The organism is Pseudoalteromonas sp. 2CM41L (assembly GCF_023161905.1).
In the GTDB taxonomy this organism is placed as follows: domain Bacteria; phylum Pseudomonadota; class Gammaproteobacteria; order Enterobacterales; family Alteromonadaceae; genus Pseudoalteromonas; species Pseudoalteromonas atlantica.
On sequence record NZ_JALNTN010000014.1, the window covers coordinates 57,672 to 109,079 of the forward strand.

Annotated in this window: 41 protein-coding genes, 1 tRNA gene and 3 pseudogenes (1 of these 45 cut by a window edge); 32 read left to right on the top strand and 13 right to left on the bottom strand. The window is 40.8% G+C overall.

Annotated elements, in window-relative coordinates:
- Positions 1–727: pseudogene (locus tag MTF64_RS19945) on the top strand (pitrilysin family protein) (it extends 2,151 nt beyond the left edge of the window).
- An 87-nt stretch (positions 728–814) separates the two neighbouring features.
- Here the strand turns inward: MTF64_RS19945 and MTF64_RS15245 are convergent.
- Both MTF64_RS15245 and MTF64_RS15250 read right to left on the bottom strand, forming a co-directional pair.
- Entirely contained in the window at positions 815–1,129 is a 315-nt protein-coding gene (locus tag MTF64_RS15245; protein ID WP_248451878.1) for a helix-turn-helix transcriptional regulator, read from the bottom strand.
- A 1-nt stretch (position 1,130) separates the two neighbouring features.
- Positions 1,131–1,538 (bottom strand): hypothetical protein, encoded by a 408-nt coding sequence (locus MTF64_RS15250; RefSeq protein WP_248451879.1) that lies wholly within the window; start codon positions 1,536–1,538, stop codon positions 1,131–1,133.
- Positions 1,539–1,834: 296 nt separating this feature from the next.
- Here MTF64_RS15250 and MTF64_RS15255 point away from each other — a divergent pair, with 296 nt between their 5' ends.
- From MTF64_RS15255 to MTF64_RS15265, 3 genes are all read left to right on the top strand, one after another.
- Positions 1,835–2,764, top strand: a complete 930-nt coding sequence (locus tag MTF64_RS15255; RefSeq protein ID WP_248451880.1) for a diguanylate cyclase — start codon at positions 1,835–1,837, stop codon at positions 2,762–2,764.
- 124 nt (positions 2,765–2,888) lie between these two features.
- The gene (cysE, locus tag MTF64_RS15260) at positions 2,889–3,707 is read left to right on the top strand and encodes a serine O-acetyltransferase (protein ID WP_004586131.1); all 819 of its coding nucleotides are present in this window, start codon (positions 2,889–2,891) and stop codon (positions 3,705–3,707) included.
- 42 nt (positions 3,708–3,749) lie between these two features.
- Positions 3,750–4,430 carry a hypothetical protein gene (locus MTF64_RS15265; RefSeq protein WP_248451881.1) on the top strand — a complete coding sequence of 227 codons (681 nt, stop codon included), beginning with the start codon at positions 3,750–3,752 and terminating at the stop codon, positions 4,428–4,430.
- Between the two features lie 11 nt (positions 4,431–4,441).
- Here the strand turns inward: MTF64_RS15265 and xseA are convergent, their stop codons facing one another.
- Positions 4,442–5,773 (bottom strand): exodeoxyribonuclease VII large subunit, encoded by a 1,332-nt coding sequence (gene xseA / locus MTF64_RS15270; RefSeq protein WP_248451882.1) that lies wholly within the window; start codon positions 5,771–5,773, stop codon positions 4,442–4,444.
- A 146-nt stretch (positions 5,774–5,919) separates the two neighbouring features.
- Between xseA and guaB the strand changes: the two genes are divergently transcribed.
- Positions 5,920–7,389 carry an IMP dehydrogenase gene (gene guaB, locus MTF64_RS15275; protein ID WP_004586134.1) on the top strand — a complete coding sequence of 490 codons (1,470 nt, stop codon included), beginning with the start codon at positions 5,920–5,922 and terminating at the stop codon, positions 7,387–7,389.
- A gap of 96 nt (positions 7,390–7,485) precedes the next feature.
- Complete coding sequence (guaA, locus tag MTF64_RS15280; RefSeq protein WP_024033152.1) at positions 7,486–9,063, top strand: glutamine-hydrolyzing GMP synthase; 1,578 nt, start codon at positions 7,486–7,488, stop codon at positions 9,061–9,063.
- A gap of 153 nt (positions 9,064–9,216) precedes the next feature.
- Here the strand turns inward: guaA and MTF64_RS15285 are convergent, their stop codons facing one another.
- Entirely contained in the window at positions 9,217–10,815 is a 1,599-nt protein-coding gene (locus MTF64_RS15285) for a BCCT family transporter (protein ID WP_248451883.1), read from the bottom strand.
- A gap of 704 nt (positions 10,816–11,519) precedes the next feature.
- On the opposite strand from MTF64_RS15285, the gene MTF64_RS15290 reads away from it, so the two are divergent.
- From MTF64_RS15290 to rimI, 3 genes are all read left to right on the top strand, one after another.
- Positions 11,520–11,596 (top strand) — tRNA-Trp (locus MTF64_RS15290).
- A 64-nt stretch (positions 11,597–11,660) separates the two neighbouring features.
- Complete coding sequence (locus MTF64_RS15295; protein WP_248451885.1) at positions 11,661–11,966, top strand: hypothetical protein; 306 nt, start codon at positions 11,661–11,663, stop codon at positions 11,964–11,966.
- Positions 11,953–12,420 (top strand): ribosomal protein S18-alanine N-acetyltransferase, encoded by a 468-nt coding sequence (rimI, locus tag MTF64_RS15300; RefSeq protein ID WP_029772791.1) that lies wholly within the window; start codon positions 11,953–11,955, stop codon positions 12,418–12,420. Before MTF64_RS15295 ends, rimI begins: the two co-directional genes overlap by 14 nt.
- A 48-nt stretch (positions 12,421–12,468) precedes the next feature.
- On the opposite strand, the gene MTF64_RS15305 is transcribed toward rimI, so the two are convergent.
- Together MTF64_RS15305 and MTF64_RS15310 are read right to left on the bottom strand one after the other, a co-directional pair.
- Positions 12,469–15,141, bottom strand: a complete 2,673-nt coding sequence (locus MTF64_RS15305; RefSeq protein ID WP_054982743.1) for an ATP-binding protein — start codon at positions 15,139–15,141, stop codon at positions 12,469–12,471.
- Between the two features lie 432 nt (positions 15,142–15,573).
- A complete protein-coding gene (locus tag MTF64_RS15310; protein ID WP_024033146.1) occupies positions 15,574–16,242 on the bottom strand; it encodes a TetR/AcrR family transcriptional regulator in 669 nt (222 codons plus the stop codon).
- 239 nt (positions 16,243–16,481) lie between these two features.
- Between MTF64_RS15310 and MTF64_RS15315 the strand changes: the two genes are divergently transcribed.
- The 7 genes from MTF64_RS15315 to MTF64_RS15345 all read left to right on the top strand — a co-directional run bounded on the left by MTF64_RS15315 (position 16,482) and on the right by MTF64_RS15345 (position 26,316).
- The gene (locus tag MTF64_RS15315; RefSeq protein WP_248451887.1) at positions 16,482–17,990 is read left to right on the top strand and encodes an efflux transporter outer membrane subunit; all 1,509 of its coding nucleotides are present in this window, start codon (positions 16,482–16,484) and stop codon (positions 17,988–17,990) included.
- A complete protein-coding gene (locus MTF64_RS15320) occupies positions 17,990–19,534 on the top strand; it encodes an MFS transporter (RefSeq protein ID WP_096041252.1) in 1,545 nt (514 codons plus the stop codon). Before MTF64_RS15315 ends, MTF64_RS15320 begins: the two co-directional genes overlap by 1 nt.
- 24 nt (positions 19,535–19,558) lie before the next feature.
- Positions 19,559–20,593 carry an HlyD family secretion protein gene (locus MTF64_RS15325; RefSeq protein ID WP_096041253.1) on the top strand — a complete coding sequence of 345 codons (1,035 nt, stop codon included), beginning with the start codon at positions 19,559–19,561 and terminating at the stop codon, positions 20,591–20,593.
- A gap of 289 nt (positions 20,594–20,882) precedes the next feature.
- Complete coding sequence (gene prfC, locus MTF64_RS15330) at positions 20,883–22,472, top strand: peptide chain release factor 3 (protein ID WP_004586154.1); 1,590 nt, start codon at positions 20,883–20,885, stop codon at positions 22,470–22,472.
- 62 nt (positions 22,473–22,534) lie between these two features.
- Complete coding sequence (gene argS, locus MTF64_RS15335; protein WP_054982738.1) at positions 22,535–24,277, top strand: arginine--tRNA ligase; 1,743 nt, start codon at positions 22,535–22,537, stop codon at positions 24,275–24,277.
- A gap of 620 nt (positions 24,278–24,897) precedes the next feature.
- Positions 24,898–25,536, top strand: coding sequence for a pyridoxamine 5'-phosphate oxidase (pdxH, locus tag MTF64_RS15340; protein ID WP_004586156.1), 639 nt, complete (start codon positions 24,898–24,900; stop codon positions 25,534–25,536).
- A gap of 12 nt (positions 25,537–25,548) precedes the next feature.
- Complete coding sequence (locus MTF64_RS15345; RefSeq protein ID WP_248451889.1) at positions 25,549–26,316, top strand: TatD family hydrolase; 768 nt, start codon at positions 25,549–25,551, stop codon at positions 26,314–26,316.
- Here MTF64_RS15345 and MTF64_RS15350 read toward each other — a convergent pair.
- Positions 26,283–26,903 carry an AhpA/YtjB family protein gene (locus MTF64_RS15350; protein ID WP_004586158.1) on the bottom strand — a complete coding sequence of 207 codons (621 nt, stop codon included), beginning with the start codon at positions 26,901–26,903 and terminating at the stop codon, positions 26,283–26,285. The two genes, MTF64_RS15345 and MTF64_RS15350, sit on opposite strands and share 34 nt — an antisense overlap.
- A 151-nt stretch (positions 26,904–27,054) precedes the next feature.
- Here MTF64_RS15350 and serB point away from each other — a divergent pair, with 151 nt between their 5' ends.
- On the top strand, positions 27,055–28,071 hold the full coding sequence (gene serB, locus MTF64_RS15355) for a phosphoserine phosphatase SerB (protein ID WP_004586159.1): 1,017 nt from the start codon (positions 27,055–27,057) through the stop codon (positions 28,069–28,071).
- A 190-nt stretch (positions 28,072–28,261) separates the two neighbouring features.
- Here serB and MTF64_RS15360 read toward each other — a convergent pair whose 3' ends face one another.
- Entirely contained in the window at positions 28,262–30,739 is a 2,478-nt protein-coding gene (locus MTF64_RS15360; RefSeq protein WP_248451891.1) for a PilZ domain-containing protein, read from the bottom strand.
- 359 nt (positions 30,740–31,098) lie between these two features.
- On the opposite strand from MTF64_RS15360, the gene radA reads away from it, so the two are divergent.
- Both radA and MTF64_RS15370 read left to right on the top strand, forming a co-directional pair.
- Complete coding sequence (gene radA / locus MTF64_RS15365) at positions 31,099–32,484, top strand: DNA repair protein RadA (protein WP_004586161.1); 1,386 nt, start codon at positions 31,099–31,101, stop codon at positions 32,482–32,484.
- 75 nt (positions 32,485–32,559) lie between these two features.
- Positions 32,560–33,492, top strand: a complete 933-nt coding sequence (locus MTF64_RS15370) for a hypothetical protein (protein WP_054982733.1) — start codon at positions 32,560–32,562, stop codon at positions 33,490–33,492.
- Positions 33,493–33,578: 86 nt separating this feature from the next.
- On the opposite strand, the gene serA is transcribed toward MTF64_RS15370, so the two are convergent.
- The 5 genes from serA to metK form a co-directional block, all read right to left on the bottom strand.
- Positions 33,579–34,808, bottom strand: coding sequence for a phosphoglycerate dehydrogenase (gene serA, locus MTF64_RS15375; protein WP_004586164.1), 1,230 nt, complete (start codon positions 34,806–34,808; stop codon positions 33,579–33,581).
- A 9-nt stretch (positions 34,809–34,817) separates the two neighbouring features.
- On the bottom strand, positions 34,818–35,471 hold the full coding sequence (rpiA, locus tag MTF64_RS15380; RefSeq protein WP_004586165.1) for a ribose-5-phosphate isomerase RpiA: 654 nt from the start codon (positions 35,469–35,471) through the stop codon (positions 34,818–34,820).
- A 37-nt stretch (positions 35,472–35,508) separates the two neighbouring features.
- Positions 35,509–36,105, bottom strand: a complete 597-nt coding sequence (locus tag MTF64_RS15385; RefSeq protein WP_248451892.1) for a 5-formyltetrahydrofolate cyclo-ligase — start codon at positions 36,103–36,105, stop codon at positions 35,509–35,511.
- Positions 36,106–36,124: 19 nt separating this feature from the next.
- Positions 36,125–36,667 carry a hypothetical protein gene (locus MTF64_RS15390; protein ID WP_029774274.1) on the bottom strand — a complete coding sequence of 181 codons (543 nt, stop codon included), beginning with the start codon at positions 36,665–36,667 and terminating at the stop codon, positions 36,125–36,127.
- A gap of 308 nt (positions 36,668–36,975) precedes the next feature.
- A complete protein-coding gene (gene metK / locus MTF64_RS15395) occupies positions 36,976–38,127 on the bottom strand; it encodes a methionine adenosyltransferase (RefSeq protein ID WP_004586168.1) in 1,152 nt (383 codons plus the stop codon).
- 304 nt (positions 38,128–38,431) lie between these two features.
- On the opposite strand from metK, the gene tkt reads away from it, so the two are divergent.
- The 13 genes and pseudogenes from tkt to MTF64_RS15470 all read left to right on the top strand — a co-directional run bounded on the left by tkt (position 38,432) and on the right by MTF64_RS15470 (position 51,194).
- Positions 38,432–40,423 carry a transketolase gene (gene tkt, locus MTF64_RS15400; protein ID WP_121637868.1) on the top strand — a complete coding sequence of 664 codons (1,992 nt, stop codon included), beginning with the start codon at positions 38,432–38,434 and terminating at the stop codon, positions 40,421–40,423.
- 256 nt (positions 40,424–40,679) lie between these two features.
- On the top strand, positions 40,680–40,994 hold the full coding sequence (locus MTF64_RS15405) for a pyrimidine/purine nucleoside phosphorylase (RefSeq protein ID WP_024033130.1): 315 nt from the start codon (positions 40,680–40,682) through the stop codon (positions 40,992–40,994).
- Between the two features lie 178 nt (positions 40,995–41,172).
- Positions 41,173–41,529, top strand: a complete 357-nt coding sequence (gene raiA / locus MTF64_RS15410; RefSeq protein ID WP_024033129.1) for a ribosome-associated translation inhibitor RaiA — start codon at positions 41,173–41,175, stop codon at positions 41,527–41,529.
- 142 nt (positions 41,530–41,671) lie between these two features.
- Positions 41,672–42,904, top strand: a complete 1,233-nt coding sequence (locus MTF64_RS15415; protein WP_248451893.1) for a divalent metal cation transporter — start codon at positions 41,672–41,674, stop codon at positions 42,902–42,904.
- A gap of 185 nt (positions 42,905–43,089) precedes the next feature.
- A complete protein-coding gene (locus MTF64_RS15420; RefSeq protein ID WP_248451895.1) occupies positions 43,090–47,649 on the top strand; it encodes an RHS repeat-associated core domain-containing protein in 4,560 nt (1,519 codons plus the stop codon).
- A gap of 10 nt (positions 47,650–47,659) precedes the next feature.
- Positions 47,660–47,812 carry a hypothetical protein gene (locus MTF64_RS15425; protein ID WP_248451897.1) on the top strand — a complete coding sequence of 51 codons (153 nt, stop codon included), beginning with the start codon at positions 47,660–47,662 and terminating at the stop codon, positions 47,810–47,812.
- Positions 47,813–48,196: 384 nt separating this feature from the next.
- Positions 48,197–48,511, top strand: a complete 315-nt coding sequence (locus tag MTF64_RS15435; RefSeq protein WP_248451898.1) for a hypothetical protein — start codon at positions 48,197–48,199, stop codon at positions 48,509–48,511.
- A 378-nt stretch (positions 48,512–48,889) separates the two neighbouring features.
- Positions 48,890–49,186 (top strand): hypothetical protein, encoded by a 297-nt coding sequence (locus MTF64_RS15440; RefSeq protein WP_248451899.1) that lies wholly within the window; start codon positions 48,890–48,892, stop codon positions 49,184–49,186.
- Between the two features lie 104 nt (positions 49,187–49,290).
- Positions 49,291–49,830, top strand: a pseudogene (locus MTF64_RS19950) (RHS repeat-associated core domain-containing protein); the annotation flags it as partial.
- A gap of 15 nt (positions 49,831–49,845) precedes the next feature.
- The gene (locus MTF64_RS15455) at positions 49,846–50,187 is read left to right on the top strand and encodes a hypothetical protein (protein ID WP_248451901.1); all 342 of its coding nucleotides are present in this window, start codon (positions 49,846–49,848) and stop codon (positions 50,185–50,187) included.
- Positions 50,188–50,272: 85 nt separating this feature from the next.
- Positions 50,273–50,368, top strand: a pseudogene (locus MTF64_RS15460) (RHS repeat-associated core domain-containing protein); the annotation flags it as partial.
- 36 nt (positions 50,369–50,404) lie between these two features.
- Positions 50,405–50,767 (top strand): hypothetical protein, encoded by a 363-nt coding sequence (locus MTF64_RS15465; RefSeq protein WP_248451902.1) that lies wholly within the window; start codon positions 50,405–50,407, stop codon positions 50,765–50,767.
- Position 50,768: 1 nt separating this feature from the next.
- A complete protein-coding gene (locus MTF64_RS15470) occupies positions 50,769–51,194 on the top strand; it encodes a hypothetical protein (protein ID WP_248451903.1) in 426 nt (141 codons plus the stop codon).
- The last annotated feature ends 214 nt before the right edge of the window (positions 51,195–51,408 follow it).

A 51,408-nucleotide genomic window follows, 5' to 3' on the forward strand; every position in this document is an offset into this window, starting at 1 on the left:
ATCGTTTGGTTTCCCAATTGATACTATTCGCAGTAGTGAAGATTGGACAGCCCTTTGGCTGGTGCGTTCGTACTTTGGTGAGCACCGTAGTTCTAACTCATACCTGTATGAGCGAATTCGTCAAACACGTGGTATGAACTACGGCGATTACGCCTACATTGAGTACTTCCCACGTGGCATGTTTCAAACTAAGCCTGATGCCAACTTAGGACGCTCTGAGCAAATATTCCAAATTTGGTTACGCCCGCTGCGCTCTAATAACGATGCACACTTTGCAACACGTACCGCTTTGTTTGAGCTGGATAAGCTTATTAAAAATGGCTTAACCGAAAAAGACTTTGAAGCAACACGTAACTTTTTAATTAACTACGTACCGCAGCTTGTCGCAAGTCAAAACCGCCAATTAGGTTATGCACTTGATAGTGAGTTTTATAACACAGAGTCGTTTGTAAAATACGTGACAAGTAAACTTGAAAAGCTAACGCTTGCTGATGTTAATCGCGTGATTAAAGATAATCTGCAAACAGATAACGTACAGTACGTGTTTATTACCGGTGACGGCGAAGACATGAAAAAACGTTTAGTGTCAGAGCAAACATCGCCAATGGTTTACAACACAGAAAAACCAGCAGCGCTTGTTGCTGAGGATAAAGTCATTGCCGATTATAAATTAGCTATTCCAGCTAACAATATTGAAGTAATGGCAGTTGAAAAAGTGTTTCAGTAATTAATCTCTTTTTCTAACATATAAAAAATGCCCCAGTGCTTATAGCCTGGGGCATTTTTATTTAATTAATGCTATTAAAGCTTAATATTAGTTAGTCGCTAAAAGCACTGAGCCTGCGCCTAGAGCAAAGCTTATTAAGGAGCTAATAACAACCCCCGCTAAAAAGCTTTTAGTTGGCGTACTTTTAACGTCATTATTTATAGGCTCATCAAGTTTAATTAGCTCGCCTTGGCGTACTTCAAGTACCGCGCAAAGCGCCATAGTGGTTTCTTTAGAAGCGGCGCCTTCTTTTTCTACCCGTTGAATAGTCCGCAAACTTACATCGCAGGCATCTGCGAGCTGTTGCTGCGTCCAATCTAACTCACTTCTAAGCGATTTAACTGTTGTAGGATTTAATTGCACGTTAAAGCTTCCCTACAAATAGTTCAACAATTGTTGCCGTTGTATAGCCAAACACCGCCCCACCTAATGTACAGCCAGCAAGAAAAAATGCTGCCTTTTTAGGAGCGTCTGAAAGACTACTTTGAACTTGTTTGGCTATCACACTGCTATTTTTATAAAGAGTGCACTCCAGACGCCCCGTAAGTATATTAAGCATGTCAAATTTTACTTGGTACTGTGAACCCTCAAAAGCAAAAGAGTGCGTGCTTGCACAGTAGATAGTTCGTTTTTTACTAAATAGGTCATCGTTTACAAATACTTCTTCTTTACCAGTAAAGTAGCTTCCAAAACAGGCTATTTGATTGTCGCCATCTTGAAAGTAAAATTTATAACCAAGCTTTTTTGTATTCAATATATCGTTTTTCATCATCGTTATCCTTGTTGAGTTGATGATGCTAATTTAGCGTTTGTTTTTATTTTTTACGCCGTCAGTAGTATGCCAGTAGCTAGTTTGGCATATGACAGTAACCCTGTCATGCTGCTTTAGTATCTGATTTTTAATGTAAAAGTAAAATTTTTATATTTTTTATAGACTGCTTAGCTGTCATACGGAGTATTACTTCACATTAATAAATTATGCAACTAGCGTGAAGTAAAGTAACAATATTGTGTTAAAAAATTGTTATTGATTATACTGATTAACAACAAAGCTAAAATGGAAAGCTCGTGATTGACGATAAAGCGTTTTTTAAGTTGGTACTAGATACCACGCCCGACCAAGTAGTGGTTATTAATTCTAACGGCGACATAGTTTATATAAACCGAAGCTGGCAAAGCTTTGGTGAGCAAAACGACTGTGCTTGCTGTGATATGTGGGAGCAGCAAAATTACTTAGCAGAGTGTGAAAAAGCTGCGCAAAAAGGAGATAGCTTTGGTTTAAAGGCATTTAAGGGCATTAAATCAGTTATTTCGGGGGCTGATGACGACTTCTATTTAGAATATCCATGTCATAGTGAAGATGAAAAACGTTGGTTTATGATGCGAGTAGTGTCGTTTAGCCATACAGATAAAGCGTATTACGCTATTAGCCATCAAAATATTACCGAGCGTAAACTGGCTGAAGAGCAAGTACAAAAACTTGCCGCTATTGATGGCTTAACGGATATTGCTAACCGAGGCTTTTTTGATACCTTTTTAGAGCAAGAGTGGAATCGTTGTCAGCGTTTAGGTATGCCGCTTTCGTTGGCTATTATTGATATAGATGATTTTAAATTACTCAATGATACTTACGGCCACCAACAAGGCGATACATGCTTAAAAAGGGTGGCTAAAGTACTCAATGAATTTACTAAACGCCCAGGTGATTTATGTGCCCGTTTTGGTGGTGAAGAATTTGTTTTACTGTATGGAAATACAAACTCAGATCAGGCCTTGTTAGTATTGAACGATATTTTAGAAAAATTAAAACAGTTAAACATTGAAAATAAACATTCATTACCCAGCCAAACCCTTACAGTGAGTGTAGGCCTCACTACTATTACACCCAGTAGTGACTTTACCTGTGCGTATTTAATCAAAGAAGCAGACGATTTACTTTATAAAGCAAAAGATAAAGGAAAAGATGCTTTGTGTGTGAGTGATTTAGCACTCATATAATTTTTTTACTCTTAGTTATACCTAATAACCAGAACAAATAACTAAGGCGTTAACACCTTAGGCTTTAAATCCGTTAAACTTAGGAAAAGGCTCTTTTTATATCAATTTAAGGCAGTGTAGTATTATGCGTCATGAAATTTGGCAACAGCTTCGTAGTGAAGCGAATGAAGTTGTAACTCGCGAACCACTTTTAGCAAGTCATGTGTATTCATGCATTTTAAATCATGAGTGTTTAGGTTCGGCGTTAAGCTTTATTGTTGCTAATAAGTTGGCAGATGCTGTTGTATCGGCTTTTACAATACGTGAGTTATTCGACCAAGCGTTTGTAAAGTGCGACCGTATGCTTACCTATGTGGCCGAAGATATTAAAGCCGTTAAAGACAGAGACCCAGCAGCCGAAACCTACCTTACGGTTATTTTAAACTTAAAAGGGTTTCATGCTATTCAAGCGCATCGTTTAGCTAACTGCTTGTGGCAGCAAAACCGTAAAGAGCTTGCTCGTTTTATTCAAAGCCGAACCTCAGAAGTGTTTGGGGTTGATATTCACCCTGCGTGTCAGGTTGGTAAAGGGATAATGTTTGACCACGCCACCGGTATTGTTATTGGTGAAACTGCAGTAATTGAAGATAACGTATCAATACTGCAATCGGTCACGCTTGGTGGTACGGGTAACGAGCAGGGCGACCGTCATCCTAAAATTAGAGCCGGTGTGCTTATTGGTGCAGGCGCCAAAGTGCTGGGTAATATTGAAGTAGGCGAGGGCGCACGTATTGGCGCAGGTTCAGTTGTTTTAACCGCAGTACCGCCACATACCACCGCTGTAGGCGTACCGGCTAAAATTATTGGCAGACCGGATTGTCCGTGTCCGGCGCAAAGTATGAACCAAAACTTTTTAACCACACCAGAGCCTGAAAACGAATCACACACCAGCGCCATGCTCTAATAGCAGCCTGTATAAATAAAAATAATTTTAAAAGGAATTAAAATGAACAAAAATAGCTTATTAACACTAGGGATAGGATTTATTGCGGGTGTAGGTTTAACGTGGAGCTACTTTAATTTCTCTTCAAGTGACGCAACCCCCGCAAAGTCACAACATGCTGATACAAAGCAGCAGGCATCTTTTGTTCAGCCAGTTAAAAGCAGTGAAGCAACAGCAAAGCGTGTTGTACCCGCTGCCCCTGAACAAAGCGCTCGTATAGAGCAAAAAGATAATCCCTCTAGACCAGAACCACAACCGCTAGATGAGCTTCCTTTAGAAGAGCAAGTATCGCAGCTTAAACAGCAATTAGCAGCGCAAAAAGCCTTGATGAAAAACGCGGCGCAGCAGCTGCGTGCCCCCTCTGATGCACAAGCCGTTTTGCAAGCGCAATTTGATGAGCAAATACGTAATGAAGAGTGGGCTTATCAAACAGAAATAGCTTTACAAGATTTTTTACTTACCTCTGATCTAAGCTCTATCCCAGAGATTGTTAGTGCAGCGTGTAAAACCACCGTATGTAAATTTGAACTTGCTGCACCTACTGATAACGACTCGTTTGATCATACCCAATGGCGAGAGCTAAACGATAAGTTAATGAAGCAAGAGTTTTGGTTGCAATTTAAAAGAACAACCTCAACGTCAAGCGACACCGAACTCACCTTACTAATGGCCACAGAGCTTTAACTGAAAGAGCTTTACAACACCGTTGATTTTATAGCGCCATCGGCCAGCTCTGTAATTAGCACGTCACCCGTTTTAATGTGATCTACCGATTTAACCACTTTGCCTTGTTGGGTTTTGGTTATGCTGTAACCGCGCGCTAAAACATTAAGTGGGCTTACCGAGTCAAGCCTACTCGCTTGCAGCGCTAAGCTATTTTGCGCGTGTTGCAACTTGTGCTGCATTGCTTGTTCAAGCCGAGTTTGTATCTGCATAAGCTGATGGCTGGCTTGTGATAACTTTTTATCAGGCGATTGACGCATTAAACGCGGGGTTAAATTATTAAGCGTGCGCTCTTGTTGGTAAAGGCGATTGCGCATGCCCTGTTGTAAGGCAATAGTTAGCTCATCTAATCGCTGCGCTTTTTGATTAAGTTGATTGCGCGGATGACACAAGTTAAGCCGGTGCTGTAACTGTGTTGCTAGTGCGCGCTTATCGGCCATATCGTGTTTAAAGGCATTATTTAACCGGTTAATGAGCTCAATAACCTTACTATGTAGCTCTTGCGTGTTAGGGCTGACAAGCTCAGCGGCTGCTGAAGGCGTTGCTGCGCGTACATCGGCAACGTAGTCACTGATGGTTGTGTCTATTTCGTGGCCTACCGCACTGACTATGGGTAATTCACTTTGATGAATAGCACGCGCAAGTTGCTCATGATTAAAGCACCATAAATCTTCTAACGAGCCACCGCCTCGCCCTACAATAAGTACGTCTACCTCATTGCGTGCATTGGCTAACTGTATTTGGTTAATTAAGTGCACATGGGCTTCTTTGCCTTGCACCATGGCTGGGTAAATAATGACTTCTAATTGCGGTGCGCGGCGTTTAAGTACGGTTAATATATCTTTTATAGCAGCGCCCGTTGCTGAGGTTATTACACCTACACGGTTTATATTTTGCGGCAGTGGTTTTTTATAGGCTGAACTAAACAAGCCCTCTGCGGCTAGGCGCATTTTTAATGCATCAAACTCTTGTTTAAGCTGGCCTTCACCGGCAGGTTCCATATGCTCAACAATAAGCTGATAATCACCGCGTGGTTCGTAAAGTGAAACACGGGCTCTTACTGTTACTTGTGCGCCGTTTTCGGGGCGGTAACTTTGAGAGCGGTTATTGCCGCGCCACATAGCCGCTTTAATTTGTGCTTTTTCATCTTTTAACGAGAAGTACCAGTGCCCAGAAGCAGGGGTAATAAAGTTAGAAATTTCGCCTGTTAAAATTAGCGATGCAAAGCCCTGCTCAAGAACTGTACGAATCTCTCTGTTAAGGCGCGATACGGTGTAAACCGTTTGCGAAGGCTTCGAAAACATAAAAAACAACCTAAAACTATTATGAGGCAAGTTATAAGGCAAGTTTATCATAAATATTTGCGAAATATTATTTACGAATGCCCACAACGCTGTTAAAATTTGGCCGCAATTCCTTATCTTAGATCCACATGTGAGAAGTTGCCAAAATGCTTAGAATCGCTAAAGAAGCTCTTACCTTTGATGACGTACTTTTAGTACCTGGTCATTCTACTGTTTTGCCACACACGGCAAATATTTCAACTCGCTTAACGCGTGGTATCAAACTTAACTTGCCGCTTATTTCAGCATCTATGGATACTGTTACAGAAGCTCGTTTAGCTATTGCCCTCGCGCAGGAAGGTGGTCTTGGTTTTATCCATAAAAACATGACCATTGAAGAACAAGCGAGAAACGTACGTAAAGTTAAAACCTACGAAGCAGGCATTGTGTCATTCCCTGTTACTGTGTCTGCCGATTTAACCATTGCAGATGCGACGCTTCTTTCGCAAGAAAAAGGGTTCTCGGGTTTCCCGGTTACTGATAGCGAAAATAACCTACTAGGTATTGTTACTGGTCGTGACATGCGTTTTGAAACGAAGCTTGAACAGCCTGTTTCTAGCGTTATGACTAAAAAAGACAAACTGGTAACGGTTCAAGAAGGCGCATCGCGCGAAGAAATTTTAGGTTTAATGCACGAACACCGCATTGAAAAAATCTTAGTGGTTGATGATGCGTTTAAACTAAAAGGCATGATCACCGTAAAAGATTACCAAAAAGCGCAAGACAAACCACATGCATGTAAAGACGAGCTAGGTCGTTTACGTGTAGGTGCTGCAGTTGGTGTTGGCGCAGGTACTGATGAGCGAATTGCTGCATTAGTAGAGGCGGGTGTTGATGTTTTACTTATCGATACTTCACACGGCCACTCACAAGGTGTTATTGACCGTGTTTCTCAAACTCGTGAAACTTACCCAGATTTACAAATTATTGCCGGTAACGTTGCTACAGCCGAAGGCGCAATTGCCCTTGCTGATGCAGGTGTGGATGCGGTTAAAGTAGGTATTGGCCCAGGTTCAATTTGTACTACGCGTATTGTTACAGGTTGTGGTGTGCCACAAATTACGGCTATTTCTGATGCGGTAGATGGCTTACAAGGGCGTGACATTCCAGTAATTGCTGATGGCGGTATTCGTTTTTCTGGCGATATTGTTAAAGCATTGGTTGCGGGTGCATCGTGTGTAATGGTGGGCTCAATGCTTGCTGGTACAGAAGAAGCGCCAGGCGAAGTTGAACTTTACCAAGGCCGTTACTACAAATCTTACCGTGGTATGGGCTCATTGGGTGCGATGGATCAAAAAGAAGGTTCGTCGGATCGTTACTTCCAAAAATCTAACCAAGCTGACAAATTAGTACCTGAAGGTATTGAAGGTCGCGTCGCTTATAAAGGCCCAATTGCAACGATTATTCATCAGCAAGTGGGTGGCCTTCGTAGCGCAATGGGATTAACGGGTTGTGCCACCATTGAAGAGCTAAATACTAAACCGCAGTTTGTACGTGTTACATCTGCAGGTATGGGTGAGTCGCACGTTCACGATGTGCAAATTACCAAAGAAGCGCCTAACTACCGCTTAGGTTAAACAACACGTTTAAATTACGGGGCTGGAATTACCAGCCCTCTTTTATAGCCACTAAGCAAATTAGTGGAATCTAGCATCTACTTTACGAGATCCTTCATGAGCAAAGATATTCACGATTCACGAATTCTAATTTTAGATTTTGGTTCGCAATACACTCAATTAATCGCGCGTCGTATCCGCGAAATTGGCGTTTACTGTGAGCTGTGGGCATGGGATGTGACCGAAGAGCAAATTCGCGAATTTAATCCACAAGGTATTATTTTATCTGGTGGCCCTGAGTCAACCACACTAGAGAACAGCCCGCGTGCACCTGAATATGTGTTTAACGCTGGCGTGCCAGTGCTGGGTATTTGTTACGGCATGCAAACCATGGCAGCTCAACTTGGCGGCAGTGTACACAGCTCAGATAAAAAAGAGTTTGGTTATGCACAAGTAGAAAAAGTGGGTAACTGTGCATTATTCGATGCAATTGAAGATCATATTACCGATGGCGGCAACGGCGTTTTAGACGTGTGGATGAGCCACGGCGACAAAGTAATGGAAGTGCCGGCAAGCTTTAGCACCACAGCTAAAACACCAACGTGTCCGCATGCTGCTATGTCTAACGAAGAAAAACGTTTTTACGGCGTACAATTTCACCCAGAAGTAACGCACACTCATCAAGGACAACGTTTGTTAGAGCGTTTTGCAATTGATATTTGTGGATGTGAAAAGCTATGGACACCTGCCAAAATTATTGATGATGCTATTGAGCGCATTAAAGAAACCGTTGGCGATGATGAAGTTATTTTAGGCTTATCAGGAGGTGTTGATTCATCTGTTGTAGCAATGCTGATTCACCGTGCAATTGGCGAAAACCTAACATGTGTATTTGTTGATAATGGCTTACTTCGCTTAAACGAAGGTCAGCAAGTTATGGACATGTTTGGCAATAAATTTGGCTTAAACATTGTTAAAGTAGACGCTGAGGAGCAGTTTTTAGCTGACCTTGCAGGCAAATCAGATCCAGAAGAAAAACGTAAAGCCATTGGCCATACGTTTATTAATGTATTTGATGAGCAAGCTAAAAAGCTTAAAAATGCGAAGTGGTTAGGTCAAGGGACTATTTACCCAGACGTAATAGAATCAGCCGCTTCAGCGACAGGTAAAGCACACGTAATTAAATCTCACCACAACGTGGGCGGCTTACCTGATGACATGAAAATGGGCTTAGTTGAGCCATTACGTGAATTATTTAAAGATGAAGTACGTAAAATTGGTTTAGAGCTTGGTTTACCGTACGACATGCTTTACCGCCACCCATTCCCAGGGCCAGGTTTAGGTGTACGTGTACTTGGCGAAATTAAAAAAGAGTACTGTGATTTACTACGCCGCGCTGATGCTATCTTTATTGAAGAGCTACACAAAGCTGAGCTTTATCATAAAGTAAGCCAAGCGTTTACTGTATTCTTACCTGTTAAGTCGGTAGGGGTTATGGGCGATGCACGTAAATATGATTGGGTTGTATCACTACGTTGTGTTGAAACTATCGACTTTATGACGGCGCGTTGGTCACATTTACCGTATGAGTTTTTAGGTGTGGTTTCTAACCGTATCATCAACGAAATTGACGGTATCTCACGTGTTGTTTACGATATTTCTGGTAAACCACCGGCCACTATTGAGTGGGAATAACACCCGTTTTTACTAATGGTTAATGCCTTTTAGATAGCAAACATAGTTTTGTTATTTAAATAATAAAAAGTCCGCTTACACGGACTTTTTTTATGCCTAAAAACCGTTAGCTCTTGCCCACTAAACTCATTAAGTGAAGTGGGCTAAGCGGGTTTATTTTGCAGGAACGGGCGTAGGTTGCTCGGTTTCTGTAAGTAGCCCTTTAACTAGGCTAATACAGCCTAAAATTAAAATAATAGTAAAGGGCAGGGCGGCAATAATAGTAATGTATTGCAATGCTTGAATTGAATCGGTGCCACCAATCCACAGCATTAACATAGCAATAATACTGGCAATAACGGCCCATACTAGCTTTTGCTTTATAGGTACTTCTAGTTTTCCGCCTGATGTAAGGCTATCTATTACAATAGAGCCGGAGTCGAGGGTGGTAACAAAAAAGATAATTATTAACGCCACAGCTAAAAGCGAAAGCAGCGTACCAAATGCATAAGCATCTAGCATATAAAACAAGCTAAGCGTTACATCTGTAATGCCTTGTTTTGCGCCAAGTACCCCAACTTCATTTATAATTTGATCAATCGCAACACCACCAAAAACCGACATCCAAGCAGTAGTCACAAGAGTAGGAATGAGTAATACATACACTAAAAACTCGCGTATGGTGCGCCCTTTTGAAATACGCGCTACAAACATACCAAAGCAAGGTGCGTATGCAACCCACCACGCCCAATAAAACACAGTCCAGCCATGTAGCCACTGCGTATCTTCTCGGCCTGTGCTGTAGCTTAGAGGAATGATATTTTTAACATAACCCATTACGGCTGTGTATGCAGAATCAAGTACCGTGGTAAAGTTTAAAATAAATACCAGCGCTAAAAACACAAAGGCTATGCCCATATTTATATTACTTAGGAGTTTAACGCCACCATCCATACCGCGCACAATAGAGAGGATAGCCAAGCTCATAATTAATAAAATAATGCCTTGTTGTAATAATAAAGAGCTTTTAAAGCCGAGTACGTGGCTAATACCACTGGCAGCTTGTGCCCCGCCTAAGCCTAACGACGTAGCTAGACCAAAAAGGGTTACTAATACCGCCATTACATCGATAACATCACCTAACTTGCCCCATACTCTATCTCCTAAAAGCGGATAAAATATAGAGCGCATAGAAAGCGGTAAGCCTTTGTTATAAACAAAATAGGCTAGGCATAAAGCGGTCATACCGTAAATTGCCCACGCGTGCAGACCCCAATGGAAAACAGTAGCCCCTAAAGCCATTTCTCGGCCTTGCTCGGTAAAGGCTTCTGCATTAAGAGGCGTGCCAAACCAGTCGGTGTAAAAGGCGGTGGGCTCTGCCACACCCCAAAAAATAAGGCCTATACCCATGCCTGCAGCAAAGAGCATAGATACCCACGATAAGGTTGAATAGTCTGTAGTTGCTTTATCGCCGCCAAGGCGAATTTTACCCAGCGGTGAAGCGGCAATACCTACTGCAAACAGCAGTAATATATTGGCGCCCCACATAAATACGTAGTCAAAATTAGTTAGTGCGGCATTTTTTATTGAGTTAATCGCCTCTTTAGCTTCGTTAGGTGAGAGTGCAAGTAGAGTAATTATAAAAAGTAGAGATAGGCCAATAGAAACAGAAAATACATTAGTATGAATATCCATGCCCCATTTGCTAACGTTATCTTGTCCTACTTGGTAATCGGTTGAATCGATACTGTATTTTTTTGATTTAAACTTCATATAACACGGCGTGAACTACCAGCAACTGCTAATAGTAAAGCTCCTCCATATTTGCATTGTGAATGACCCGCGTAAGTAAGATACATGATGAAATATGCAATTAGGTGGTAATACCAATCGACTTAAATACTTAGCCTTTCTAGCGAGCTAAATAAAGCGCTAACAGCGTTATAAATTTCTCAGGTAGAGCAACTACATGTAAAAATTAATGCCTTGTAACCGCTCTATTTATCTGTCGCTATAAGCGACTAATAACTTAACACGATTGGTATAACGCGGATCCCCTAGACGCTAAATTGTATCATAAATGCTGCCAATGTTATTGATTTGTTTATGTATACAGCAACTCCACCAAGCTAAATCGCTATAAAAATAACTAGCAGCAAGTGTAAATACACCATGCTAGCTAAAGTATTTAACACTTAAGAAGGAATTTACAGCATAGCGTTTGGGCTAAGCGTAGGTAAAAACAGTACCGCGGTTATTAAGCTCGTACGTTTTTAAAGCACATACTGCAGTTTTAATTACGCTAAGCTGAGCAGCATTTATTTTTTTAAAGGTGAGTGCTGCTAAAGCTAAAGTGGCTTTACAGCGCTATTTAGCTTGCTAATTCAGCGTTTTGTATAATTTAAAAGCAGTTAAACTAAAAAGTTAATTTTTTACTTTACCTTTTCTAAAAGGTCTCTATAATTCGTCGACATTGCAGGGGCGTAGTTCCAATTGGTAGAACAGCGGTCTCCAAAACCGACGGTTGGGAGTTCGAATCTCTCCGCCCCTGCCATTTCTTCTTTACATCGTTTTTATTACTTCATATATTGTTCTAGTGTTTAATCTACTGAGTTGTTATGCATCCACGTTACGCAGCTATTTTTGGTATAGAAAACCTTGAACTAAATCAGCATTATCGTCCTAAAAATACTGATCCTACTTTAGCCGTTTCACAAAGCATTCCAGCTGAGCCTTTAGCGCTGAGCAAACAGTTATTAAGTGATATACGTTTAAGTGCACCTTCTTTAACAATTAATCATGTTTTAAAAGGGCCAGACATACAGTTAACCGACGATAAACTTACACTACCAACCTCACAGCTCAGTGCTTCTGATAAGCGGGCTTTATGGGCTTTAATGAGCACCCACCTTGATAAACTTTAAACCTGTAAACGAAAGCGCAATAGCACAATTAATGGCTATTGAAACTGCCTGCCACTCTCATCCTTGGTCTCTTAAAACAATGAGCTCTTGCATGGGTGGCCGTTACTTTAATTTAGCGGCGTTTGATGAAAACACCCTGGTAGGTTTTTATATAGGTGAAAAGGCAGGGCCTGACTTTACCCTTATGGATATATGTGTAACGCCCAGTGAGCAAGGTAAAGGCATTGCAAGGCAGTTACTTAGCCAGTTTATTGAATATGGCGAGCAGCAAAATGCTGAAAATCTTTTTTTAGAAGTACGCGAATCAAACGCGCGTGCAATAACGCTTTACGAACATGCTGGCTTTACGCAAATGTCGGTACGTAAAAACTATTACCCAAGCGATGAGCCCTCTAAAAATGGCTATGAAGACGCCATACTAATGGGGATGGCGCTTAACTTAGGGTTTAGTTAAAGGGTTAAATTAAGCGCTAAATAAACGTTTAAAGTAAAACACGCGCTTTTAGGCTGTTTCTTTACTTTTAGCTATGGTTTGCTCAATAGCATTAATTAAATTTACAATTAAGGTGGGGCGCTGCGCTTGGTCATTACTAAGCAGGTTTTCTTCTAGTAGCGCTGCACTGTGGTAAATATCGTCAAAATTAAAGCAACCCGCACTGCCTTTTAAGCTATGAGCTACACTTCGAAGTGCCTCTGCATCGTTACTGGCTTTTAAGCTGTTTACCTTTTGTAAGTAACTTGGCAGGTTAGCCACATAGTTATCGTTAATTTGCTGAAACTTTTCACTTTTTAGTAAACTATCCCACTTGTTCTGATTATCTTTTTCAAGGTTTAAGTAACTAACTAGCACGTTTTCAAGCGCGTCTTTATCAATGGGTTTTGCCAGCGCTTTATCGCAACCTGCCTCAATGTATGTGTCTATATCATGGTTCATTACATTGGCAGTAAGCGCGATAATGGGCCCATCGTAGGCTGCATGACGTAGCATTTTAGTTGCCTCAAGGCCGCCCATTACAGGCATTTGCATATCCATAATAATTAGCTGGTAGTCGTTTACTAACGCCATTTCTACTGCTTGTGCACCATTGTTAGCCATATCTGGCTCTAGGCCCCAGGTTTGTAAAAGCAGTTTTATAAGTAGCTGGTTATCGGGGTTATCTTCGGCAACTAATATGTTGGCATCAAAACTAGAAGTGGCAAACGACAAGAAAGGGTCTTTTTCTGGAATAAGCTGTGCTTGCTCAGTTAAAAGCTCTAGTGACTGTTTAGGCTCGTTAATATGGCAATCAACGGTAATAGCAAAGCGACTGCCTATGCCAATTTCGCTTTTTAAAGTAACATCGCCACCCAATAATTGCGCTAAGTTTTTAGAAATACATAAACCTAATCCTGTGCCTCCAAAGCGGCGCGTGGTGGTGGCATCGGCTTGTTCAAAAGGTTTAAATATACGCTCTATTTGGTGCTCAGACATACCAATACCGGTGTCTTTAACCACAAATTCAAGCTGCTGCTTACTTTGCAAATAATGCACACAAATTGACACCTTGCCTTGCTCGGTAAATTTTACGGCATTGCTGGCTATGTTTATCAAAATTTGTTTTAAGCGCGTCATATCACTATAAATAGTGCGCGGTAATGGCAGCTCGTAATGAATGCTAAACCCGAGTTGTTTTTCGTGTGCTAGCGGTTCAATAATTGATTCTATATCGTGAACCAGCTGCACTACATTAAGGGGTGCTTGCTCTACAGCGAGCTTTTCTGCTTCTATTTTAGATAAATCGAGTATGTTGTTTATTAGCTCTAATAAGTGTTTAGAGTTTCGTAAAATGGTATTTAAATGCTGTTTGTCGTTAACCACTTTATCGTTAATTAATAACTGCTCGGTAAAGCCCATAATGGCCGTAAGTGGGGTGCGAATCTCGTGACTCATATTTGCTAAAAAACGGCTTTTAAGCTGGTTAGCTTGCTCTGCTTGAGCTATGGCAAGTTCAAGCTGGCTGTTCATCGCTTCGAGCGCTTTAGTACGGCTTTCTACTTTGTCTTCTAGGTGGTGCTTATATTCTTCTAGCTGCTCTTGGTAGTGTCTAATTTGGTTAATCATGTGATTAAAATCGTTAAACAACACGCCAACTTCATCATTTGTATGAGCAGGTAAATTTACCGATAAATCACCATCACCTACACGGTGGCTGGCGGCCCCTAAAAGCTCAATTGGGTTTAGCAGTAAATTGCGCACAACCACAAAAATAAGGATAGGCAGGGTGATCACCGAAATTATCACAATTAAGCCTGTGATTAAGCTAATTGCCTTACCCGATTGATAAAGCACGCCTTTTGGAATGGTTGATACAAAGTAATAACCGCCGCTCATTTGTACAGCAAATATCATTCTTTCTATTTTATCTATGCTCGAAAGCTCAATCGTCGAAAGGGTGCCTACATCGGCTAAATCGTGAACCTGTTCAAGCTCATGCTCGGTAATATATTGCCCACGTAAGCTGTAGTCTGAGCTAAATAAAATTTGCCCGTCGTTGGTTAGCAGTAAATTTAGGGTGTTGTTATAAGGCGCCTCTAAAATACTGGTGTTTAATATAGAGGGTTCAACTTGTAATACTATAAAGCCAAGTTGTTGTGGGCGTTTTAAATAGTAATCAACACTTTGTACGCGCTGTACAAAAAATAAGTTGGTGGTGCCGTCGTTGTTTTGCACCATAAATTGTTGTTGGCGCAAATTACTTTGCAGTACTTGCTTAAAAAATGGGTATGACTGCGGTGCGGTTGTTAAATTATTAGAATAATACGCGTCACTTTTACCACTGGCCGAGACTAAGTTAATACTAATTATGTCTGGGTAGGCTTCGCTGTAACTGGCAAAAACATCCATTAGTGCACCTAAGCGGCGGGTATAGCTGCCATCAGCATGAATGTCGTTTGATAAAAAATCGTTTAAAACAGGCGAGGTAGACAGTAGTTTTGCTGTTGAATGAAACGAGTCTATGTAGTTGAAAACTTTTTGCTGTTGCTGCTCAACAAAGCGACTCATTATAAGATCAGCCTGCTTTTGTGTTGAGTTGGTTACGTTAGTTAATGTAAAACCACCTAAAAACAACAAGGGTAATATAACAAGCGGGGTTATATACCATAATAATCGAATACTTAACTTACTGGTTTTCATGACCAAACTACTTATCCTCCGTGCAATCTAGCAATGATATGCGTTACGACTTTATTACACAAGAAGCGTAAGCTGATTTGGGTTAATTTAGCGTAAAAAAAGTGTGTATATAATTGGTTTAAATAAGGCTAATGAGCACCGAAAGCGAGATTATCTTTTAAGGCGCTATATTTAGCTTTATTTTAAATAAGTTAGCGGCTGCGCTGCTTGGTTTTTTAATTATATAGCTAACAGTGCAGTATCAATGCCTGTCATAAATTGAGCGCAAGGGGCTAACCCGTAGCGCTATTTTTATATTTATTAGTGTTTAGTTAGCATAATGCATTAAAATATGCGTTGTCAGGGCATTGGCGTTAAGGGTAATTTAGCCACGTTTAAAATTGATACGTGGCTTTAAAATGCTATTTATTTAAAGTATTACACATTTAAAAATTAGTTCTTTTGAGTGTGAGCCGTACCGTAAGAGCGCACTAAAAAGTTTATTGCTACTTCTACCCAGCGGTCTATATCTTTTTTAAGCACAGGCTGATCGGGGTGAGTTAAGTACATTAAATGTAGCTCACTGCGCATTAAGGCAACAAATAGGTTAGTGGCTTCTTCAATGTTTAATTCTTCAAAATCCAGCTCTTTAGATTCCACTGCCGCTTTTAAATAATTAGAGACCTTGTCTTTTACCACCCGCGGGCCAGAGTTATAAAACATATGACCTAGGGCGGGTAAGCGGGGGGCTTCAGCAACAACAATTCGGTATAAAGCCATGGCCGTCTCTGATAGAGCGATTTGTAAATAAGCATGCCCAAGGCGGCGTAAGTTTTCTGTTAAGTTGCCTGGCTTAAACGTTATATTATCGATTGATGCTGTAAATATTTCGCATTCGCTTTTAATGACCGCTAAAAATAAAATTTCTTTATTTGCAAAGTGAGCGTAAACCGTCGATTTTGATACGCCTGCCTCACGTTGGATCATGTCGGTGGTTGCACCATTAAAACCATGAATTAAAAATATTTTACGTGCAGCGTGTAATACCGTTCGTGCTTTTGCACCAAGCTCTAATTCACTTGGAGGCAGAGTGTTTTGGGCATTAGTAAGCGTTTTTGTCATTACATATCACCTTGACATAATGTTAAATTACGCCTAGCATATCAAACCGATCGGTACAGTTCAATTTGAGCTTTAAGTTAAGGGTGTTTTTAGCAGCTGTTAACTATCGGTATTACCCTGTTTAAATGTATTTAAGGTGTGACTAGGCAGCAATTAGCGTGCTTAGCTTTTTTTTGCTTATCACTCGAACCGAGCGGTACAGTACATAAATAATTGTGTTATTAATTTAGGATTTAAAAATGGCTAATCAGTGTCTTAATAAAAGACTTTTTAATTATTCGCGGCATTCAGCTATTGCGCTTACATTAGCTGCGGCTTTGTCGGGTTGTGTAGTGGGTCCTAACTTTGAAGAGCCTAATACAAATATAAACAACGATGCTATAAAGCCAACTCCCGAATTTACTCAGCTACAACGCGGTAGTGCTGAATTGGCGTGGAATTGGTGGACAATTTTAAACGATCCTATTTTAACGGAGCTAGAGCGCAAAGCACAGTTAGGTAATCTTGACTTACAGCTAGCATCAAGCCGAATTGCCCAAAGCCGCGCGGCATTGGGTATTGCATCGGCAGACCGCTTACCCAGTGTATCTGCTGGGTTTGACTACAAGCGCGAAGGGCTGAGCGAAAATGGTAAGTTTGTTGCACTCGGTGCGCCCTCAGACCCTGATAACTTTTGGCAGCTTGGTTTTGATGCCAGCTGGGAACTTGATTTATGGGGCCGTAATAAACGTGTTGAAGAAGGGGCCGTTGCTATGCTGCAGGCCTCTTTGTATGCGCGTGAAGCCGTGCGTGTTAGCTTAGCTGGCGAGGTGGCTAAAACGTATTTGTTACTGCGCAGTGCGCAAACGCAGCTCAACATAACACACGAAAACAAAACCATTGCAGAGCGTGTGTTAAAGCTTGCACAAAGCCGCGAAAAAAACGGTGTAAGTACACGTTTTGAAACAATTAGTGCAAAAGCAGAGCTGGCAACAATTAATGCTGCGCTACCAGAGCAAACGCAGCGCCGTAATGTGTTAATGAACGCGCTTGCGTTGCTAGTAGGTGAAAAACCACGTGCCTTAAATACTTTGTTAGCCGAGCGTATTGCTGCGCCCGTTATGCCAAGCGAAATCCCTTCGGCTATTCCATCAGAATTTGTGAAACGCCGCCCAGATATTTTACAAGCGCAAGCAAACTTACACAGTGCTGTTGCCGCTATTGGCGCGGCTGAAGCAAATTTTTACCCGCGCATTACTTTAACGGGCTCATTAGGAGTTGAAGGGTATGCGCAGAGTGATTTATCAACCTGGGATTCACGTGTTTTTTCAGTTGGGCCAAATGTTTATCTGCCTATTTTTCAGGGTGGGCGCTTAAAGTCACAGCTTAAGCTTACTAAAGAGCGCGAGAAAAACGCGGCATTAACGTATCGTCAAACTGTACTAAAAGCGTGGCACGAAGTTGATAACGCAGTAGATGGCTGGGCTGCGCAGCAAAATCACCATCACAAAGTTGAAATTGCCCACGACTTTAATAAGCAGGCTTTACAAACCGTTGAAAGAGCCTACCAGCAAGGTGCAGCCGACTACCTTAGTGTTTTAACGGCGCAACGTAATTTATTAGCAAGCCAAACTAAGTTAAATAACAGTGCAACCAATGCCTCGATTGCGGTTGTAAATTTGTATAAATCTCTCGGCGGTGGCTGGAACCCAGGCGCGTTACCTGAAAGTGCGCTTGCGCCAATGTCAGCCAAGGCGGAGGGCGAGTAATGAATGCAGTCACGATTAATGTGCCTGTACAAAATACAGCACCTGTTGCTAAGCCCGCAGGGCCATCAAAACAAGCACTGGCTGGGTTATTAGGCATTTTTATTGCCGCTATGATGGCGGGTTTAAATAACCGAGTAGGGGCACTTGGATTAGCAGATGTAAGGGGCGTAATGGGGGCAAGTTTAGATGATGCCTCTTGGCTTTCAAGCGCCTATACCGTTGGGGAGTTAATCGCTATGCCTTTTGCTTCTTGGTTCGCCATTACGTTATCGGTTAGACGCTTTCATATTTCTATGGTGACTATATGTGGTGTTATTGCGGCTATTTTGCCTTTTATTAATGATTTAAACTTATTAATTGCACTGCGTTTTGTGCAAGGGGTAAGTAGTGGCGCACTCATACCTATATTAATGATGGCTGCACTTAAATTTTTACCCCCTAACATACGTTTACACGGTTTAGCGCTTTACGCCATGACCGCTACATTCGCTCCAAATTTAGCTATTTGGCTAAGCGGGCAGTGGGCTGATGTGTTATCGGACTGGCGCTGGATTTACTGGCAAGTTATTCCGCTTTGTATTATTGCAGGCTCACTAACTGCGTGGGGGCTCCCAAAAGAGGGCGTTAAATATGCGCGCTTTAAAGAAGGAAACTGGTTAGGCCTAGTATGCGGCGTATCGTCTTTGACGTTAATTGCCATCGCGCTTGATCAAGGTGTGCGTTTAGATTGGTTTAATTCATCGCTTATTAGTGTGTGTTTTTTTGGTGGGCTAATTTTATTTGGCTGCTACGTACTAACCGAGTGGCATCACAAAGCGCCATTTATGAGACCGCAGTTATTAGGCCGTCGCAATTTAGGTATTGGCTCTGTACTACTTACCATGTTGTTAGTGGTGTTGATGTCGGGCTCAATGTTGCCCTCAACCCATTTAGCCAATTTGCATAGCTATAGAGCATTACAGCTAGCGCCAGTAGGGTTATTAATTGCGCTACCACAACTTGTACTTGGCTCGGTAGTGGCACTGCTTTTATACAAAAAATGGGTAGACGCCCGCATTGTGATGTCAATTGGATTATTTTTAATTGCGCTGGCCTGTTTTAGCGGCGCACAAATTACGCCTTTATGGCATCGGGATCAATTTATCACAGCGCAGCTGTTGCAAGCATTTGGGCAGCCCATGGCAGTGGTCTCTATTTTATTTTTAATGACCAGTGTACTAGACCCAAGCGAAGGGCCGTTTTTTTCGGGAACCATAAACACATTACGTGTGTTTGGCTCGCTTATTGGCGGGGCTGTTGTGGGGCAGCTATTGACGGTGCGCAGTCATTTTCATAACGAAATGCTATTAGACCGCGCCTCACTGGTCGGTAACTCATTGGCAAACACCATACCTAATGAGCAATTAGGTGGCGTTATTGCCCAGCAATCGTTAGTGATGTCGGTAGGTGATGCCTACTTGGTGCTTGGTGTGTTAGCACTTGTATTAATTCCGCTGGCGCTATGTATGAACTTTGTACCAGCCCCGAATCTTAATAAATCTTAAATTTTAATCGTTGAGTAATATATTATGGCCTTACCAAAAGTAGTTAAATTAACCGTTGCAGCAACTGTACTTGCCGTTGTTGCAGGCAGTATTATTTATCTTAATAAACCGGAGTCGCAAAGTGCAACTCAAACAACTGACGATGCCTACGTGCAAGCCGACTTTACCTTTGTGGCGCCTCAGGTATCTGGCACGGTAGATCAAGTACTCATTAAAGATAACCAGCGAGTACAAAAAGGCGATTTAATTGCCACCATAGATAATCGCGATTTTGTAGTGGCCCTAGATTCTGCTAAAGCCCAAGCTAATAGTGCTAAAGCAAGTGTAGCTAGCTTGCAAGCTAAGTTAACTTATCAAGATTCGCTGGTACAACAAGCGCAAGCTGCGGTAGAGGCCGACACTGCATCACTTAAATTAGCGCAGTTAAATTTAAAGCGTTATACCAACTTAGCAACCGATGGCTCAGGCACTGTGCAAGCACGAGAAGAAGCACAAGCAAAGCTGGCTATTCAAAAAGCAAACTTGCATAAAAACCAAGCAGGCCTTGCGGCAGCAAAGCAGCAGATTGAAATTTTACGTGCCGATATCGAAAAAGCCAAAGCTGTGCTTGTACAAGCTAAAGCACGTGTAGTAGATGCCGAGCTTAAGTTATCGTACACCCAAATTACAGCGCCTATTGATGGCATAGTTGGCCAAAAATCGGTGCGTGTAGGGGCGTATGTAAACCCAGGCAGCCCGCTATTGGTTGTTGTACCCCTTGATAAAGTGTTTGTTAGTGCAAACTACCGTGAAACTCAACTAGCTAATGTAAAAGTAGGCCAAGAAGTTGAAATAAAAGTAGATGCACTACCAGGGCAAATTTTACGTGGCCACGTTGATAGCCTAAGCCCTGCCAGTGGCGTGAGCTACTCAGCCATTGGTGCACATAACGCCACGGGAAACTTCACCAAAATTGTGCAGCGTTTACCGGTTAAAATTAGCTTAGATGCAAACCAGCCGGCGCTTAAGCAGTTACGAGTAGGTATGTCGGTGGTGCCAAGTATTTCAATAACGCAGTAGCACATTGCGTTAATTACAGGGCCAGTAACCATGTTGCTGGCCCTTAAAATTAGTTACTCCTTCCTTTTGCATACAAAGCCAAGATATTTTTGAGTTAGATAGCACACTTTTATACCGACTCCTGTTACAATTGCCACTATTAAAAAATTAGCTATATGGCGTTAATTGTTGTCAATTTATTCACACTAAATTGCTCAAAGCCCAGTTAATAACGATCAACTTAACGGGTTGCCTTGCATACACTCAATGTTATGCATGTAACTTGGCATCAAACTAAAAGAACTTATTAATGGCAGACCAGAATATTATCAACGAAATTAGCAAGCGAAGGACTTTTGCAATCATATCGCACCCGGATGCTGGTAAAACCACCATCACCGAAAAAGTACTTTTGTTCGGACAAGCGATTCAAAAAGCCGGTACTGTAAAAGGCCGTGGCTCTAATCAGCATGCAAAGTCTGACTGGATGGAAATGGAAAAAGAGCGTGGTATATCGGTTACTACCTCTGTAATGCAGTTTCCGTATAACAATGCGCTGGTTAATTTACTTGATACCCCTGGACACGAAGACTTCTCAGAAGATACTTACCGTACATTGACCGCAGTAGATTCGTGTTTAATGGTTATTGATGCCGCAAAAGGTGTAGAAGAACGTACCCGTAAGCTAATGGAAGTTACGCGCCTACGTACCACGCCTATTGTTACCTTTATGAATAAGTGTGACCGTGATATTCGTGACCCAATGGAACTACTTGATGAAGTAGAAACAGAGCTAAATATTGCCTGTGCGCCTATTACTTGGCCAATTGGTTGTGGTAAAGAGTTTAAAGGTGTTTATCACATTCATAACGACGAAGCTGTTTTATACAAAACAGGCCAAGGTCATACTATTCAAGAAGTTCGCACTGTAAAAGGCCTAGATAACCCAGAGCTTGATACCGCCATTGGTGAAGAACTCGCTGAGCAATTACGTGAAGAGCTAGAGCTGGTAATTGGTGCCTCAAATGAGTTTGATCTTGAATTGTTTTTAGCGGGTGAGCTTTCACCGGTGTACTTTGGTACAGCCCTTGGTAACTTTGGTGTAGACCATGTACTTGATGGTTTAACGCAATGGGCACCAACGCCATTACCGCGAGAAACAGATGACCGCCAAGTAATCGCAACAGAAGAAAACTTTACCGGTTTTGTGTTTAAAATTCAGGCCAACATGGACCCTAAACACCGTGACCGCATTGCCTTTATGCGTATTGTGTCGGGTAAATACAGCCAAGGCATGAAAATGAACCACGTACGCCTTGGTAAGCAAATTAGTATTTCTGATGCGGTAACCTTTATGGCGGGCGATCGTGAGCGTGCAGCAGATGCATATGCGGGCGATATTATTGGTTTGCATAACCACGGTACCATTCAAATTGGCGATACCTTTACGCAAGGCGAAAAGCTTAAATTTAGCGGTATTCCTAACTTTGCGCCTGAGCTATTTCGTCGTATTCGTTTGCGCGATCCGCTTAAGCAAAAGCAGTTATTAAAAGGCTTAGTACAACTTTCTGAAGAAGGTGCTGTACAGGTATTTAGACCGCTTACTAACAACGATTTAATTGTAGGCGCGGTAGGTGTACTACAGTTTGATGTAGTTGTCGCGCGCTTAAAAGCTGAGTACAACGTAGATGCAATTTACGAAGGCGTAAATGTAAATACGGCACGTTGGGTAAGCAGCGACGATGTTAAAAAGTTTGAAGAGTTTAAACGTAAGTGCGAAAGCAACTTAGCACTCGATGGTGGCGATAACTTAACTTACATAGCACCGAGCCGTGTAAACCTTAACTTATCGGTAGAGCGTTACCCAGAGGTAACCTTTAACCATACGCGCGAAAACTAGAATCGACTGACTAAAGTTAACTGAAAGCCTGCTATGGCGGGCTTACAAAGGTAAATAATATAATGAACATTCGTACTATTTTAGTAGAAAAAGCCATTGCCGCCATGACCGCAGCAGGCCTACCAGAAGACACAAACCCAGCTGTTACACAAAGCACACGCCCACAGTTTGGTGATTACCAAATTAATGGTGCAATGGGCGCCGCTAAAAAAATGAAAAGCAACCCACGTGAGCTTGCGCAAAAAATTATTGATAACCTAGATGTAACCGACATCGCTGAAAAAACAGAAATTGCCGGCCCTGGTTTTATTAATATTCATTTAAAGCCTGAGTTTTTAGCCAACAGTGTAAAAGCAGCAAACAACGATGCAAAACTGGCTGTAAACGAGCACGCAAACCCGCAAACTGTCGTGGTAGATTACTCATCACCTAACCTTGCAAAAGAAATGCACGTAGGCCATTTGCGTTCAACCATTATTGGTGATGCCATTGTACGTGCGCTTGAATTTAGAGGCGACAAAGTCATTCGTCAAAACCACATGGGCGATTGGGGCACACAATTTGGTATGCTAATTGCGCATTTAGAAGATCAAATTAGCCAAGGCGTAGACTTAGAGTCGGTAGCGCTTGCTGATTTAGAAACGTTTTACCGCGATGCTAAAAAGCGTTTTGACGATGAAGAAGGCTTTGCCGATAAAGCCCGTGACTATGTAGTTAAACTACAAGGCGGCGACGCGCACTGTGAAAAGCTATGGAAGCTATTTATAGCGACCTCTGTTAAGCACTCTGAAGAAGTTTACAAACGTCTAAATGTAACGCTTACCCAAGACGATATTATGGCTGAAAGTGCTTACAACAGTGAGCTTAACGATATTATTAGCCTGTTAAAAGATAAAAACATAGCGGTAGAGTCGCAAGGCGCACAAGTGGTCTTTTTAGATGAACTTGCTAATAAAGATGGTGAGCCATCGGCGTTTATCGTGCAAAAATCTGGCGGCGGCTTTTTATATGCAACCACCGATTTAGCCGCGTGTAACTACCGCTCAAATACCTTAGGCGCTGAGCGTATTTTAATATTTGTTGATGCACGCCAAAGCCTTCACTTTAATCAAGTGGAGCTTACCGCACGTAAAGCAGGCCTTTTACGCGATGAAACCAGCTATGAGTTTTGCCCGTTTGGCACCATGATGGGCGCCGATGGTAAACCATTTAAAACCCGTACAGGTGGTACAGTAAAACTTGCTGATTTACTTGAAGAATCAATTAGTCGTGCAGCAACAAAACTTGCTGAGCGTGAATCTGATTTATCAGATCATGATCGCAGCGAAATTGCGCGTAAAGTAGGTATTGGCGCTGTTAAATACGCTGATCTTTCTAAGCATCGTACCAGCGATTACATATTCAACTGGGACACCATGTTAAGCTTTGAAGGCGCAACAGCACCTTACTTACAATATGCTTATACTCGTGTGCGCAGTATTTTCCGTAAATCAGGTGTCGATGCCGCTACGCTAAATGCAGATGTAGCTATAGCTGAGCCGCAAGAAAAAGCACTCGCGCTTAAACTGCTTCAGCTTGAAGAAGTCCTTGATTTAATGATCTCTGAGGCTACTCCGCACGTACTATGTAGCTACTTATACGAGCTAGCTAGCCTATACATGACATTCTATGAAGCCTGCCCAGTACTAAAAGAAGGCGTAGAGCCAAGCGTACGTGACAGCCGTTTAGTGTTATGTAATTTAGTGGCAGATACACTAAAAACAGGATTGGATCTGTTAGGCATTGAAGTCATGGAGCAAATGTAATCACCGTCGTATTTTAACCTAATACTGCGTTATCCACCCCAACTTACCCTAATCACATACAAATCGTATGCTCATAGGGATAAGTAGGAGGTGGATGCCTTGTCTTAGGCTAAACTACATAGGTGATCCTTCTGCTGCGTGTAGTTCGCTTTGACTGCGTTGTCGTGCTTTTTTAGCCTAAGTCACATACTAACTGTATGCTCCTTGGCATAAAAAAGCACTTCGCCTTGTCAGCACTCCTGCACTTGCAGATATCTGAGTTGTGTAGTTCGCTTTAGCTGCGTTGGTAAAACTATTTAGCCTAAGTCACATACAAACCGTATGCTCCTTGGCATAAATAGTTTTACCGCCTTGCTAGCACTCCTACACTTGCAGATGATTTTATGCTTTACTTGACGAACTTTTGTAAGTTGATCATTTTGTAGCTGATAGCTGATAGCTGATAGCTGATAGCTGATAGCTGATAGCTGATAGCACCGTAGGTTGGGTTGAGTGAAACGAAACCCAACATTAACCAAGCACTAACCCAAAATATAAAATTGTTCTTATTACTGATTACTATTGATTGCCTGACCTTAACTTACCCACATACGCTTTAATAAACAGAGAAGGATTTGTTTATGAAACTCGAAGACATCCGCCGTGAATACCTGCAAGACGCGCTAAGCGAAGATAACTTGCAAGATGATCCATTCAAACAATTTGAAACGTGGCTTGAGCATGCTGTGGGCAGTAATATCCCAGACCCAACGGCCATGGTTGTGGCAACGGTTGATGAAACCGGGCAACCTTCACAGCGTATTGTATTGCTAAAACATTTAGATGATAACGGGTTTGTATTTTTTACTAATACCGGCTCACGTAAAGCGCAAGAGCTAAAAGGCAATAACAAAATATCGCTGCATTTTCCGTGGCATCATATGGAGCGCCAAGTGATTGTATACGGCGAGGCAAAACCATTACCGACGGCTGCAGTCGCTAAATATTTTTTATCGCGCCCTAAAGAAAGCCAATTAGCAGCATGGGCCTCAGCGCAAAGCAGGCCAGTCTCATCGCGTAAAGTGCTTATGGAAACCTTTGCCAATATGAAGAGTAAATTTGCTAATGGTGAAATTCCATTGCCTGATTTTTGGGGCGGTTACTGCGTAGTCCCTTCTAAAATTGAGTTTTGGCAAGGTGGCGCACACCGTTTACATGACCGCTTTATATATCAGCGCCAAACCGATAATAGCTGGCAAATAACACGTTTAAACCCTTAACCGGTTTACGCTGTGAAGTTTATAGATTCCCACTGCCACCTCGATTTTACTGAGTTTGACGCAAACCGCGGATCACTCATAAAAGAGTGTATGGCTAAAGGTGTTGAGCGCTTTGTTGTGCCAGGTATTAGCCTGGCGCAATCTCAGCAGCTAATTGAATTTAAAGCTAAATACCCACAAGTACATATTGCCGCAGGGCTTCACCCTTACTTTTTAGATGAGCATAAAGATGCTCACTTAGCGCAGTTATTCGATTTTGCAAAAGCCAATAAAAAGCAGCTGGTGGCAATAGGGGAGTGCGGGCTTGATAGAAGTATTGATGACCTTGAAAAACAAACCAGCCTATTTGAGCAACACATCACCCTTGCTAACGAGCTCCAGCTGCCGCTTATTGTGCATCACAGGCAAAGCCATGATTTAATTGCGCATGCGTTTAAGCGCTGCAAGCCAAAATATGGCGGCGTGATACATGCGTACTCAGGCTCTATGCAACAAGCACAGTATTATATTAAACAGGGCTTTAAATTAGGTGTAGGTGGCGTTATTACTTATGAACGAGCAGCAAAAACCCGTGATGTAATTGCTCAAATAGAACCGCAGCATTTAGTGCTTGAGACGGACGCACCCTCAATGCCATTAAGTGGCCATCAGGGAGAAATTAACACCCCTGCGTATATTCCTGCTGTATTTGAAGTTTTATGCAGCTTAAAGCCAAATAGTAATAAAGCCGAACTTGCTCAGCAGCTTTACGATTCTTGCTCTGAGGTTTTTTGCATATAGCGATTTACCTGCCAACGTTTTAGGCCTCGCCCTAGCTGCCATGTAAAAATACAGGCTATTACTAGCATTAATAAAACTTGCCTGCCTAAATCATGAAAGTGATTGTGGCTGTCAGATATTGCCGCGCGGGTTAAATAAGTAATAGATACAAAGCCTAAAGGCTTATCTATGTCGCTTACAACAGGCTCAACAAACGGGGTTTTTAGTTTACTAATCCCTGGGGTGGACTCTGGCAATTGGCCAAATATATGGTGCGATTGCCAGTGATCGCTGCTGGCTATAAGTACGCCTTGCTGATCGTAAATTGTGGCTGAAAGTACAAACTCGTCTTTGCTTATATCATTACACAAAGCTCTAAGCTGTGGCTTATTTTTAGCAAGCAATGGCTCTTTAGCATTAAGTGCCATAAATGAGGTTAAGCTTTTGGCTGTATTATCGGCACTATTATAAAGTAGTTGGTGGCTTTCAAAGCTACTGTTAACACCTACAAAACTCAGTAATACAAAACAGCCCGCAGCCAATAATAAGCGAACGATTCGCTTTCTTTGTGATGCAGACAAAGGGCTTTTTATATGGTTATTTTTCATAGTCACCGTATATGCTACTGACAGCATTTTGATTTGATGTTACAACTACGCTAACTATAACCTTAAATCTACCCCGATGGCGAATTTAGCGTTATGAATACCCTAATTGATACGCCAAATTAGAAAAATAAATAACAAACACGGAGAACCCATGTCGCAAATGAACATGGCACAGCCAGCTGCTGAGCAAGCATTACATTCTTTAACGCTAAACACATGGTTTGATTACAAAGAAGGGAGTTTTACTCCTGCTCAAACAATACCAGATAAAACCGTTGGGTTATTTAGTATTGCGTTTGCGGGCGATTTTGAACTAAAGCATGTAACGAGTATTATCGACTTTCTAAAAACGCACGCGCTTAAAGTAACCGCTGTATGTCAATATCAGCCCGACTTAGGGTTAGCCCCAGCTCTGTGTTTTTATAGCCCAGAGGCAGAGCAAAAAATTAACCCGCTTGCGCTAAGAGAGTTTGCAAACACGCTTGATTTTCAGCTAGTACAAGTTACAACGCCACCTAACCTATATGAGCCAGGGCTGTTGGTTATGGATATGGACTCTACCGCCATCACCATAGAGTGCATTGATGAAATTGCACGTTTAGCAGATGTATATGACGATGTGGCTTCTGTGACCGCGCTTGCAATGGCGGGCAAACTAGATTTTAGCGAAAGTTTAAATCAGCGTGTAGCAAAGTTAGCGGGCATAGAGCAAAGCTTAATTGAAGATTTAAAAAACACCTTACCATTAATGCCAGGTATTAAAGCGCTATGCCAAATATTAAAGCAGCATAATTGGTATCTTGCTATAGCATCAGGCGGGTTTGTACCCTTTGCCGAGCGTGTGCAGCAGCTAATTAATTTAGATGAAGTACATGCTAATGTGCTTGAATTTGCAAACGATAAACTCACAGGAAAAGTCTCTGGTGCCATTGTTGATGCGCAGCAAAAAGCGGTTGTTTTAGAAACACTGCAGCAAAAGCTGGGCTTAGCAAATACGCAAACGGTAGCCATTGGCGATGGCGCAAATGATTTGCTCATGATGGAAAAAGCAGGATTAGGCGTTGCCGTACACGGTAAACCAAAAGTGGTGGAGCAAGCTCAAGCGGCTATATGTCAGGGTTCATTACTGCAATTGTTGTATATGTTGGCTATTCCCTTAAATAAGTAACCTGAGAATATCCACCAAAATAAATTATACCAATCGGGTTAAGTTATTTAGACATTTATAGCGATAGATAAATAGCGTGATAACAAGACATAAATTTCGACATGTAGTTGTTCTACAGGAGAAATTTATAACGCTATTAACGCTTTATTTAGCACGCTATAAACTTTTAAGTCGATTGGTATTAAGCCGCTTAGCGCAAGCGGTTTAACCATAACAGCTTTCTGCGGCCCATTTGAGCGACCTGCTTTTGATCTAACTCTAAATGGCTAAGCGCTTCGTCGGTTATATCTACAATATCACCCACCCCAGATACTGCCCACAGCGCTTCTTCTATGTCTTTTGCTTTGTGCATTGCATATTGGCTTACATATTTAAGTTCGTTTGATAGGTAGTCTGTATCTGGGCGACCCGTTCGCGATAAGTACAAGCGCATAACAAATACCAGCTCAGATTTAACGCCTGCGCTAATTTGCTCACTAAAGCTCGAATAGTTTTCGCCTAGTACGCATTGGCTCGTCACAGCCTTTTCAATGTTATCTTGTTTAGGGTCAAAATTAATTGCGAGTGTAAACGGCAAAGGCGGGTCTTGTCGGCTACGATCTTTAATGCTTGGGGTGATCACATCAATAATTTGTTGCTGCGTTAAAATATGGCTTAGGTCAGTTTTATTATTTAATAAGCCAAAATTTTGTAAAATCACGTGAATTGGGCTGGCATATAAACCAAAACCTATGGCACCTGGAATAAAGTGGCTTGCTTCTTTATGTAAATAAAGCGGGAATTGGCACACACTTTTGGTCACCATATTTCTCAGTGCGGTAGAAAGGCCTTCTATTTTAGGGGCTTCTTCAGACACTTTTAATTTATCTTTATTACTTTGAATTAATTGGGTAAAAAAGTTAACCCCTGCATGTGGTAAGTCAGCAACTCTGTTGGCTTTTAAATTAATGGTCGTTAACGACTTACTAATTGCCATCACTTCGTATTTAAGCTCACTTAAATTATGCTTTTTAGTTATTTTTTGTAAATCGGGGAAAGACAGTAAAACAATATCGCCTTTTTTAAAGCTAACCGGCGAGGCTGACTCTAATTGCAAGCCCATAACCGAAAAATCCCGAGTATGAGCCTGATACTGCTTATCCTCAAACGTAAGCTCGGCAGGTGTTTTATATAAGTAACGTTTGTGAGAGCGTAAATTTACATACTCTAGTGGCACAATATCTAAATAAGGAGGCTTATTATGCTTAGCGTGGCCAAAATGTTTAAGCTGGTTAACTAACGCCTTATCGTAGGGCTGCTTCTTATAGTGCGCTTGTTCTTCACTGTTGCCAATGGCGGTTAAAACCGCAATGTATTTTACATCTTTTATAAGGCCAGCCACTCTTGGAGAAGGTGGCTTATTTAGCTTTTCTATGTTTTTACCCGCCGAATTAGGCAACGATAATGGAATAAACGAATCATCAGGGTGGCTTGGCATAACTTGTAATTTAAAGCATTGCCAGCTGTCTTTTTGGCTACCAAACCCTAAAAATAGGTTTCTTAATTTAGGGTTGTTATTAAGCTCTGTACGCGTGGCTGAGTAGTAATAAATTTTTCCTGCAGAAACATGAGTAAACGTATATAAGTAATCTTCTTTTACTGCGTTTACTTGGGTAAGCATTTGGCTAATACGTTGATTATTTAAAATGCTATATAAGCAGGGCACTTTTCGTTCATCAGTAAAATAGCGCTGAATAAAAATATTATTTTCAGTGGTTAGGCTTAAACTAGGAACAATTTGTTCGCCTTTTTTACTTAAAAATAAGTATAAAGAGGTAACGCGCGGAATATAATATTGCTCATAACCCTTTGAAACAACAGCATCTAGGGTGTTATCTAAGTTCACTTTATAGCGGCGTTTATTACCGTTTATAAAGCTATCTAAAAAATTATCGAATGCTTCATTTTTTTCTATAAAAGTACGCTTTAAACGAATGTGGTTATATTCACGAGATATACTTTCAACTGCAACTACTTCATATTGAATGCCATTTTTAAGGCCTAGCTCAAAATCTTGCTCAAGCCCTACTAGCCGCATGGCAATTAGCTGCCCTTTTTTTATAATTTGGCGGGTAGGAAGCTTAATTTTACAACCACTCAAAGAGATATCTGAGGTACTCGCGGCAATGTTTTTCTTATCGTTGTACTCAATTTTAACTTTAATCGAGTAGTTCATTCGCTCCTCAGAGCGGCTTTCATAAGAGGCAAATTTTATTACGCTAGTAGTCAGAGTGTCGTTTTCAACTTGTGTATCACTTTGCTCTTGTGCTTGTTTTTGTAGTACGCGATGGTTGTTTTCGGTATTCATTACCGCTTCGTATACCGCTAAAGTATAGCCGCCGTGTTGTTTTAAGGCTGCCTCAAATACTTCTATGGCGGTGTCATCCATAAAGTGTTGTTTACCATTGTGCTCATACGGGCGAACTTGGCCCGTTACTAAACCTCGCAGGTCAACAAAACGGGCAACTGGCTGAGATAGGCGCGACATTTCCATTTTCATTAAAAACTGCTCAGGCTTTGTTAAACCTGCCGTTTTAGATTTAAAAATTAGGTCGAACTTTGCGTTACCTAAATAGGTTTTTAGCTCATTTACGAGGTCTTCGTGTTTGAGCAGTATGTCTTCAGCCATTTATAAATCGTCACCGTCTAATTGAAAAGTAGGTATACTGTAAAGTCCATTTATTTGAAAAATTCAATAAACGTAACATCGTGCTATGTTATTAATATAGGTACGATTTTTCGTGTAAGTACAGTTTAACTCTTGTTATTATGTGTTAAATGCCAATTTGTTGGCAAGTTACTTTAAAGTATTTAAAAGCAATAAGTATGCCCTAACTTAAAGTAAAAGAGAAAATTACATGTGTTTGTTTCTAATATAGATCCTAGAGTGGCTTTAGCAATGTAGCGCTGCTATGTCGTTCTCCCCATGATAAAATAAACAACTAAATGTATGCATTTTAAATTAAAGAATAGTAGGTAAGGTTATAAATGGCTAAGGCGGCAAAAGTAGAATTTGTTTGTACAGAGTGTGGTATGAACTACCAACGTTGGCAAGGTCAGTGTCGCTGTGGTGCGTGGAACACGTTGGCAGAATTTAAACCCTCTGCAGGGCAAAGTAAAAAAGCCGCTGCGCGAGCAACCGTTGGTGGTTATGCAGGTGGCATTGGTGGCGGCTCTAAAAAAATTGATGATGTAGCCACCACCGAGGCCGAAAAGCAGCTAACAGAAATAGGCGAGCTTGACCGTGTACTAAGCGGCGGCGTAACCACGGGCTCGGTTAATATTATATCAGGCGACCCAGGGGCGGGTAAAACAACGCTGTTATCTGATTTAGTAGCCAGAATGTCGCAGCGTATGCCATCACTTTATTGTACTGCTGAGGAGTCGTTGTCGCAGTTTAAAAACCGTGTAAACCGCTTAAAGCTTAACTATAACGCCGATGAGCTTTATTTACTTTCTGAAACTAGCGTAGAAACCATTATTGAAGAGCTTGATAAAAATAAAATTAAGTTTGCTGTTATCGACTCTATTCAGGCGGTTGTAACCGACACTGCAAATGGCAGCCCTGGTTCGCCTTCGCAAGTAAAAAGTGCCGCACAAGCGCTTACTCAGTATTGTAAGCAAAACGATGTCACTATGTTTATTATTGCCCATGTTAATAAAAATAACGAAATTGCAGGGCCGCAAACATTAGTGCATATAGTGGATGCCTTATTGCACATTGACACGAATGATGGACAGGTACGTACGCTTAGAGCTAACAAAAACCGTTTTGGTGATATTGATACCGTAGGCATTTTTAAAATGTGCGAACGCGGCATGCTAAGTGTTGATAACCCCAGCGAGATTTTTTTATCGGGATCAAGTACTGAATCACCAGGCTCTACTATTACGTGTATCCGAAAAGGTAACCGTAACTTATTGCTCGAAATTCAATGTTTAACCACCGAAACCGAAGCCGAATTTCCGCAGCGTGTGTGCGTGGGTTTAAACATGAACCGAATAAAAATGCTCACTGGTATTTTACGCAAACACACCAAAACTAAAATATTTCACGATACGTTTTTTAATATTGTGGGCGGCTTACGAATCGATGAAACCGAAACCTGTATTGATTTAGCGTTAGTAACTGCGCTTTTAAGCAGCTTAAACGAGTTTGTTGTACCGCGTACAACCTGCATTATGGGTGAGCTTAGTTTAAACGGCGATGTGCGCCCAATCGACAGTGGTGTACCACGGGTTAAAGAAGCGGCTCAGCATGGGTTTACTGAAATATTTATTCCGTTTCGTAATTACCATAAATCGATGGAAGGATTAGGGGCTAAAATTACGCCAGTAAAAACCGTGCACGAGTTACTGAGTTTAATTAATTAACGCTTACAGCGGCTGCTGTGTAATGTTACTCTTGAGCAAACACAATTTATATACAGATCAGAATAAGGAAATAGCATGAAAAAACTCGTAATAGCCATAGCCATTGTTGCAGCTGGCGTAGGCGGTGTTAGCTACGCAAACTATGTAGCAACTCAAGAAGTACGTACCGAAGTAGACAAGCAGCTTGCTTTAGTGAGCGATCAAACCGGTGCAACATTTAAATACGCGGGTTTATCGGCAAGTGTTATTTCTCAAAGTGTTGAAATTACTAACATGGAAGTAATTAGCCCTGAAGGTGATAACGTAGCGCATATTCAAAGTATTGAAGTAACCGGTTACGAAACCGATAAAATATCGCCACATACATCGTTTACAGTAAAAAGCTTTCAGTTTGATAAGGACTTTGTAGCAAAACTACCTGCTGATACAAACGAAATGCTTGCCTCTGCAAGTTACGACTTAAGCTCATCGCTCGATTACGATGAACAATCTGGCGACAGCGACGTAGTTTTAAAGCTTGATGCAAAAGATATTGCTAGTTTTAATATGGATGTAGGACTTGCTAACTCTAAAGCATTAATGGACGCATCCCTTGCTATAAGCAAAGCGCAGCAAGAAGCAGGTGACACGCCACTTACGTACGAGCAAGAGTTACAACAGCAAACCTTAGTTATGCAAGCTATGAGTAAGCTTGAGCCACGAAATATTAATTTAGTACTTAATAACCAAGGCAAATTAAAAGAGCTATTTGTGAGCGAGCTTGAAAAACAAGGTATGACGCTTGAGCAAATGCAAATGACGCTACAGCAACAGTTACAGCAAGCTCCCGTAACTGAAGAAATAGCACATGCGCTGACTGATTTTGCCAAAGGTTTAAACTCATTAAGCATATCGGCAAAATTGCCTGAAGGTAAAACCATGATGGAAGTTAACCAGCAAATAATGATGTTAGCTGGCCAGCCAGAAGAGCTAGTTAAATTTGTTAATTTAGAAGTTAAAGGCGAGTAATTGCGAACAGCTCTTAGTAGCCAGTTTAATACAAAAAAGCCGTACTTGATTAATCAAGTACGGCTTTTATTATTTTAGCTGATAGCTTAGTGAAGAATACGCGCTCTAATTGTACCTTCTACTGCGCTTAGCTCTTTAAGTGCAACTTCTGACTGATCGGTATCTACGTCAATAACTACATAACCAATTGATTCATCAGTTTGTAAGTACTGAGCGGCAATGTTAATACCGTGCTGGGCAAACGCTTGGTTAATTTGTGTAAGTACGCCAGGGCGGTTGTGGTGTACGTGCAATAAGCGGCTACGGTTAGCAAGCTCTGGTAGCGAAACCTCAGGGAAGTTAACAGCTGTAATAGTTGAACCATTATCTGAGTATTTAGCTAATTTACCGGCTACTTCAATACCAATGTTTTCTTGCGCTTCTTGGGTTGAACCACCAATGTGCGGCGTTAAAATAACGTTGTCGAATTCACGCAGTGGCGATACAAATTCTTCTTCGTTAGATTTTGGCTCAACAGGGAATACATCAATAGCTGCGCCGCTTAGCTTTTTCTCGCTAAGTGCTTCAGCAAGTGCATCAATATCCACTACAGTACCGCGTGAAGCGTTAATTAGTATTGATCCTTGCTTCATTACGGCAAGTTCTGCTGTGCCAATTAGGTTTTTAGTTTGCGGTGTTTCTGGTACGTGTAAACTAATAATATCAGCGCGCTGTAAAAGCTGTGTTAGGTTATGAATTTGTGTTGCATTACCTAAAGAGAGCTTATCTTCAATGTCGTAATACTCTACGTTCATACCTATGTTTTCAGCCATAATACCAAGCTGTGTACCTATGTGGCCGTAACCAATAATCCCGAGCGTTTTACCGCGCGCTTCAAACGAGCCGGTTGCTGTTTTTAACCAGCCGCCACGGTGCGCTGCTGCATTACGCTCTGGAATACCACGTAATAGTAATAGTATTTCGCCAAGTACAAGTTCAGCCACTGAACGAGTGTTTGAAAACGGTGCATTAAATACCGCAATACCGCGCTCGCGAGCTGAGTTTAAGTCAACTTGGTTAGTACCAATACAAAAACAGCCAATGGCTACTAGCTTTTCAGCTGAGTCTAAAACTGCTTGGTTAATATGAGTACGAGAACGAAGCCCTACAAAGTGCACATCTTTAATACGCTCTTTAAGTTCGTCCTCAGGTAGCGATGTTTTTACGTAGTCGATGTTGCTGTAACCATTACGTTTAAGCGTTTCTACTGCGCTTTGGTGAACACCTTCAAGCAAGAGAATTTTAATTTTGTCTTTTGCTAACGATACCTTACTCATAACCTCATCCTATTTAATTTGTGGCCCATTTTTAGTGCCGATAATCACTTTATCAGCGCCGCGCATCGCAAATAGGCCGTTGGTAACTACGCCAACAATTGAATTAATTTGTGTTTCAAGTTGTTTGGCATTACTAATACTTAAATTGTGTACATCTAAAATAACGTTACCGTTATCGGTTACTACGCCTTGGCGGTACACAGGGTCGCCACCAAGTTTTAATAATTCACGCGCTACGTAGCTGCGTGCCATTGGTATAACTTCTACCGGAAGCGGAAAATCGCCCAATGTATCTACTAATTTTGTGTCATCAACAATACAAACAAATTGTTTTGCAACGGCTGCGACTATTTTTTCGCGGGTAAGTGCTGCGCCGCCGCCTTTGATCATTTCGTTTTGGGCATTAATTTCATCTGCGCCGTCTACGTATACATCAAGAGCATCTACATCGTTTAGCTCAAACACTTCAATACCTAACGCGTGTAAACGCGCTGTTGAAGCCTCAGAGCTAGATACCGCACCCGTTATGGTGTCTTTTACTGTGCCTAGGGCATCAATAAAATGATTTACGGTAGAGCCTGTCCCTACACCAACAATGGTGTTTTCTTTTACAAACTCGAGTGCAGCCCACGCAGCTGCTTTTTTTAATTCGTCTTGCGTCATTGTTATGCTCATATTTCAAATGTGTAGTGGGTGTTTATTACCAGTGATAAATTTTATCGGGAGTAATAATGGTTTTAAGTGGAACATCCCACGATTCAATTGGCAGTGCATCTACTTTTTGGCAGCTATGTGCTAAGCCTATAAGTTGCGGTTTTTGCCAATTGTAAGCGTGTAATTGCGCCAGTGTTTTATCGTAAAATCCACCCCCCATTCCTAATCTGTTACCTTGATTATCAAATGCTACAAGTGGCATCAGTAAGTAATCTAAATCAGTTAATGGGCATATTTGAGAGCAGTTCAGCTTAGGCTCCAAGATACCATAGCGATTTGCCCTCATGGGTGAGTTTTTTTCATAGCGTTGAAACAGCAAAGTAGCCCCATTAAATGGGTGTATAACGGGTAAGTAAAGGGTATGGCCTTGTTGCCATAACTCGTTAATTAACAGTGAGGTATCTAATTCCCCATCGTTACTAAAGTAAATGGCTATATGTTTTTTTGAGGCTATTTTATCGCTATTTAGCTGTTGAGTAAAATTCAACTTTAGCTGTGCCGCGGCTTTTTCTTGCTGTTTTTTTGATAGGTTATTGCGTAATTGGCGAATAGATTGGCGTATGTGTGTACGTTTATTGCTCATTGTAATTACGCACCTTTGATTAAATAGACACTAAATCAGGAAAAGCTAAGTAAACAGCAAGCACAATAAGTAGTAAAACGGCAGTGGCAATCAGTGAATATAACAAAGTATTGCTACGCGTTTTAACGGGTTCATCGAGCTGCTCGTCAAGCATTAGATCATCTTCTTGCCACTCATCGCTTTCGTCTGTAGGGCTTTTTAGCTCATTGGTTGGGAGCCTTTGTTCTAGCTCTTCTAGTTTTTCTTCTAGGCGGATCAGGCTGCTCGTTATGTAATCAAGGGCATCAAAAATCCGTTCATCACGCTGACTAGCTGCGCTAGGGCTCTGAGTGGGCAACTCACCTGTGGCTTGTAACTTACTTTTAATGCCTAGGCTTGCCAGTAATTTGGCCTGCTTTAAGGCTTTGTCTTTATTGCTAGGTGCAAAGAGTGCTTTGCCATTAAAAAACTGAGTTACCTTATCTTCAGACGTTTTTAGCTTACTTGCTAAATTTACGCAGGCCGTTTTAGCCTCAGTGCCCTCGGCGAGTCCTACAAACATAACGCGAAAATTATTGGCCATTTACTTATCCCTTAAGCTTTTATTATGCAAAGAGTATATACCTAAAACCGTACGAAATTCGAGGGCTAGCTAATACCAATTTAATTCAAAACACGATTAGTTTAGCGTATTAAATAGCGCACTGATTGCGTTAAAATTATTTATATAAAATAACTGTACGCCGTAAATTCCTTTGTTATTGCACTATTTACTGGGTGCTACGATAAACAACTAAATTAATGCAATTGATATAAATAGTATAATTAGCCTTTGCTTTAGATATAAAAACGGCCCTTAAAAGGGCCGTTTATTATTTAATGCATTTTGGCTTAAAGGCCAGCAGCTGCGCGAAGTGCGTCTGCTTTATCTGTACGTTCCCATGGGAATTCGTCACGACCAAAGTGACCGTATGCCGCTGTTGGTTGGTAAATTGGGCGCTCTAAATCAAGCATTTGAATTAAGCCGTAAGGGCGTAGGTCAAAGTGCTCACGAATAAGCTCAATTAAACGACCTTCTTCAAGCTTGCTTGTACCAAAGGTTTCAACGCTGATAGAGGTAGGCTCTGCTACACCAATTGCGTAAGATACTTGTAGCTCACACTTATCAGCAAGGCCTGCAGCCACTACGTTTTTAGCTACGTAACGTGCAGCGTATGCAGCTGAGCGGTCAACTTTTGATGGATCTTTACCTGAGAAAGCACCACCACCGTGACGTGCCATACCACCGTATGTATCTACGATGATTTTACGACCCGTTAAACCACAATCGCCCATAGGTCCGCCAATTACAAAGCGACCCGTTGGGTTAATGAAAAATTTAGTCGCGCTAGTAATAAGCTCTGCAGGAAGTACCGGCTTAATGATGGTTTCCATCACGGCTTCTACTAAGTCATTTTGCGAAATTTCTTCAGCGTGCTGAGTAGAAAGCACAACTGCATCAATACCTACTGGCTTGCCGTTTTCGTATGCAAAAGTTACTTGAGATTTTGCATCTGGGCGTAACCAGTTAAGCTCGCCGCTTTTACGTACTTGCGCTTGGCGCTGTACTAAACGGTGTGAGTAAGTAATTGGCGCAGGCATCAGTACTTCTGTTTCGTTACATGCATAACCAAACATTAAGCCTTGGTCGCCAGCACCTTGTTCTTCTGGGCTAGTACGGTCAACACCTTGGTTAATATCAGGAGACTGCTTACCAATTGTGTTTAAAATTGCACACGAGTCTGCATCGAAACCCATGTCTGAATGCGTGTAGCCAATTTCACGTACTGTTTTACGTGTAATTTCTTCAATATCAACCCATGCGCTAGTGGTAATTTCACCACCAACCATAACCATACCGGTTTTTACGTAAGTTTCGCACGCAACACGGGCATGAGAGTCTTGCTCTAGGATAGCATCAAGTACCGCATCAGAGATTTGATCGGCGATTTTATCCGGATGACCTTCAGAAACAGATTCAGAAGTAAATAAATGTTTTGCCATTGTATTTCTGCTCACAAATATTGCGCTTCACAAACGTCGGTATTAGCGCTAAAAAATTAAGGGGCGTATTTTATCTAAAACAAAACACCTTGCATAGTGTTTTTACGCCTAGACGTCTAAATAAAATGAGTAATAACTTTTTGGTCTTAAAAAATATTCATAATAGCCCATTTTTATAGGGTTTTTAATTGCACACTGCACCCACATTAAGTAAGAATGGTTGCTATAACAGCTCTTAAGTTACTTAAGGGTATTAACGAACACATAAGTACCCGCGCAAATACACATAAAGGTAGGAGAATTCATGCCATCTCGCAAAGAACTTGCAAATGCTATTCGCGTCTTGTCAATGGACGCAGTACAAAAGGCCAAATCTGGCCACCCTGGAGCCCCTATGGGCATGGCCGATATCGCAGAAGTATTATGGCGCGATTATCTAAAGCATAATCCAACTAATCCAGAGTGGGCTGACCGTGACAGATTTATTCTTTCAAATGGCCACGGTTCAATGCTTATCTATTCTCTATTGCACCTAACTGGTTACGACTTACCACTTGATGAAATTAAAAACTTCCGTCAAATGCATTCTAAAACGCCAGGCCACCCTGAGTACGGTTATGCACCAGGAATTGAAACTACTACGGGCCCGCTAGGTCAGGGGATCACAAATGCGGTAGGTATGGCGATTGCTGAAAAAGCGCTTGCTGCACAATTTAACCGTGAAGGCCACGACATTGTTGATCACTACACGTATGCATTTATGGGTGACGGTTGTTTAATGGAAGGTATTTCTCATGAAGCATGTTCACTTGCTGGCACATTAGGCCTTGGCAAGTTAGTAGCTTTTTGGGATGACAACGGTATTTCAATCGATGGTGAAGTAGAAGGTTGGTTTAGCGACGATACACCAGCACGTTTTAAAGCGTACGGCTGGCATGTAATAAGTGACGTTGATGGCCACGACAGCGATGCTGTTAGTGCTGCAATAGCAGAGGCTCAAAGTGTTACCGACAAACCATCACTAATTTGTTGTAAAACAGTGATTGGTTACGGTTCACCTAATAAATCTGGTAGCCACGATTGTCACGGCGCGCCATTAGGTGATGACGAAATTACAGCGTCTCGCGAATTTTTAGGCTGGTCTGGCGGTGCATTTGAAATCCCTGATGATATTTACGCACAGTGGGATAGCAAAGAAAAAGGTCAACAGCTTGAATCTAGCTGGGACGAAAAATTTGCAGCATACGCAAAGGCATTCCCAGAGCTTGCAGCTGAATATAAGCGCCGTATTAATAACGAACTTCCAGGCGATTGGGCTGAAAAATCTCAAGCGTACATAGAGCAACTACAAGCAAACCCTGCAAACCCTGCATCTCGTAAAGCGTCGCAAAATGCATTAAATGCATTTGGCCCGTTATTACCAGAATTCATGGGTGGCTCAGCCGATTTAGCTGGATCAAACTTAACAATTTGGGATGGCTCTAAAGGGCTAACTGCAGACGATGCAAGCGGTAACTACGTTTACTACGGTGTACGTGAGTTTGGTATGTCGGCAATTATGAATGGTATTGCCCTTCATAAAGGCTTTATTCCTTACGGTGCAACGTTCTTAATGTTTGTTGAATACGCAAAAAATGCGGTACGTATGGCTGCACTAATGAAGCAACCAAGCATTTTTGTATACACGCATGATTCAATCGGCCTAGGTGAAGACGGTCCAACTCACCAACCGGTAGAGCAAATTGCTAGCATGCGTTTAACACCAAACTTATACAACTGGCGCCCGTGTGACCAAGTTGAGTCGGCAATTGCATGGCAACAAGCTATTGAGCGTAAAGACGGTCCTACATCACTTATCTTTACTCGCCAAGGCCTTGAGCAACAAGCGCGTGACGCTCAGCAATTAGCTGATGTTAAAAAGGGTGGTTACATCCTTAGCTGTGACGGCGAGCCAGAGCTAATTATTATTGCAACAGGTTCTGAGGTGCAACTAGCACAAGACTCTGCAACAGAGCTACGCAGCCAAGGTAAAAAGGTACGTGTTGTATCTATGCCATGTACTGATGTATTTGAAGAGCAAAGCGCACAGTACAAAGAAAGCGTACTACCGGCAGCCGTTACACGCCGCGTAGCAGTAGAAGCAGGTATTGCTGATTACTGGTACAAGTACGTGGGCCTAAATGGCGCAGTAGTAGGTATGACTACCTTTGGTGAGTCGGCACCTGCTGGTGAGCTGTTTGAGCACTTTGGCTTTACAGTAGAGAACATTGTAAATAAAGCAAACGAACTGTTTTAATAGTTAGCTTTAATATTTAAAAGCCCGCCCTGTGTAAAACAGGGCGGGCTTTTTTTTTGCTAACTGAGTTATAAAGTGGCGTAGTAGCCTTAAGATACTTGAATCACACTGCTTGAAATACGTAGTACTTTTTTGGCTTAAAGCCTTTTGAGTTTTAATTTCAGATGAGTAATTTTCACAGCGCTTTTCTTGCAAGGCTATGACCTATCAGGCAAGGTGGTGGCCGATTAAATAAAATAATACAACAGGAGTGAGGATGTCTCAGTTTGAAAATGTAAGCGTAATTAAAAAAGCGAACGTGTATTTTGACGGTAAAGTATCAAGCCGTACCGTGGTATTTAACGATGGCACAACCAAAACGCTAGGTTTTATGCAACCAGGTGAATTTGTATTTGATACCAGTAAAAAAGAACTCATGGAGCTATTAGGCGGCCAGTGGGACATTTTATTACCTGGCGAAACGCAGTGGAAAACATTTATCGCGGGCGAATCATTTAATGTTGATGCCAATGTTAGCTTTAAAGTAAAAGTGAGTGATTTTGCTGACTATTGCTGTTCGTACACAGACTAAACGCTAAAGGCTAGACGTCTGAAAGCCCATATTTTATGGGCTTTGCATAAACTTTGCACAACTTATAATTTAAATCAGTTTAAGTAACAATTTAATTTCAAAAATCAGTGCTTTTTCCTTGTGTTAATCTAAATAGCCCCCAATACTATTTATGAGGTAACAAATAAAAGGATACCCTATGAAAATTAATCTTTCTGGTCACCATGTAGACGTTACTAACTCTATTAGAGAGCATATCAACGAAAAGTTTTCAAAAATCGAGAGCCACTTTCCATCACTTATCGCACTCGACATTATATTGTCTAAAGAGCATCACAAAATCCAAGCAGAAATTAGCACAAATTACGAAGGTGCGCGTATATCGGTAAAAGGGGAAAACGAAGTTATGTACCCGGCGATTGCAAGCGCAGCTAAAAAACTCGATGCAGCACTAAAACATCGAAAAGGGCAAATAAAAGCAAATTTACACGAAAAGCCTGTAAGCACAACGCCAGAAATAGCGCACGAAATCATCCAAGAGATGGAACTAAAATAAGATTTAGTCCCAAAGTACTATAAAAAAGAGCCTTACGGCTCTTTTTTATTGCCTTTAATTTAGGTAAGTTATGCAGCCTTCGGTGTTATTAATTATGAAAATTAATAACCAGAGCGAATAACACACATAATTTGAGAAATTAATGCAGCAAACACACACCTCTTGGAAATCTCGATTGGGCGCACTAGGCCCTGGTATCTTAATGGCAACCGCAGCAATTGGCGGCTCTCACTTAGTTGCATCTACTCAAGCTGGCGCGCTATTTGGCTGGCAACTGTTTTGGCTAATTCTCGTTGTTAATGTATTAAAGTACCCATTTTTTCGCTTTGGTATGGAATACACCCTAGCAACCAAAAACAGTTTAGTAGAAGGCTATAAAAATAAAGGCCCTGTCTATTTTTATAGTTTTATTGGCTTAAATATCCTGGCCGCCATAGTTAATACCGCAGGGGTGTTATTACTGACTGTAAGCTTGCTGCATTATGCGCTGCCAATAGTGATAGAAGTCACGCTACTGTGTTGGATATTATTGGCCGTGTGTTTAGCTATTTTATTACTTGGGCACTTTAAAGCGCTCGACAGCGTTGCTAAAGGCATAATGGGGCTATTAACGCTTGCTACTGTTATTGCACTGGTTATCGCATTTAGTAACGGCCCAATGGCACCAGCTGACTATATTGGCCCATCACCTTACGAGTTGGCTATGCTGAGCTTTATGGTCGCGTTAATGGGCTGGATGCCGGCACCAATAGAAATATCAGCGCTTAGTTCGCTTTGGCTTAAAGAAAAACAAACTCAGCAAACGGTTACTAAAAGCCAAGGCTTATTCGATTTTAACGTAGGCTATTGGCTAACAGCCTGTTTAGCATTGGTATTTTTTAGCTTAGGTGTGCTGGTGCAATACGGCCAAAGCAGCAGTATTGAGCTTGGCGGTGTTGCCTTTGCTAAACAGCTTATTGATATGTATGCACTGACTATTGGCGAGTGGGCAAGGCCGCTTGTATCAGCCATTGCTTTTTTATGTATGTTTGGTACTACACTCACCGTGCTTGATGGCTACGCACGTACACTTAACGAGTCACATAAACTACTTGGCTTTAAGCAATCTAAACACAGTTTAAATATTTGGTTAGTACTGCAGGCCTTTGCCGGTATGGCCGTTATTTTATTTTTTAAATCGGCCCTTGGCCCAATGCTTACCTTTGCTATGACACTTGCTTTTGTCACTACCCCCGTTTTTGCATGGCTTAACTTTAGCCTAGTGCGCTCAGAGCCCGCCATTAAACACAGCGTACTATTGCGCAGCTTAACGTGGTTAGGCTTAATGTACTTGGTTGGTTTTGCTGTTGCGTTTGTACTCTGGAAGTTAGTCTAGACACTGTATTTTAAATAAATTTAAAGTGTTTCTATTTTGGGTTCTTTTATGTATGCTTAAAAATAACTAGTTTTAGTTAGCCCTTACAATTTGGATGGATAGGGTATTTAATTAGTACTGAATATTTAGTCGCTGTTCTTAAATAGCCTTATTTAGCTAAGTTGTATAACTTAAATGGATTTAATATGTATAGTTCAAGTAAACGAGCACTTAAGCTAACTTATGTGTTGGTAAGTTTTTTGTTTTCAGCACTTTTGTATGCCACTCCACCAGCTAATACGCAACAAGCTTTATTCCACTGTAAGGCGATAGATTTTGACCCCACCACTGCATCGCCAGAGTTTGAACACTGGTACCCAATAAAAGATATTACCAATGCTGGTAGTGTATGGATCAGAGGTCAGCTAACAAGTTTTGATGCGGCGATGCAATACCATAATCTTTTATTAGACCAATCACTGCACAAAGAGATATTAAGTGGTCCAAACTATAATGATGTAGTACAACGATGTACAGAGTATGTTGAAAGCCACAATTCTTTTATAGAAGAGCAAGGTACTTGTGATATTACACTAGATGGAAAAACCACTTATGGCACTGTCAATACTATCGCAGGAGAATTTCGAGATCCACCAGACGGCAGGCCTGCAACAGTTCAAGAACGAATTAATGGGGCCAATGGCTATATATTTAAATATGGTTTTACATATCAAAAAATATATTGGCAAAGAGCCGCATGTACCCAGTCTGGTTATGGAACGGGGGCTCCTGTATATATTTACCCTCTGCCATTTATTATTACTTATGATGCAAATGAAGAAAAAGATTGTGATGATGGTTGCCCACAAGATAATGGCGTAGATGCTTTTTCTGGGCAGATAAATAACTCAATGCCTGCATTACCACAAAAAGAATCAATTAATTACAATGCTGGAGTGTTTCATGCTTTACAAGACCATTTTCCACTTGATTTTACTTATTCAACCAATACAACTACCGAAACTGAAAATATAACTGATGTAAGTGGCCAATGGGTTAACCAACTTGATATACGAATGAATACAGGGTTTGTATCTCCATACAAAGATGAAAATTGGCAAGCAGTAAATTTTCTTAAAGAAGTAAGTAACATACAAATTTGGCGAAAAGGAAAGCTATCATCGTCATTTGATTACTACGATTACGACATAAATAACCCACAATGGGTTAGCCGCGTTGGTAAATATCAAGAAAAGTTAACTGGCGGGCAACAACATAATACTGAAAATTCTGATTTTATTTTAAGTAAAGCCAACTTAGACAAAGAATACTTTAGTAAAGGGCAACTCACTAAAATAAAAAAAGCGGATGGTACGGTCGTAAAAATAAATCACTTATCCAAGGTTACCTCTACTTTTAGTGTTTCTAAGGGGCCTGTGCCCAGCGTTCAAGGTAGTATTACTACCATATACGATGATACCGGTTACTTTTACGATGTTACTCTGGGTAGCGCATTGTTTAGGCATCGTTTTGATAATAATAAACGGCTACTGTATATAGAAAAACCTAAAAATAAAAAGGGTATCCACCCAAGAATTAATTACCATTATGATGATGAACGTAATTCAAGTTTATTAACCTCTGTAACCAATGAATTAGGCAAAACAACATTAACGTATCAATACGATGATAAAGGCCGTGTAGTCGAAACTTCAGACGGCAGCGATTATGGTGTTACGAGTGTTAACTATAAAAATGATAACCAAAGAGAAGTCACAGGCAAAACCGGTAAAGTTGAGCTGTTTGACTTTGTGATGGGGAAAATAGCAAAAGTAGAATGCTTAACTTGCTTAAATGAATCGGTTAAAACTCAAATTATTGATTTTGATAAACAGTATGTTGATGTAAATGGTACGGTCACGTTACAAGAAAAGGATTATGGTACAGGGCTTTTATCATCAGTCACAGTGGATGCAGAAGGCCTAGAGCCTGACATAACAGAGTATTCTTGGAAGTATAAAAAACCTTTGCTAAGTGGAATTAATAATAATGGTATTTATACGCGTTTTAATTATGATGAAAATGACTGGCTAACAGAAACGTCAATTGGGAATCGTCGAACAACGCAATACGAATATAATGAGTACGGTAATATCACTAAAGTCGATGGCCCAAGAGTCGATGTTAGCGATATTACCCTGCTAACCTATAACGACCAAGGTTTAGTGACTGAAATAAAAAATGCATTATATCAACCGCAGTTAGTTGTCTCAGCGTATGATGATATGGGCCGTATTACACAGTATAAAGAGTTAGATAACCACAGTGTGAATATGAGATATACAGACACTGGGCAAGTGTCTTTATGGGATAATGGTATAACCCAACTTAACTACGACTACTATTTAAATGGCCAATTAAAATCTGTGACAGACAATCAGGGGCTTACCTCAAGTTATACCTATGATGATAATCAAAATTTAAACACGATATCAGTCAATGCGACGAATAAAATTAAGTATCAGCGAGATAGCGCAGGACGAGTGATTGCCACCCAACTTATCAATGAAAATAATACCGTTGTTTACAATCAAAGCAATCGTTACGATGTAGACGGAAATCTTGCCTCGGTGTCTGACTTTGGTGTTGAAAACACATTTACCTACGATGCCAAAGGCAACGCCCTCACTAATTTAGATGCGAACCAGCAAGCAATCAATTATCAGTATGATGGCTTAAACCGGTTAACTCAAACACAAGACCAAAATGGCTATACCACACTGTACGATTACACTATAACAGGCAAGTTAGCTGCGGTGACAGACGCAACAGGCAAGGTAACACAGTACACCTACAATGATATTGACGAGCTAATTACACGTACCAGCCCTGATTCAGGTATAACACATTACGAATACGATGAGGCCGGTAACCTGATAAGCTCTACCGATGCGCGTAATATCACAGTAAACATTGAATACGATGCGCTTAATCGCCCTATTGCTATTCGATATCCAACTCCTCACGAGCAAGTGCTGTTTACGTATGACGAAGCAACTGGCAGTAATAATGGCACAGGTCATCTAACGTCGGTTACTGAGCACAGCGGTACTACTGGCTTTAAATATAATCAATTTGCTCAATTAACCGAAACAAGCTGGTCTAATAATCAAGTTCAATTTGCGTTAGGGTTTGATTATGGAAATAGTGACCGATTACAACGTTTGCATTACCCAAGTGGTAATAGTGTTAGCTACAGTTACGATACGCTGGGGAATATTCAATCAGTTGAGTTAACTACAACAAGAGGGGTAACGCAAATAGCGTCGGGCATACAGTATTTACCATTTGGACCGATGACATCAGCCGAATTAGGTAATGGGCTTACATTACAAAAAACGTTCGATACAGCGTACCGTGTGACCAGCCAGCAAGTAACAGGGTTGAATCATATAAATTATATTTATGATTTAGTTGGCAATATTTCAGATATTACGGACCAAGAGCAACCGCAATTGAGTCGTCATTATACATACACTCATGTCGGGCAGCTTGCCCTAGACAGCTGGGCTGCGCGTGAATTTGAATACGACGGCATAGGAAATCGTTTAACGCATACACAAGGCGACACACCCAATGTAAATTATGTTTATGCTGATACAGAGCACAGATTATTAGCCGTAAACACTCAAACCCCGTTATTGTTTACCTATGATGCTCGAGGAAATGCCATTAGCCGTGGAGAAATGACGCTGAACTATAATGACGCAAACCGGTTAGAGTCGGCCGCCAACAATGGGTCAACTACGCACTATAAGTACAACTATAAAGGGTTAAGGGTTCAAAAAACAGTTGCAGGTAACAACCGCTATTATTTTTATGATGAAAATGGTTTATTAATCAGTGAGGCTAATAGCAGTGGGCAAATAGCCAAAGAATACGTCTATCTACAGGGTGAGCCATTGGCAATGGTAAAAGCAGGCGCTATTTATTATTTTCATAACTCGCACTTAGGCGCCCCACAACGGCTCACCGATGAATATAAACAAACAGTATGGCAAGCCCAGTATAATGCCTTTGGTACAACGCAGATAATTACTCAACAAGCAGTCGCTGAGCAAGTAACGAATAATCTTCGTTTTCCGGGGCAGTACTTTGATGCAGAAACAGGGCTTTATTACAACTGGCACAGATACTACGACCCAGAGATTGGTCGGTACTTACAATCAGATCCGATAGGATTAGCTGGTGGTATCAATACCTATGGGTATGTTGATGGGAACCCAATAAATGCAATAGACCCGATGGGATTGTCTAAATTGACTATATTTCAAGACGGTAAAGTTATTTCTCTGGATAACCCCACGGCAACACAGTTAGTGAATACATTGAAAAACCTACCGAATTCTTCTGTGACCAATTTCCAAATTGCTGGTCATGGAAATAATTTTTCTCAGTGTATTTCTGCTGGAACGGGCTGTTCAGATTTTATCAATGAAAACTTAAATATAGTTGGCAGTGGAAAAAGGTTGGGCAATTTGGCTGACTTGCTTAAGGATAAGCTATCTTCAAATGGTGAGGTAAACCTTGAAGGGTGCAATAATGCATCTGGTGGTGACAATATTACGAAAAGATTAAGTGATGTTCTTCCAGAGGTTCCTGTAACAGGAGGAGATGGTTATCAACTTGGATATGAAAATCATTGGCTGTTTGGTAATAGTGCAAGCTCTTTTGGGTTTAAAAGAACATACTTAAATGGACAATAAGGTGATAATAATGAAAAAAGCCTATAAAAAATATATTGTTATTATTGTTATTTTATTAACTTTGCTCTATCTGCTTGCACCACAATCATTTTGCAGTGAAGGAATAGGTGAAGATAATAATTCCTCAGAAGGACAAAGCAATTTAGCTTGCCTTTTGAAATAATTAAAATGCGGCCTAGATTTAAAGCCTTTTACAAGCTCTTTCTTGTACCGTAAATGTGATAAAAAAGATAATGTGGCAGAGTAAAGGCTTACCGATGAATATAAACAAACAGTATGGTAAGCCCAGTATAATGTATTTGGTACAACCCAGATAATTACTCAACAAGCAGTCGCTGATCAAGTAACGAATAATATTCGTTTTCCGGGGCAGTACTTTGAGGCAGAAACAGGGCTTTATTACAACTGGCACAGATACTACGACCCAGAGATTGGTCGGTACTTACAATCAGATCCGATAGGATTAGCGGGCGGTATCAATACCTATGGGTATGTTGGTGGGAACCCAGTTAGTTATGTCGATGCGAATGGTTTAAGAGGTGTTGCCATGAGGCCTGTTAATTATCGACCTGTAAATAGAGCAACGCAATACAACGAAAATCATATTAAAAATATAGATGCTAGAACAAAAATGTTATCAGGACTCTTTTCTGACATCACTAAACTACAAAGATTATATACAGCAGATGGTGTTAGGTATGCATCGCCAAAGGTCTGTGTTTGCCAATCAACAGTTCAATTTTTTAGTGATAAATTGCCAATAACAATTTTTGGTTCTGACGAATGTACTGAATGGGACCGAGATGGTGATGGTGCTTATGATTTTACAGGTAAAGCTATTCCAAATTGTAGATGTTACTAATTATTTTTACTATCTGGTCACAAAGGGAAGTTATGAAAATTGCATTTATATTAATAACATCATTAATTTTTATCGGGTTATATATACTAGTCTGCCTTAAGATTTTTTATGGAAATTCACAAGGAATTATATATATACAGGATGAAGTTTCATTTGGGAGTGTTACCTTTTTGGGAGTGTTTATTTTAATGACAATAATGTTATGGATTGTATGTAACTATTTAATTGATGCATATACTAAAAGGAAGAAGCCATGAGTTTTTTAATGTCACTAAGGTCTACAAAAATTTACTTTTTTTAGCTGTTTTTTTTAATTCCATTTACTTTAGCCTACCTTATATCAGCCCTTTTTTATACAGCAATGAGGTTTTGAGTTTAATGACATATACAGGATATTCATCACTTTTCCCATCAGAGTACCTGAATTACCTTGCGATAATTTACTTTTTTTCTTATAGCGCAACACTCATTGGTTTAATGTTCTATAAGAAATGGTCTGAGATACTTTTTTTTGTATTCGTCATTTTTAATATTTTATTAGGCTCTGCTATTTTTGGGATTAGTGTTGCAAGTGTTTTAGAAGCGGGTGTTGCCTATGTATTAAGCCTAATAGAAGGAGCTTTGGTTTGCCTTTTACTTTTTTCTGATATTTCGAAAAAATTTAAAAGAGTTTAAACCTATTGGGGTTGCTCTATTTTCATAACTCGCACTTAGGCGCCCTACAAAGGCTCACCGATGAATATAAACAAACAGTATGACAAGCCCAGTATAATGCATTTGGTACAACGCAGGTAATTAATGAACAAATAACGAATAATCTTCGTTTTCCAGGGCAGTACTTTGATGCAGAAACAGGGCTTTATTACAACTGGCACAGATACTACGACCCAGAGATTGGTCGATATATTCAAAGTGACCCAATAGGATTAGCGGGTGGTATCAATACCTATGGGTATGTTGGGGGGAATCCGGTCATGAGATATGACCCAAATGGAAAAGAGTTTCTAAATTTCGTTTTTTGTGAATTTTCAGTGGCAAGCGCAGCCCTATATAGTGATGTTGGCACATTGTTAGATTCTGTTGATATTGCAGCGGTAAATTTGTCACATATGGATGATTTGATTGATGAAGAAATTACACAGTGCAAAGCCAGCGAGCATGAAAAGCTAGCTGAATTGTTAAGAATTAAAGCAAGCATTGCGAAGCAACAGTCAAGTTTGGCAGATGGAAATTTTGGTAATACAAATATATATTTTAGCGGTGCTATGTCAGTTATAGCTGCTGGGACTTGTGGGATTTTGCTTTTTACACCTTTATAATCAATGAGGTAAAACATGACAATTAATAAGTTCATATTGATAACAATAACAGTAATTTGGCAGGGGACTCTTTTTTTACTTGTTGGTCGGCTTTATCGAATATGGCTTTTAAAAGATAAACTGCCTGAATTGTTTGATTCTTCCTCTTTATCTAATTTGATGGAAAAGTCAAAAGATATAGATACTATCACTCTTATTCTTAAGTTTAAGCAACAGGAAAAGGATACTTTACAGCAGTTGTTTATGAATCAACTTAATGCACAAATTGAAATTATGCTTCTACTTTTAGGTGGGATCTTGTTGGGTATAACTGTGCATGTATGGTTTCATATTAGAAACAGGGAGCCATATAAGTAATTTTTCTTATTCGGAAAGTAAAATAAACTAAAACTATAATTTAGCTATTAGAAGGTTTTAGTCTTATTGATGATACTACGACCCAGAAATTGGTCGGTATATTCAAAGTGACCCAATAGGGTTAGCGGGGGGTATCAATACCTATGGGTATGTTGGGGGGAATCCAGTTAGTTATGTAGATCCCTTGGGCTTAAACCCAGATGTTAATTTAGTGCCTATGAATCAACCTAAATATTGGAGAGCAATGTTTAGGCATATACCTAATAGTCCAAATGACTTCTCAATTGGTGCTCACGGAAATTTAAACGGAGTTGTAAACAAGCTTGGGCGAACTTTAACCCCACAACAGCTTTTAAGTATAATGTATGGTGCTGGTTATGATGATGGGCAACCGGTGAAGATATATGCATGCGATACTGGGAAAGGTGGTACGGGTTCGATTGCTCAAAAGTTATCCAATTTAATAGGCCAGCCAGTTACAGCCCCAACAAATTTACTTCTGATTGGGGGGAATGGTGGTCACAGTATAGCTAATGGTGGGGCATGGGTAACATTCACTCCGCAATCAAGAGGTGATTAGTATGAAATATTATTTGGTATTATTTAATATTTTGATAGTCCTGAATACAAATGTTGCTCATAGCACAGAGTTAACACCTGCGTTTGCAAAGGAAATAGGGGTAAAAGTAGAGAGTCACTCTTTACCTGCTGAGTATAATGCTAGTTGTTCAATTATTGATATAACTTCACCAATAACGTTACCTAATTATTCTGAGTATGATGAACTGTCGGTAGTGATAGAAGTTTTTTCTAATAATGGTGTACTAATGTCAAGTACGTATTTGTATACGATGATAGACTCCCCAGAAAGTCATTATATTTCATCAGGTTGCTTGCCAATTGATAACAAACACGTAGTTAAAGTCACTTTACGCTACTCCTTAAAAGAGGCTATGTGTGCCAAAGACTTGAGTATTAGTAACTTAGAGGAGTGGGTAATTCAATAACCATAACAAATAGTCTCGCAGTGTCTGCTATTTGAGTTTACAGATTTTTATATTGAATATTCAACGGAGTACTTTAATGAAGAAACGGGTCTCTATTACAACTGGCACAGATACTACGACCCAGAAATTGGTCGGTATGTAGTGGCATAGTTAATTTGGCCACCCATTAAGAAAGAAATGTTATGCTAATAAGCATACAAATTTGGGTGAAAAA

What these genes read in the sequence shown, in the direction of transcription:
- metK (WP_004586168.1), bottom strand. Translation starts at nt 38,127, where the DNA reads ATGGCAAAACATTTATTTACTTCTGAATCTGTTTCTGAAGGTCATCCG.
- MTF64_RS15305 (WP_054982743.1), bottom strand. Translation starts at nt 15,141, where the DNA reads ATGAAAACCAGTAAGTTAAGTATTCGATTATTATGGTATATAACCCCG.
- MTF64_RS15265 (WP_248451881.1), top strand. Translation starts at nt 3,750, where the DNA reads ATGAACAAAAATAGCTTATTAACACTAGGGATAGGATTTATTGCGGGT.
- MTF64_RS15310 (WP_024033146.1), bottom strand. Translation starts at nt 16,242, where the DNA reads ATGACAAAAACGCTTACTAATGCCCAAAACACTCTGCCTCCAAGTGAA.
- MTF64_RS15325 (WP_096041253.1), top strand. Translation starts at nt 19,559, where the DNA reads ATGGCCTTACCAAAAGTAGTTAAATTAACCGTTGCAGCAACTGTACTT.
- MTF64_RS15350 (WP_004586158.1), bottom strand. Translation starts at nt 26,903, where the DNA reads ATGAAAAATAACCATATAAAAAGCCCTTTGTCTGCATCACAAAGAAAG.
- MTF64_RS15405 (WP_024033130.1), top strand. Translation starts at nt 40,680, where the DNA reads ATGTCTCAGTTTGAAAATGTAAGCGTAATTAAAAAAGCGAACGTGTAT.
- MTF64_RS15440 (WP_248451899.1), top strand. Translation starts at nt 48,890, where the DNA reads ATGACATATACAGGATATTCATCACTTTTCCCATCAGAGTACCTGAAT.
- radA (WP_004586161.1), top strand. Translation starts at nt 31,099, where the DNA reads ATGGCTAAGGCGGCAAAAGTAGAATTTGTTTGTACAGAGTGTGGTATG.
- prfC (WP_004586154.1), top strand. Translation starts at nt 20,883, where the DNA reads ATGGCAGACCAGAATATTATCAACGAAATTAGCAAGCGAAGGACTTTT.
- MTF64_RS15250 (WP_248451879.1), bottom strand. Translation starts at nt 1,538, where the DNA reads ATGATGAAAAACGATATATTGAATACAAAAAAGCTTGGTTATAAATTT.
- MTF64_RS15470 (WP_248451903.1), top strand. Translation starts at nt 50,769, where the DNA reads ATGAAATATTATTTGGTATTATTTAATATTTTGATAGTCCTGAATACA.
- MTF64_RS15465 (WP_248451902.1), top strand. Translation starts at nt 50,405, where the DNA reads ATGAATCAACCTAAATATTGGAGAGCAATGTTTAGGCATATACCTAAT.
- MTF64_RS15315 (WP_248451887.1), top strand. Translation starts at nt 16,482, where the DNA reads ATGGCTAATCAGTGTCTTAATAAAAGACTTTTTAATTATTCGCGGCAT.
- MTF64_RS15385 (WP_248451892.1), bottom strand. Translation starts at nt 36,105, where the DNA reads ATGAGCAATAAACGTACACACATACGCCAATCTATTCGCCAATTACGC.
- guaB (WP_004586134.1), top strand. Translation starts at nt 5,920, where the DNA reads ATGCTTAGAATCGCTAAAGAAGCTCTTACCTTTGATGACGTACTTTTA.
- tkt (WP_121637868.1), top strand. Translation starts at nt 38,432, where the DNA reads ATGCCATCTCGCAAAGAACTTGCAAATGCTATTCGCGTCTTGTCAATG.
- serA (WP_004586164.1), bottom strand. Translation starts at nt 34,808, where the DNA reads ATGAGTAAGGTATCGTTAGCAAAAGACAAAATTAAAATTCTCTTGCTT.
- cysE (WP_004586131.1), top strand. Translation starts at nt 2,889, where the DNA reads ATGCGTCATGAAATTTGGCAACAGCTTCGTAGTGAAGCGAATGAAGTT.
- MTF64_RS15390 (WP_029774274.1), bottom strand. Translation starts at nt 36,667, where the DNA reads ATGGCCAATAATTTTCGCGTTATGTTTGTAGGACTCGCCGAGGGCACT.
- argS (WP_054982738.1), top strand. Translation starts at nt 22,535, where the DNA reads ATGAACATTCGTACTATTTTAGTAGAAAAAGCCATTGCCGCCATGACC.
- serB (WP_004586159.1), top strand. Translation starts at nt 27,055, where the DNA reads ATGTCGCAAATGAACATGGCACAGCCAGCTGCTGAGCAAGCATTACAT.
- guaA (WP_024033152.1), top strand. Translation starts at nt 7,486, where the DNA reads ATGAGCAAAGATATTCACGATTCACGAATTCTAATTTTAGATTTTGGT.
- MTF64_RS15370 (WP_054982733.1), top strand. Translation starts at nt 32,560, where the DNA reads ATGAAAAAACTCGTAATAGCCATAGCCATTGTTGCAGCTGGCGTAGGC.
- xseA (WP_248451882.1), bottom strand. Translation starts at nt 5,773, where the DNA reads ATGTTTTCGAAGCCTTCGCAAACGGTTTACACCGTATCGCGCCTTAAC.
- MTF64_RS15420 (WP_248451895.1), top strand. Translation starts at nt 43,090, where the DNA reads ATGTATAGTTCAAGTAAACGAGCACTTAAGCTAACTTATGTGTTGGTA.
- MTF64_RS15285 (WP_248451883.1), bottom strand. Translation starts at nt 10,815, where the DNA reads ATGAAGTTTAAATCAAAAAAATACAGTATCGATTCAACCGATTACCAA.
- MTF64_RS15415 (WP_248451893.1), top strand. Translation starts at nt 41,672, where the DNA reads ATGCAGCAAACACACACCTCTTGGAAATCTCGATTGGGCGCACTAGGC.
- MTF64_RS15360 (WP_248451891.1), bottom strand. Translation starts at nt 30,739, where the DNA reads ATGGCTGAAGACATACTGCTCAAACACGAAGACCTCGTAAATGAGCTA.
- MTF64_RS15435 (WP_248451898.1), top strand. Translation starts at nt 48,197, where the DNA reads ATGAGGCCTGTTAATTATCGACCTGTAAATAGAGCAACGCAATACAAC.
- rpiA (WP_004586165.1), bottom strand. Translation starts at nt 35,471, where the DNA reads ATGACGCAAGACGAATTAAAAAAAGCAGCTGCGTGGGCTGCACTCGAG.
- MTF64_RS15295 (WP_248451885.1), top strand. Translation starts at nt 11,661, where the DNA reads ATGCATCCACGTTACGCAGCTATTTTTGGTATAGAAAACCTTGAACTA.
- MTF64_RS15455 (WP_248451901.1), top strand. Translation starts at nt 49,846, where the DNA reads ATGACAATTAATAAGTTCATATTGATAACAATAACAGTAATTTGGCAG.
- raiA (WP_024033129.1), top strand. Translation starts at nt 41,173, where the DNA reads ATGAAAATTAATCTTTCTGGTCACCATGTAGACGTTACTAACTCTATT.
- MTF64_RS15425 (WP_248451897.1), top strand. Translation starts at nt 47,660, where the DNA reads ATGAAAAAAGCCTATAAAAAATATATTGTTATTATTGTTATTTTATTA.
- MTF64_RS15320 (WP_096041252.1), top strand. Translation starts at nt 17,990, where the DNA reads ATGAATGCAGTCACGATTAATGTGCCTGTACAAAATACAGCACCTGTT.
- pdxH (WP_004586156.1), top strand. Translation starts at nt 24,898, where the DNA reads ATGAAACTCGAAGACATCCGCCGTGAATACCTGCAAGACGCGCTAAGC.